This is a genomic window from Niallia sp. M35 (assembly GCF_050971705.1).
Lineage (GTDB): Bacteria > Bacillota > Bacilli > Bacillales > Cytobacillaceae > Niallia > Niallia circulans_A.
The window spans coordinates 230,685-288,355 of sequence record NZ_JBPCEP010000006.1; the positions used below are offsets into that span (position 1 = coordinate 230,685).

50 protein-coding genes and 1 pseudogene (2 of these 51 cut by a window edge) are annotated in these 57,671 nt (G+C 37.4%); 17 read left to right on the forward strand and 34 right to left on the reverse strand.

Going from position 1 to position 57,671, the window contains the following annotated elements; all coding sequences use genetic code 11:
- Positions 1-882: the 3' portion of a 4-hydroxyphenylacetate 3-monooxygenase, oxygenase component gene (gene hpaB / locus NiCM35_RS10155; protein ID WP_433779381.1), read on the forward strand. It extends 549 nt beyond the left edge of the window; only the last 882 of its 1,431 coding nucleotides appear in the window; its start codon lies beyond the left edge, outside the window; its stop codon occupies positions 880-882.
- Positions 883-1,089: 207 nt separating this feature from the next.
- Entirely contained in the window at positions 1,090-1,548 is a 459-nt protein-coding gene (locus tag NiCM35_RS10160; RefSeq protein ID WP_095329755.1) for a DinB family protein, read from the forward strand.
- A gap of 120 nt (positions 1,549-1,668) precedes the next feature.
- On the opposite strand, the gene NiCM35_RS10165 is transcribed toward NiCM35_RS10160, so the two are convergent.
- The 9 genes from NiCM35_RS10165 to NiCM35_RS10205 form a co-directional block, all read right to left on the reverse strand.
- A complete protein-coding gene (locus NiCM35_RS10165) occupies positions 1,669-2,649 on the reverse strand; it encodes a Gfo/Idh/MocA family protein (RefSeq protein WP_095329754.1) in 981 nt (326 codons plus the stop codon).
- Positions 2,650-2,662: 13 nt separating this feature from the next.
- A complete protein-coding gene (locus NiCM35_RS10170; RefSeq protein ID WP_095329753.1) occupies positions 2,663-3,496 on the reverse strand; it encodes a sugar phosphate isomerase/epimerase family protein in 834 nt (277 codons plus the stop codon).
- A 41-nt stretch (positions 3,497-3,537) separates the two neighbouring features.
- Entirely contained in the window at positions 3,538-4,530 is a 993-nt protein-coding gene (locus NiCM35_RS10175; protein WP_095329752.1) for a Gfo/Idh/MocA family protein, read from the reverse strand.
- On the reverse strand, positions 4,527-5,540 hold the full coding sequence (locus NiCM35_RS10180; protein ID WP_433779383.1) for a Gfo/Idh/MocA family protein: 1,014 nt from the start codon (positions 5,538-5,540) through the stop codon (positions 4,527-4,529). The genes NiCM35_RS10175 and NiCM35_RS10180 overlap by 4 nt, the downstream gene beginning before the upstream one ends.
- A gap of 49 nt (positions 5,541-5,589) precedes the next feature.
- Positions 5,590-6,351: a carbohydrate ABC transporter permease gene (locus tag NiCM35_RS10185; RefSeq protein ID WP_095329812.1), complete on the reverse strand. Its 762-nt coding sequence runs from the start codon at positions 6,349-6,351 to the stop codon at positions 5,590-5,592.
- Between the two features lie 63 nt (positions 6,352-6,414).
- On the reverse strand, positions 6,415-7,341 hold the full coding sequence (locus NiCM35_RS10190; RefSeq protein WP_433779421.1) for a carbohydrate ABC transporter permease: 927 nt from the start codon (positions 7,339-7,341) through the stop codon (positions 6,415-6,417).
- A 97-nt stretch (positions 7,342-7,438) separates the two neighbouring features.
- Complete coding sequence (locus tag NiCM35_RS10195; RefSeq protein ID WP_095329750.1) at positions 7,439-8,695, reverse strand: ABC transporter substrate-binding protein; 1,257 nt, start codon at positions 8,693-8,695, stop codon at positions 7,439-7,441.
- Positions 8,696-8,756: 61 nt separating this feature from the next.
- Complete coding sequence (locus NiCM35_RS10200; RefSeq protein WP_095329749.1) at positions 8,757-9,962, reverse strand: ROK family transcriptional regulator; 1,206 nt, start codon at positions 9,960-9,962, stop codon at positions 8,757-8,759.
- A 492-nt stretch (positions 9,963-10,454) separates the two neighbouring features.
- Entirely contained in the window at positions 10,455-16,589 is a 6,135-nt protein-coding gene (locus NiCM35_RS10205) for a lamin tail domain-containing protein (protein WP_433779386.1), read from the reverse strand.
- Positions 16,590-16,812: 223 nt separating this feature from the next.
- On the opposite strand from NiCM35_RS10205, the gene NiCM35_RS10210 reads away from it, so the two are divergent.
- The 4 genes from NiCM35_RS10210 (at position 16,813) to NiCM35_RS10225 (ending at position 19,539) form a co-directional block, all read left to right on the forward strand.
- The gene (locus tag NiCM35_RS10210; RefSeq protein ID WP_095329748.1) at positions 16,813-17,148 is read left to right on the forward strand and encodes a PadR family transcriptional regulator; all 336 of its coding nucleotides are present in this window, start codon (positions 16,813-16,815) and stop codon (positions 17,146-17,148) included.
- The gene (locus tag NiCM35_RS10215; RefSeq protein ID WP_123260483.1) at positions 17,141-18,112 is read left to right on the forward strand and encodes a permease prefix domain 1-containing protein; all 972 of its coding nucleotides are present in this window, start codon (positions 17,141-17,143) and stop codon (positions 18,110-18,112) included. The genes NiCM35_RS10210 and NiCM35_RS10215 overlap by 8 nt, the downstream gene beginning before the upstream one ends.
- Before the next feature lie 36 nt (positions 18,113-18,148).
- Entirely contained in the window at positions 18,149-18,583 is a 435-nt protein-coding gene (locus NiCM35_RS10220) for a hypothetical protein (protein ID WP_433779388.1), read from the forward strand.
- A 77-nt stretch (positions 18,584-18,660) separates the two neighbouring features.
- Entirely contained in the window at positions 18,661-19,539 is an 879-nt protein-coding gene (locus tag NiCM35_RS10225; RefSeq protein WP_095329746.1) for a VanW family protein, read from the forward strand.
- A 114-nt stretch (positions 19,540-19,653) separates the two neighbouring features.
- On the opposite strand, the gene NiCM35_RS10230 is transcribed toward NiCM35_RS10225, so the two are convergent.
- On the reverse strand, positions 19,654-20,637 hold the full coding sequence (locus NiCM35_RS10230; RefSeq protein ID WP_433779390.1) for a ring-cleaving dioxygenase: 984 nt from the start codon (positions 20,635-20,637) through the stop codon (positions 19,654-19,656).
- A gap of 486 nt (positions 20,638-21,123) precedes the next feature.
- Here NiCM35_RS10230 and NiCM35_RS10235 point away from each other — a divergent pair, with 486 nt between their 5' ends.
- A complete protein-coding gene (locus NiCM35_RS10235; protein WP_095329744.1) occupies positions 21,124-21,801 on the forward strand; it encodes a hypothetical protein in 678 nt (225 codons plus the stop codon).
- A 243-nt stretch (positions 21,802-22,044) separates the two neighbouring features.
- Here the strand turns inward: NiCM35_RS10235 and NiCM35_RS10240 are convergent, their stop codons facing one another.
- Entirely contained in the window at positions 22,045-23,874 is a 1,830-nt protein-coding gene (locus tag NiCM35_RS10240) for a hypothetical protein (RefSeq protein ID WP_123258334.1), read from the reverse strand.
- Between the two features lie 156 nt (positions 23,875-24,030).
- Entirely contained in the window at positions 24,031-25,137 is a 1,107-nt protein-coding gene (locus NiCM35_RS10245) for a GntR family transcriptional regulator (protein WP_163185385.1), read from the reverse strand.
- Between the two features lie 339 nt (positions 25,138-25,476).
- Between NiCM35_RS10245 and NiCM35_RS10250 the strand changes: the two genes are divergently transcribed.
- Genes NiCM35_RS10250 through araA form a run of 3 tightly spaced genes read left to right on the forward strand, consistent with a single transcriptional unit; the run spans position 25,477 to position 29,263 of the window.
- Positions 25,477-27,087: a xylulokinase gene (locus NiCM35_RS10250; protein WP_123258335.1), complete on the forward strand. Its 1,611-nt coding sequence runs from the start codon at positions 25,477-25,479 to the stop codon at positions 27,085-27,087.
- A gap of 21 nt (positions 27,088-27,108) precedes the next feature.
- Entirely contained in the window at positions 27,109-27,804 is a 696-nt protein-coding gene (locus tag NiCM35_RS10255; RefSeq protein WP_095329740.1) for an L-ribulose-5-phosphate 4-epimerase, read from the forward strand.
- 40 nt (positions 27,805-27,844) lie between these two features.
- A complete protein-coding gene (gene araA, locus NiCM35_RS10260) occupies positions 27,845-29,263 on the forward strand; it encodes an L-arabinose isomerase (protein ID WP_095329739.1) in 1,419 nt (472 codons plus the stop codon).
- 116 nt (positions 29,264-29,379) lie between these two features.
- On the opposite strand, the gene NiCM35_RS10265 is transcribed toward araA, so the two are convergent.
- The 4 genes and pseudogenes from NiCM35_RS10265 to NiCM35_RS10280 form a co-directional block, all read right to left on the reverse strand.
- Positions 29,380-29,553, reverse strand: coding sequence for a hypothetical protein (locus tag NiCM35_RS10265; protein WP_164464077.1), 174 nt, complete (start codon positions 29,551-29,553; stop codon positions 29,380-29,382).
- Between the two features lie 408 nt (positions 29,554-29,961).
- Positions 29,962-31,227, reverse strand: a complete 1,266-nt coding sequence (locus NiCM35_RS10270; protein ID WP_123258336.1) for a M20/M25/M40 family metallo-hydrolase — start codon at positions 31,225-31,227, stop codon at positions 29,962-29,964.
- Between the two features lie 33 nt (positions 31,228-31,260).
- On the reverse strand, positions 31,261-31,386 hold the full coding sequence (locus tag NiCM35_RS10275; protein ID WP_328587990.1) for an oligopeptide/dipeptide ABC transporter ATP-binding protein: 126 nt from the start codon (positions 31,384-31,386) through the stop codon (positions 31,261-31,263).
- Positions 31,387-31,404: 18 nt separating this feature from the next.
- Positions 31,405-31,708, reverse strand: a pseudogene (locus NiCM35_RS10280) (CapA family protein); the annotation flags it as partial.
- Positions 31,709-32,040: 332 nt separating this feature from the next.
- Between NiCM35_RS10280 and NiCM35_RS10285 the strand changes: the two are divergent.
- On the forward strand, positions 32,041-32,322 hold the full coding sequence (locus tag NiCM35_RS10285; RefSeq protein WP_433779394.1) for a helix-turn-helix domain-containing protein: 282 nt from the start codon (positions 32,041-32,043) through the stop codon (positions 32,320-32,322).
- A 54-nt stretch (positions 32,323-32,376) separates the two neighbouring features.
- Here NiCM35_RS10285 and NiCM35_RS10290 read toward each other — a convergent pair whose 3' ends face one another.
- Positions 32,377-32,667 (reverse strand): hypothetical protein, encoded by a 291-nt coding sequence (locus tag NiCM35_RS10290; RefSeq protein ID WP_123260478.1) that lies wholly within the window; start codon positions 32,665-32,667, stop codon positions 32,377-32,379.
- A gap of 378 nt (positions 32,668-33,045) precedes the next feature.
- Here NiCM35_RS10290 and NiCM35_RS10295 point away from each other — a divergent pair, with 378 nt between their 5' ends.
- On the forward strand, positions 33,046-33,936 hold the full coding sequence (locus NiCM35_RS10295) for an EamA family transporter (RefSeq protein WP_123258337.1): 891 nt from the start codon (positions 33,046-33,048) through the stop codon (positions 33,934-33,936).
- Positions 33,937-34,002: 66 nt separating this feature from the next.
- Here NiCM35_RS10295 and NiCM35_RS10300 read toward each other — a convergent pair whose 3' ends face one another.
- The 11 genes from NiCM35_RS10300 to NiCM35_RS10350 all read right to left on the reverse strand — a co-directional run bounded on the left by NiCM35_RS10300 (position 34,003) and on the right by NiCM35_RS10350 (position 46,308).
- Positions 34,003-35,322 carry an MmgE/PrpD family protein gene (locus tag NiCM35_RS10300; RefSeq protein WP_433779396.1) on the reverse strand — a complete coding sequence of 440 codons (1,320 nt, stop codon included), beginning with the start codon at positions 35,320-35,322 and terminating at the stop codon, positions 34,003-34,005.
- On the reverse strand, positions 35,315-36,457 hold the full coding sequence (locus tag NiCM35_RS10305) for an amidohydrolase (RefSeq protein ID WP_341161082.1): 1,143 nt from the start codon (positions 36,455-36,457) through the stop codon (positions 35,315-35,317). The genes NiCM35_RS10300 and NiCM35_RS10305 overlap by 8 nt, the downstream gene beginning before the upstream one ends.
- Positions 36,458-36,460: 3 nt before the next feature.
- Positions 36,461-37,201, reverse strand: coding sequence for an amino acid ABC transporter ATP-binding protein (locus NiCM35_RS10310; RefSeq protein ID WP_047942103.1), 741 nt, complete (start codon positions 37,199-37,201; stop codon positions 36,461-36,463).
- Between the two features lie 12 nt (positions 37,202-37,213).
- A complete protein-coding gene (locus tag NiCM35_RS10315; RefSeq protein ID WP_047942102.1) occupies positions 37,214-37,891 on the reverse strand; it encodes an amino acid ABC transporter permease in 678 nt (225 codons plus the stop codon).
- Between the two features lie 14 nt (positions 37,892-37,905).
- On the reverse strand, positions 37,906-38,703 hold the full coding sequence (locus tag NiCM35_RS10320) for a transporter substrate-binding domain-containing protein (RefSeq protein ID WP_235850250.1): 798 nt from the start codon (positions 38,701-38,703) through the stop codon (positions 37,906-37,908).
- A 6-nt stretch (positions 38,704-38,709) separates the two neighbouring features.
- Positions 38,710-39,222, reverse strand: coding sequence for a GNAT family N-acetyltransferase (locus NiCM35_RS10325; protein WP_047942100.1), 513 nt, complete (start codon positions 39,220-39,222; stop codon positions 38,710-38,712).
- A complete protein-coding gene (purB, locus tag NiCM35_RS10330; protein ID WP_164463713.1) occupies positions 39,215-40,579 on the reverse strand; it encodes an adenylosuccinate lyase in 1,365 nt (454 codons plus the stop codon). Before purB ends, NiCM35_RS10325 begins: the two co-directional genes overlap by 8 nt.
- Positions 40,580-40,899: 320 nt before the next feature.
- Positions 40,900-41,730 carry a transporter substrate-binding domain-containing protein gene (locus tag NiCM35_RS10335; RefSeq protein ID WP_095329720.1) on the reverse strand — a complete coding sequence of 277 codons (831 nt, stop codon included), beginning with the start codon at positions 41,728-41,730 and terminating at the stop codon, positions 40,900-40,902.
- Position 41,731: 1 nt separating this feature from the next.
- Positions 41,732-42,910 (reverse strand): aminotransferase class I/II-fold pyridoxal phosphate-dependent enzyme, encoded by a 1,179-nt coding sequence (locus NiCM35_RS10340; protein ID WP_123260470.1) that lies wholly within the window; start codon positions 42,908-42,910, stop codon positions 41,732-41,734.
- Positions 42,900-44,012, reverse strand: coding sequence for an iron-containing alcohol dehydrogenase (locus NiCM35_RS10345; RefSeq protein ID WP_144545698.1), 1,113 nt, complete (start codon positions 44,010-44,012; stop codon positions 42,900-42,902). Before NiCM35_RS10345 ends, NiCM35_RS10340 begins: the two co-directional genes overlap by 11 nt.
- 241 nt (positions 44,013-44,253) lie before the next feature.
- Positions 44,254-46,308 carry a metallophosphoesterase family protein gene (locus tag NiCM35_RS10350; RefSeq protein WP_433779401.1) on the reverse strand — a complete coding sequence of 685 codons (2,055 nt, stop codon included), beginning with the start codon at positions 46,306-46,308 and terminating at the stop codon, positions 44,254-44,256.
- 180 nt (positions 46,309-46,488) lie between these two features.
- Here NiCM35_RS10350 and NiCM35_RS10355 point away from each other — a divergent pair, with 180 nt between their 5' ends.
- Together NiCM35_RS10355 and NiCM35_RS10360 are read left to right on the forward strand one after the other, a co-directional pair.
- The gene (locus NiCM35_RS10355; protein WP_433779424.1) at positions 46,489-46,686 is read left to right on the forward strand and encodes a hypothetical protein; all 198 of its coding nucleotides are present in this window, start codon (positions 46,489-46,491) and stop codon (positions 46,684-46,686) included.
- The gene (locus NiCM35_RS10360; RefSeq protein ID WP_095329716.1) at positions 46,686-46,883 is read left to right on the forward strand and encodes a YwbE family protein; all 198 of its coding nucleotides are present in this window, start codon (positions 46,686-46,688) and stop codon (positions 46,881-46,883) included. Before NiCM35_RS10355 ends, NiCM35_RS10360 begins: the two co-directional genes overlap by 1 nt.
- A 451-nt stretch (positions 46,884-47,334) precedes the next feature.
- Here NiCM35_RS10360 and gap read toward each other — a convergent pair whose 3' ends face one another.
- Positions 47,335-48,345, reverse strand: coding sequence for a type I glyceraldehyde-3-phosphate dehydrogenase (gap, locus tag NiCM35_RS10365; RefSeq protein ID WP_095329715.1), 1,011 nt, complete (start codon positions 48,343-48,345; stop codon positions 47,335-47,337).
- 168 nt (positions 48,346-48,513) lie between these two features.
- Here gap and NiCM35_RS10370 point away from each other — a divergent pair, with 168 nt between their 5' ends.
- Complete coding sequence (locus NiCM35_RS10370) at positions 48,514-49,368, forward strand: helix-turn-helix domain-containing protein (protein ID WP_433779403.1); 855 nt, start codon at positions 48,514-48,516, stop codon at positions 49,366-49,368.
- Between the two features lie 618 nt (positions 49,369-49,986).
- Here NiCM35_RS10370 and NiCM35_RS10375 read toward each other — a convergent pair.
- Both NiCM35_RS10375 and NiCM35_RS10380 read right to left on the reverse strand, forming a co-directional pair.
- A complete protein-coding gene (locus tag NiCM35_RS10375) occupies positions 49,987-52,356 on the reverse strand; it encodes an immune inhibitor A domain-containing protein (RefSeq protein WP_433779405.1) in 2,370 nt (789 codons plus the stop codon).
- Between the two features lie 415 nt (positions 52,357-52,771).
- On the reverse strand, positions 52,772-53,176 hold the full coding sequence (locus NiCM35_RS10380; protein ID WP_328824414.1) for a MarR family winged helix-turn-helix transcriptional regulator: 405 nt from the start codon (positions 53,174-53,176) through the stop codon (positions 52,772-52,774).
- Between the two features lie 219 nt (positions 53,177-53,395).
- On the opposite strand from NiCM35_RS10380, the gene NiCM35_RS10385 reads away from it, so the two are divergent.
- Together NiCM35_RS10385 and NiCM35_RS10390 are read left to right on the forward strand one after the other, a co-directional pair.
- Positions 53,396-53,851: a CBS domain-containing protein gene (locus tag NiCM35_RS10385; protein WP_433779406.1), complete on the forward strand. Its 456-nt coding sequence runs from the start codon at positions 53,396-53,398 to the stop codon at positions 53,849-53,851.
- Positions 53,852-53,894: 43 nt separating this feature from the next.
- Positions 53,895-55,145, forward strand: coding sequence for an MFS transporter (locus NiCM35_RS10390; protein WP_123258344.1), 1,251 nt, complete (start codon positions 53,895-53,897; stop codon positions 55,143-55,145).
- Positions 55,146-55,296: 151 nt separating this feature from the next.
- On the opposite strand, the gene NiCM35_RS10395 is transcribed toward NiCM35_RS10390, so the two are convergent.
- The 3 genes in view from NiCM35_RS10395 to NiCM35_RS10405 are tightly spaced (at most 59 nt apart) and all read right to left on the reverse strand, a layout consistent with a single transcriptional unit that may run on beyond the window.
- A complete protein-coding gene (locus NiCM35_RS10395) occupies positions 55,297-56,115 on the reverse strand; it encodes a carbohydrate ABC transporter permease (RefSeq protein ID WP_249937882.1) in 819 nt (272 codons plus the stop codon).
- A 22-nt stretch (positions 56,116-56,137) separates the two neighbouring features.
- On the reverse strand, positions 56,138-57,055 hold the full coding sequence (locus tag NiCM35_RS10400) for a carbohydrate ABC transporter permease (RefSeq protein WP_433779407.1): 918 nt from the start codon (positions 57,053-57,055) through the stop codon (positions 56,138-56,140).
- Positions 57,056-57,114: 59 nt separating this feature from the next.
- Positions 57,115-57,671, reverse strand: the final stretch of a protein-coding gene (locus NiCM35_RS10405; protein WP_433779408.1) for a sugar ABC transporter substrate-binding protein. 727 nt of this gene lie beyond the right edge of the window; 557 of the gene's 1,284 nt are visible here — the last part of the coding sequence; its start codon lies off the right edge, out of view — the gene reads right to left on this strand; the stop codon is at positions 57,115-57,117.

The following is a 57,671-nucleotide window of genomic DNA, read 5'->3' on the forward strand; positions in this document are numbered from 1 at the left end:
ATTAGAGGGGCGCGGCTCCTAGCCACACAGGGAGGCCTTACAGATGAACTTTTGGTTTTTGGGGCGCCCAGATTTGCAAAAGAGGAAGCATTTGCATTTGCAATACCTTCAGACACTAAAGGAGTAAAGTTTCTCTGCAGAGAGTCCTATGTAGGAGGAGAATCTAATATTGATTATCCATTAAGCTCACGATTCGAAGAAATGGATTCTATTGTTGTATTTGATAACGTCCTTGTTCCATGGGAACGTGTTTTTTTCCATGAAGATCTAGAAACCGCAAGTATGTTTTTAACTCAAAGCTCTTTTAATTCATTTGCTTATCATCAAGTTATTACTAGGCAAATTGTCAAAACAGAGTTTATTTTGGGCTTAGCGGAAAATATGATAAATACGATTGACGTAGGCGAATATCAACACATCCAAGAAAAGATGGCAGAAATCATTATTGGATTAGAAACGTTGAAAGCACTATTAGAAAAAGCAGAGAACGAGGCTCTCTTAAATGACCAAGGATTTATGATTCCAAACAAAACCATCCTGCTAGTTGCTAGTAATATTTTCCCGAAAATTTATCCTCGTTTTTCCGAAATCCTTCAACTAATTGGCGCAAGCGGTTTAGTATCACTGCCAACAGAGAAAATGTTTCACTCAGAAGTTGGGAAAGATTTAAATCAATATCTTCAAGCAACGTGCAGATCTGCAGATGAGCGCAATAAAATCTTTCGATTAGCTTGGGATTTAACAATGAGCTCCTTCGGCACAAGACAGACACAATATGAAAGATATTTTTTTGGTGATCCTGTCCGTCTTTCTGGATTTTTATATAATAACTACCCTAAAAGTAATTATGTAGAGAGAATTAATGAATTTTTGACAGACTGAATTATCAACGGCTGCCCAAATGACTACATATGGGCAGCACTTCTGCATAAGGTTAATAACTAATGAGCGCCCTTCCCTTTTCCTCCCAAATTCAGCCGTCGCATTATTTTCGTCAATAAATCCTGGCATACTTTAACTCAGGAACAATAAAGGATTATTACAGATGGCAATCGAATATTAAATTTTTAAAAAAGGAGGAATAGAATCATGCAAAAGGTTATGGAGGGAATAAATTATTGGATAAAAAGATTACCAGAAGAATTCAACTCTATGTCTGAAAATAGTTCTTCTCATCGTCCCTTGCCAAACAAGTGGTCAAAAAAAGAAATTTTAGGGCATCTTTGTGATTCAGCGATAAATAATATAGAAAGGTTTATCAAAATTCAATATGAAGAACCGGTGTATGCTATTCAATCATATGACCAAAATCATTGGGTTAAGATGCAAAATTATCAGGATAGACCACTTGATGAAATGATAAATCTTTTTCAAACACTCAACAAACAAATTATTCACATTGTAAAAAACATCCCAGTCGAAAAGCTTTCCAATCTTTGCGACATAGGAAATAATCAGCATAAAACACTAGAGTGGCTGATACAAGATTATCATGAGCATATGGAACACCATATTCACTCTCAAATCTTAATCGAAAAATCTTATTAAAAGAAAAGACACACATTAAAATCTGCTATATTTATAATCCCGTTCTCCTTTTAGAACGGGGTTATAAATAGGAAGTCAATCTAAAAAAGTCATATTGTCATTTTATCAATAGAAATCTTTTTACAAAGAATAATAATTACTTAAAGAAATAGGCTCTCCATTTTCATGAGAATCATTTGCAGCAAGGGTAGCAGCTAATGTTTGAACACCATTTTCATAGGATGACAGGATTAATTCTGGCTGATTGGCAGCAATCGCTTTAATGAAAGCTCGATCCTGGGCCTCATAATAATTCAACTTTGGTCGATACGTAGTAGTTGAAAATTCATCTGTAATCGTTATATTGGAACCGTTAAAAGCAACACGGAAATTCTTCCCTAAAATTTCTAGACCCATCCGGTGATCTGGTTGTATAAAAGAGCAGCCTAATTGGCCGATTGCCCCGTTCCTTAAAGTGAAATTGACCGAAGTGACATCTGGTATATCAATATGAGGAATATCCTTTGAAACCAATAGATTCATATTTGCATAGATTTTATCTATATCTCCTGCTAAATAGCGAATTAAATCCAAAATATGTGTGGCTTGTTCTACTAATTGTCCACCTGATTTGGATTGTTCCCGATACCATGGAGTTGGAACAAATTTTGTTAAATAATAGCTGTTAACCATCGCAATTTGTTTGCCTTGTAGATACTCTTTTGCTTTTGCCACTGTATCTAAGTACCGTAAACAGTATCCTGTAGCACAAATAATCCCAGAAGCTTTAATAACCGCAGATTTTCTCTTTACATTATCCAGATTTAATCCAACAGGTTTTTCTACCATAATATGAATGCCCTTTTTAGCAGCCTTTTCCTCGATATCTCCATGGGCAAATGGAGGGACACATATAAAAAGTGCATCCAATGCAGTCTCTTCCATCATCTTGTCTACATCTGTATATGCTGGAATTTGATATTTCTTCCCTACAGCTGTTGCTTGGTCTTCGGATATATCACATACCGCTGCCATTTCTGCCTGTTCAATCAAAGCAATATTCTTCAAATGTACGGATCCAATTCCCCCGACACCTATAAAGCCTACACGAACTTTTCTCATAGCGGACACTCCTCTAAGGACTAACCTTTTTCAGATTTAACACGACATCCAGATGCTTGGAGGTATCTTGGGCAAGATACTCTGGCCCAAATGCATAGGCTGGTATTTCAGCGGTTACTGTATCCTTATAGCCTATGTTCTTTAATGCTTGGTACACTTTTTCCCAATTTACATCCCCAGCTAATAATGGAACAAAGCCAGTAATATTCCCAACGTTCAATTTAAAATCCTTAACATGAACTTTTCGGATTCGCTCTCCTAATATGGAAATCCATTGTTCTGGATAGCCATATTGTAATGCATTGCCGACATCATAATAAGCACCAATATAATCGGAATGGAACTCATCAATATACCTGGCCATTTCGAGTGGAGATAGCAAAAATTTATTCCATACGTTTTCGATTCCCACATGAATATTGTGTTTTTCAGCTAATGGCAGAACTTTTCTTAACTCATCTTGACTGCGCCTATAACAATCAAGGTAAGACGTTTCTTCATTAACTACCCCTGGGACAACTAAAACAGTGTCTGCCCCAATATATCCGGCTAATTCTATTTGTTTTTCAATCACTTTTCTCCCTTGTTCCCGTACCTTTTCATCATAATGAGAAAGAGGGAACTTCCATAATAGATTCGTAGAAATACTGCTTAAGCGTAAACGATAATGCTCTGCCATTTTCCGAATTCGTTTTGCTTCTTCTCTAGACGTATTCATCGTAAGCCCAATGCCATCTATACTTACATTAAGCTCTATTGCATCAAAGCCTGCATCACGACTGTACTTAAATACCATCTCTAATGGTGTATCATCGGGATAGCACCACTGATTAATCCCCTTTAGCATCTTTATTCCTCCCTAAATAGCATCCCTGCATAGAGCTATCTCTATTGATTATTCGATTCAATTTTTTCTATCAAAACAGGCCTTTTGCTTTGCGCAGATTCATAGCCTGCCAGAGCAACCTCCATTGCTTTTAGACCATCTTCTCCTGTTATAGTAGGTGCAATTCCCTTTTGCACATTTGTAACAAAGTCTTCTACAAGAGCTTGGTTCATATCATCTCCCCAATAATCCCATTTTGCTCCCTCTGCACTGTACAGCTCACTTTTCTGCGCAAAGGCATCTACTGACAATGTTCCTTTCGTCCCGATTATTTCTAATGTAACGTCTCCCCATGTTGGGAATGTCTTATTTCTTGACCAGCTACAATCAATTGAAGCAAACACATTGTTTTCAAATTCCATTGTTACGATTCCGCAATCATCTATCTCATAATCAGAAAAGAGATTATCTACTTCTGCATATACTTCTTTCACATCTGAATTCATATACCATCGCATAATATCCACAAGGTGAACTGTATGATCCATTACGGCGCCGCCGCCTGATTTTTCTTTGTCTACAAACCAGCCGCCCGGGTTAGTGCCGCGATTCGTTCCTTTTATAGCAATAATACTGCCAAGTTCTCCTGTCTCGATAATGTGTTTCGCTTTTACTATTGGTGTACTAAAGCGTACAGGAAAAGCAATTTGCAGGAATACATTATTTTCTTTGCAAACTTCCATCATTTCCAATGCATCCTTCCTATTTGTCGCAATCGGCTTTTCGCATAAAACATGTTTTCCTTTCTTCGCTGCTGCAAGCACATGTTCATGATGCTTATAATTTTCGGAAGTAATGATGACAGCATCTATATCTTGGTCTAAAAGATCTTCATAGTTTGAATAGTAATTGGTACTGTATTTCTTCGCTGCTTCTGCTCCGCGAATCTCCTGGTCATCTGCGATTCCTACTAACTCTACTCCTTTGCTTTTCTTTAATGCCTCTGCATAGGCGTACGCATGACCATGAGCAAAACTAATAATTCCTACTCTCATCGTTTTACCTCCATTTCTTGTTTACGCAATTCTACTACTTTTCCTTCCTTTAATGACTCAATAGCAGCTAACGCAATTTCCATTGCTTTATAAGCATCTAGAGGAGTCACTATCGGCTCCTCCTTATTCTTGATACATGAAATAAAATGTTTTAATTCTGTTATATATGGATTTTCTTTTAATGGACTTTCGGGCACCGCGACTCCAGCTGAACCTGTATTATTGTGATTAATGCCTTTTACAAGCGGAGTTGCTTTCGAGCTATCATAGTGAATAACCCCTTCTTTTCCAGCTATTTCAAATTTTGTTGCAAAATTTTGGTGAGCCCAAGTTCCTTCCAAATGAGCAATTACTCCACTTTCAAAGCGCAATGTTACTAATGCATAGTCTAATTTTGCCATCGCTCTTCCTTGGGCACTTTTGGCATAGACTCGCTCTACCTCACCGAAGCACCAGCGTAGATAATCAAAATCATGAATCATTAAGTCGAGCACTAATCCACCACTGCTGTTATAGTCTGCATACCAATCTCTAGAAGCAGATGGGAATCCGCCTCCTCTTTTCGTATTTACAACACCTGGCTTGCCAATTTTCCCTTCTTCTATCATTCGCTTTGCACGCTGGTATTCCGGGAAAAAACGCACGACATGACCTACAAAAAGCTTCACGCCCTTTTTCTTGCAATAGTCGATCATTTCTTTAGCATCCTTTAAATTGCGAGCCAATGGTTTCTCACAAACAACTTGAAAACAATCATCTGCTACTTTTTTGACATATTCCTTATGAAATGGAGTGGGAACACAAACGGACACAACATCAACAGCACCAAGGCTTTCAATCGCTTCCTCATAGCTTGCAAATGCTTGAGCTCCTAATTTCCGTGCCAATTCTTCCGCTTTTTCTAAGGTTCTGTCCACAATTCCAACTAATTGAACATCATCCATGGTTGAATAGGCGAAGGAATGAGTACTCCCCATCGTTCCGGCGCCAATAACTAATGCTTTTAACATATACACACACTCCCTATTCTATTTATCAATTCTTTCTCTTTCTAAATATCTATCTTCTAACCCCTCCAAGTGCAATCCCTGCCAGTAAATGCTTTTGCAGAAAAATAAACATTAACAGCATGGGAATCGTGGACAAGACAGCACCAGCCATTAACAGCGGATAATCTGTAGAATATTGTCCTGAGAAAGTGGAAATCCCAACGGACAATACTCTCATTGACTCAGAGTTTGTCATAACAAGCGGCCATAAGAAATCATTCCATGCAGCGAGAATCGTAAAGATTCCTAAAGCAGTAAGGGCGGGTGTCGAATTTGGTAAAATAATTCTCCAATAGATTCCAAAGTACGAACAACCATCAATTTTAGCTGCTTCATCCAACTCTTTTGGAATGCCCATAAAGAATTGGCGCAGCAAAAAGGTACCATAGGCACTAAAAACGCCTGGAACAATCAAAGCAAAGAATGTGTCAATCCAGCCCAGCTGTGTTAATGTTGCATAATTTGGTATTAAAATTACTTGAGCGGGTACCATAAGCACGGACAGCATTAAAATAAAGAGAACATTTTTCCCAGGAAAATTTAAACGTGCAAAAGCAAATGCAGCTAAAGAACATAAAACAAGTTGACCAATCGTTCTACCTAAAGTGAGAATAATCGTATTCAGATAGTATTTTAAAAAATCCACAGCTTCAAAGACGTTCCCATAATTCTCGAAATGCCATTCCTTAGGGATAATCGTCGGCGGAACTTGCATGGATTCTCCAAAGGATTTCAGAGAGGTAGAAATCATCCAGAGAAATGGCACAATCATGATAAAAGCTCCGATAATGAGCAGTAAATGTCTAGAAACCCGCTTCAAGTAAATCCCCCCTTATTAAGAATCGTAATAAACCCATTTCTTTTGGAAAATAAATTGAATAATGGTCATCAATAGAATGGCAAGAAACAAGATAAATGCTTGGGCAGAAGCAATACCCATTTCACCATACTTAAAGCCTGATTCATAAACGCCATACACAATCGTACGCAGTGGTTCTAATAGCGCTGTACTATTACCAATCATGACAAATAATAAGTCGAATACTTGTAAGGAACTAATCATTCCTGTTATAAAAACAAAGAAAATAGTAGGTGTTAATAGCGGTAAGGTAATACTAAAAAACTTCCGAATCCTTGAAGCACCGTCAATGTCGGCCGCTTCATAATACGTCTTTTCTATTCCCTGAAGTCCCGCTAAGATTAAAATGATATTATTGCCGACACTCATCCATATGTAGACGATAATAACGGATATTAAAGAAATCTTCGGGTCAAATAACCACGATGGCTGCGGAAGATGAAAGATACCTAGAATGTAGTTAATTAAGCCATAATCGGTGTTATATAGCCATTTCCATACCATCCCAACTGCGACCGGCATCGTAACTACTGGCAAGAAATACAAGGTACGATAAAAGATAATGCCTTTTATTTTTTGATTCAGCATGACTGCTATAAATATCGCAATAATGACAGTAAATGGAACGGAAACAAAGGTAAATACTGCTGTATTAACAATCGAACGAAGAAAGGAAGAATCAGTAAATAATTGGATCAAATTTTCTAACCCGACATATTCTGGCATGGAAATACCATTCCATTTTGTAAAGGACAAAGCAAATGAGGCAAGTGCAGGAAAAATATAAAACATAAATAGCCCTATCATGGTGGGAGCAATAAATAAATAAGCAGCAATGGCTTCACGATTGAATTTCTTTCTCTTTCTTGCCACAGTCTCTGGACTCTTTTTATTCACTACCATCGTTTCCAATCGTATCTCTCCCTTCTTTCTTGATTTTTTTCATCCCTTCCCTTTCCATTTGGAATCAATGAAAAGGGAAATTACATTAAAAACCAGCTTAATCCTTCTGTTCTTCTTCCAAAATCGCATTCATTTCTGCAGCAATTTTCTCCAAAGCTTCATCAATCGATTTTTGTCCTAAGAAGGCACCTTGAATTTCCGTTGTTTCAATATTTTGCCATTCTGATGTTTTTTCGGAAACTGGATAAGGGACTGCTTTTTCAAGCGCATCTAAGAATATTTGTAATTCGACATTTGGCAGAGAATCTAACCAAACCTTACTAATTTCCATATGGGCTGGTGTAGCAAATCCTGTCTTAGCCATCACCGTTGTTCCTTCTTTATTAGATAAGCTTTTAATTAGTTCCCAAGCTAAATCTTCATTTTTTGTTTTGCTATTCATTGCCCATCCAATACCATGGACAATGGATGTATCTACTTTTCCTTTCGGCAGGGGCGCTACCCCTAAATCCTCTCCAAGAACCTCTTCATACTCCGCTGCATGAACAGAAATTTCTGGAGTCATGGCCACCTTCTGGGACATGAACCACTGATCTGCATCTGTTTCGATTTGTGCCTTCACGGTCGGAGAAATCTTCTTTTCAATTAATCTATTCAAAAATGCAAATGCTTCTTTTGCTTCTGGTGTGTCAAATCCAGACTTTGTTTTGTCTTCACTAATGACATAACCACCTGCTTGATGCATTAAGTTATAGTAGCCTGATTGATTTCGCACAACTTGATTTAAATAGCCATAGACTCCTTCATCTGGTTTTGTAAGCTTTTCGCCAACTGCCTCTATGTCTTCCCAAGTCCACGTTTCATCAGGGTAATCTACGCCTGCTTCATCAAACAATCTTTTGTTGTAAAATAGGCCAATAGAATCGACAAAATATGGAGCAGCATATAGTTTATCTTCATAGGAATAAAGATCCACAACGGCTGGATAATAATTTTCCTTGGCGAATTCTTCGTCTCCTTGAAGAAATGGTTCTAAATCTTTAATCAAATCAGAAGTTACATATTGGTAAAAGTTAGGTCCATTCATCCAAAAAACATCAGGGCCACTGCCACCGCCCAGACTTGTTCGCAACTTTGTCCAGTACTCCGCAAACGGGGTATAGGTAACTTTTACATTCACATCAGGATGTTCTTTTTTGAACGACTCAATCGATGCATCAACTGCATCACTAACATTTTCATCCCATAATGCAACTTCAATCGTTTTCTTTCCATCACCCGATGACTTCCCGCTACATGCCACAAGCATGATGGAGATCAACACAAAGATACAAAGGCTTAATAACTTTTTCATAATCCCCCTCCACTTTCCCTTTAGTAATGATTGAATATTCTTTAAATCACCTATCCACTCTTTATAATTGAAAACGAAATTTTCCTTGAAGAATGACCGCTGCCGCTCCCAATAAGTCAAAATCCGACCCCAAAGAAGTACTTTGAATGTTTATGTCCTCTTTTAATATAGGAATCACCATTTCAGATAATTTCTCTCTTATCTTTTTGATAAATAAGGGATTATCCTGTACCACTTCACCACTTATTATGATTATTTCGGGATTTAGTAAGTGAATCGTATTAGAAATCGCAATCGCTAAATAACTGATAATTTCATCAAGAATTTCGATACTTAACTTATCATTCCGTTTAATTGCATCAATAAAAATTTCAGGGGTAAGTTTTCGGATGTCATTTTCAATTAAATTTTTTATTAACGTATCACGCCCTTTAGTTAGGATGGAGGAAACTATATTAGAATAAATAGCTGGCCAGTTTACATAGTTTTCTAGACAGCCATTGTTTCCACATTCACACTTTGAACCACCTGGGACAACAGTTGTATGCCCAATTTCTCCAGAGCTTCCTTTGAATCCACGATAGATGGTCCCATTAATCATCAAACCGGAGCCTACACCATCTCCTATAGTGAGATACATGATATCTTTATAGCTGTTAAAAGAACCGAAATAATATTCTCCCACCGCAAATGCATTTACATCATTATCTAAAAAGGTTGGTAAGTTAAATTTTTCTTCTATCAATTCTGTTAGCGGAACATCATAAAGCTTAAGTTTGGTGTTATAACCAATCATCCCGTTGTTGGAATCTACAATTCCAGGAGTTATGATGGAAATCCCTTCGCAAAACTCTAATCGGTCATTCCCTGCCACAAACTGTTCCAATAAGTCTATCAAAAGCAAAATAATCTCATTTCCTTGAAGCTGATTTACTGGATGAACGTTCTTCCTTAATATTTTTCCTTCTAAGTCCATATCAGCCATCTTAATATAAGAATTAGTGATAGATACCGCTATAATGGAATGCTTACTCGGGTTAAAGCGAAGCAATACCGGCTTTCGCCCGCCACTGGAATGACCAACACCATCTTCAATTACCATGCCTTTACGAATTAAATCATTGACAGCTGATGTAACGGTAGTAGGGCTTATTTTTATTTCTTTTGCAACCTGACTTCTTGAAATCGGTCCTTTTTTTCGGATTGTATCTAAAATAATGGATCGATTTAATTCTTGTATGAGCTTTAAATCCCCTGTTCTTTGCACAAATGAAATCCTCTCCCTCTACTTACTTTTACCAATGACTTTAAAAAGAAATGAAAATTCTACTTGAAATGAAATATAAATTAGTTCGACTAGGATGAGTATTATAGGAAATGAATGGGGGATCGTGGTGTATGGAAGATTCTATCAACTTACTTTTTCTAGTGTCGTTATTAAGTATAGAAAAATAAACAGATCTGTTGTAAATATGTTTTTCATAACCATCCAAATAATTGTTTTTATTTCTTTAGCCTCCTTTTATAACCGTTAGATTTTAATCATAGAACGAAATAAGTAAGGGAGCTGAAAGGTAAATATTCGTGAAGATAGTGTAGATAATTCCAATATATTATTATCATAATGAAAATAGTACATTTTATAGTTAAAGAGCGATAGTCTTAGTAAATAGATTCTACCGCTCTTTATTTTTATTAATAAATGATTATTAGAATTCCCTGTAGTTAAACCATAAATAGGAATAAATGGAACTAGATCCTATATTTCTCTACGTATTCTTCTCCAGTAAGCAACTACCATTCCTCCAATTAATAACACTAATCCTACCAGCATAATTGTATAATTTTCTGTAGCTGTATTTGGGAGTATGGTGGACTGATTATTTTTTGGTTCACTTTGATTGATAACGCTTGGATTTGGCTGTGTTGGCTTTTCGCTTCCTCCATCATTTCCTCCTAGATTCGGCTCCGTCGGCTTCTCGCTTCCTCCATCATCTCCTCCTGGATTCGGCTCCGTTGGCTTCTCGCTTCCTCCATCATCTCCTCCTGGATTCGGCTCCGTTGGCTCTTCACTTCCTCCATCATCTCCTCCTGGATTCGGCTCCGTTGGCTCTTCGCTTCCTCCATCATCTCCTCCTGGATTCGGCTCCGTTGGCTCTTCGCTTCCTCCATCATCTCCTCCTGGATTCGGCTCCGTTGGCTTCTCGCTTCCTCCATCACCTGGTTCTGTTGGAGTTTCTGGTGTCGGCTGTCCTTTGGCAAAAGACCAAATATCAGAAGTTACTGATCCTGTATAATCATCAGAAGCTACTACGTACCAATCATATACTTGCCCTTCTTTTAGATTCTTCCATGCTATTTCTGCAATCTCGCCGCTTGCTACATTTTCTTGCTTGCCGATTTCTTCCTTTGTATAAACATTTACTGCAAAGTAATCCGTAGCAACTTGTTTCTCTTGGACTGTTAAATCTAAATCAATAGCCAATTCATCTTTCAATGGATACTCTATTGGGTCATAGAAATTATAATCATCTAAATATGGTGAATACGTATTAATAAGAATTCTATTATTCTTTTGATCAAAATGAAGTAGTTTCATATAGCCTTGCCCGCCTTCTGGACCACCTTGATAGTCGCCAAGCATTTGGTAGACTTTTCTATCGACTTTCCCGTCCTGATCATCATCCACTTCACTGATTAATGTCTCCGAATCATGATAATGTCCACTTAATACAAGAAAGACATTTTCATTCTTCTCTACTACCTTCTGGAAAATTTCTTCCCCAATAGGGCTTCTATTTCCGGAAACTAATAAGTATTCATGAAAATTAAGAATGGCTTTACGATCTGGATATTGTTTTAGTACATCATTTATCCATTTCATATCCTCGTCGTTTACTCCCCAGCCCATATATACCATGATAAAGTCATTTCCACCCGCAGAAATCAAATCATAATGACCACGATTATTCTTGTAAGATTCTCCGTAAAATGGCTTATCTTTAAAGCGATCTTCTCCGAACCATTTAGAGAATTCTTTGTAGTCATTTGATAATTGGTTGACATCATGGTTTCCGGCAAGCACGCCATATGGAATTTTGTTTTCTTCTAACGTTCTCATATATTCATCTGCATACACCCATTGTTTCTCATCATCAAACTCGTCGACAACATCACCAGTATGCATGACATATTTAATTTTCATCTCTTCTTGTTTTTCCGCAATCCATTCTGTTTGTCGCTTATAAATATATGGATAGCTCTCTGCATAATATTGCGTATCCGACATCCAAACAAATGTATAATCATATTCATCTGGTGTGCTTGGAATTTCATCTTGAATTAACACATTAACTTTATTCGTCTTATCAGCAAATGCCCTTACATCGACGTCTGCTTTTAATGTGAAATCTTCTGGTCCAGCAATTTTATATGTTAGCAGCTTCCATTTATTTTCTTGCATGCTCCAAGCATACATGGAGACCTTTCTTCCTTGCAGTGATTTTCCGTTCCACACTAGCTCCACTTTATCTTGATTACTAATAGATGGATCGAGCGCTACTTCAAAGCGATGATAAGGGAATTTAGTACTTGAATTCGTTGTTAGATACTTTCCGTCTAAGGAAGAAATCGCCGAAACATCCTTAGCAGTTAATGCCTTTTCCCCTGCTGGTGCCAGCTCAACTGGTGGTTCTGTGTCACTAGCATTTTCAAATGATTTTACTTTACTATCCGATGCTTCATATTTATATCCTTTATAATACGTAACATCCATCGAATCATTTGTTGGATCCGTTACCTTTACCTTCAACTTCGGATCTCCATCGACGGGTGCTGCTGTGTTATTAGCTGGCGCTATTAATTCTGGCTTATTTGGATTTTCATTTGAAACAGAGAAGGAAATATCCGCTTCTGCTTTATTGCCCGCCTTATCTATTGCGACCATTTTTAAGGTATGCTTGCCTGGAGCAAGCTTGGAAGAAGCCGTATCAAATGGTACCTTAATCTCTTCCTCATCAAGGGTTACTTCCAGTGATTCTACGCCAGCAATTGTATCTACTGCACTCGCTTCAATGGTAAAGACACCTTTATATTCTTTCTCAGCTTCTATATTTGTTTTGATTACTGGGGCAGTATTATCTACTTTTATAGTAGCAGTCGATTCCCTTTCACTATCTGTAGCTTTAATGCTGTAAGCTCCATCAGAAACAGTCGTCGTATCCCAAACATAGGTTTTTGCTTTTGACTGCTCTTCTGTTATCGTAAAAGTAAAATCTTCAAATGGACGATACGTGCCATCATCCCCCATATCAAATACTTGAGAAGGATCAGCCTTTTGTGGATCTCTAATGACCGTACCATCAGCTAAAATTAACCTTACATTCCTTAGATTATAATCATCTCTATTTTCTTCACTTTCTTCTAATTGGAATGGAGAAGCCTTATTCCCCGAGCGAACGGTAATAATATTTTCTCCGACGGCTAATTTATTTGGGTCAATCGGAATCGTAAACGTTTTCCAATCAGAATTATTATCCTTATCCAAAAGGTGGATTATTTCCTCTCCCATTGTAATAGCATTTTTGAAATACATATTCAAACCGCTAATATCAACAGCAAGACAAGCTTGTGTCTCTAATGTGCTGTAGGTGCTTTCCTCTACTTTTTTTCCATCAATAAAAAGTTCTACATCCCTAGCGGCTGTTTCTTTGGATGCTGCTTTTAAGATTGCTTTTCCAGTTAAAATATCATCATCTTTAACATTTAAATAGATAGGTGCATTGTTTATTTCATTTTTAATAGTAATGACATATTTTTCGGATGTTACCTCATTTTGCCCATCTGTGGCAACGAAATAATATTCGATTTTCTCTTTCGCAATAAAGTTAGCTGCAGATAGAATAGTGGCATAATATTCGCTGTCGCTCTCATCTACTGTTAATAATATTTTTTCATAATCTGTTTGATCATTCGTACGATAATACAAAAGCACAGATTTAATTCCCTTGTCATCGGTTGCTTTTGCTCGAATGGTTAAATCATTCATCTGCTGAATTTCTTGAACATTCGTAGCGTTGATGAGAGTTGGCGGAACCGTATCATCCTCTACATGAACTGGCTCGTTCGGCACTTGTGACGGTTCTATGGAGCCAGGAGTTCCTAGTTTTGTTTTCGAACTAATTTTGACTGATTGCGTGGAGCCATCCTCCGGGAATTTATAAAGAACGCCCATATTCATTGCCGTATCTAATTGCGCTGCCTCATCATTATAATAAGCAACATTTATCTCTTCTTTTGTATTCGTGGCAATTACTAGACCACGCATACTTCCATTGGCCATGCCATCACTTTTAATACGAACAATATCTTTATTTTCGACAAGGTTTGTGCCATAATTCGCATTAAAATCAGCTACTGTTTTATCCCCATTTTGAGAATTAATCACCCAGAAGACAAGGGTGCCTTGCGGTTCGATTATCGTATCATCTGGTACAGATGGCCAGACAACATCTGTATTAGGATCTGCATTATAGCGATATTGAATTTTATAATCCTTGAAGTTTATTGCCTTATCGGTATTATTATAGATTTCTATGTACTCATAGCCATCTGCAGTCCCGACATTAGCACTATCAGGCACTATTTCTGTAATAAGCAATTTAGGAACTTTGGTAAAATCAATATCCGTTTTCTCCACCGAAATTGTATATTCTTCGGTTTTGCTTTCGTTGATTCCATCACTAGCTACCAGATAATAAATAATGTCTCCATCTATATCTGCTGCTGGTATAGTTGCTGAGTATTTCCCTTGCGTATCCTTTAAAAGAGATACAGATTTAAAATTTTCATCCGGTGCTTTTTTATAATGTAAAGTCACAATTGGATTTGCTGTCTCATTATCCGTTACCTTTGCTTCTACTGTAACGGCCGTAAATGCTTTTGCTGTTTTCATTGCCTGATGAGAAATGGCCGGTGGTTCCGTATCTTTCGGAACATCAGGTAGATCCACTATCTTAGTTGGAATTTGGTCTGCTTCTATTTTCCCAGGTGTAGGATCTGCTAATACTTTATACTTAACCATTTCCGTTCCCGTTTGAGGAAATTGATAATGAATCACTTTGCCATTATTATCATTTTCAGAACCTAAATAACTAGCTGAGATCGTGATATTCCCTTCGGCATCTTTGATTTCAAGAGCACGATTACCACCATTAGCGAAACCAGGGAATGTTTGATCTGTAAACATTACTACTTCGTTACTTGTAAGATTTGTCCCATACTCTTTATTAAAATCAGCTAATGTTTTATTTCCGTTATTAAACCAGAATACAAGCCTCTCTTTTGATTTTATTTCAGTTGCTGGTAATGGAAATAGAATCGGCTCTCTCGAATTATCTGTATATACATAGTAGAAAGAGTAACTTGCTGTGTTCAATGTTTGGTTGGAATTATTATATAGCTCAAAGTATTCGTAATAATCTGTGCCTCCTCCCATTGAATTAGGAGCAAGTTCTGTAATTAAAAGAGGACGATCACTATATGTATCTTGCGCTGGTTCTTTTTCTGGTTCTTTTTCTGGTTCTTTTTCTGGTTCTTTTTCTGGTTCTTTTTCTAATTCGATTGTATATTCGGATGTTTTTGACATATTCATGCCGTCTGAAGCTTCCAGATAATAGACTACTTTGCCTAATGCAGCCTCTTTTGGTATGCTGGCTGTGAATTTTTGTGGTTGGGCCGAATCTTGTTTCATCTCTAATGCTTTTAATTCTGTATCTGTTTCACCTTGATAATACAAAGTAGCTGTTGGATTCTTTCTATCATCTACAATAGTGGCTTCGATAGAAATTGCCTCTCCTGCTTTCATGGTTGTTTTTGCTTCGTGCGTTATGACGGGAGCTTCTGTATCCTTAGTTATGGGATTCACTGGAACTTGCTCTGCTGGTACTTGTCCATCACTTAATGCACCTGGTGTTGGGGCAGCCTTAACTTCCTGCTTTACCATCTCTGTACCTTCTGTTGGAAAAGCATAATGAACATCTGCACCTGTATTATCCGTTTCACCTGGTAAATAGTTTGCTGACACTACTTCCTGCCCTGCAAGGTTTTTTATGAGGACACCTCGATTACCACCATTGGCAAAACCTGAAAAATCCCCTTTAATGGAAATTACTTGTTGTTCTGTTAATGAAGTGCTGAAATGTTTGTTGAAATCCTCTACTGAAAGTCCCTTGACATTAAACCAAAGAACAATGGTTTCTTGGGGTGCTAGTATTGCTTCTGGCATAGACATTATTTTATCTGCTGTATTACCGCCTATGTATTGGTAATAAAAATAATAGCTATTTAAGTCTATTGGCTGATTAGTGTTATTATAGACCTCAATAAATTCAAAGTTATCTGTCCCTTTCGAATCAGGAGCTAGCTCGGTAATAAGCAATGGCGGTAGTTTTTTGTAATCAAAAGATTCTTGTTTCTTCTCTGCTTTCTCCTGATTTTGATTCGTTTCATTTGTTATTTCCTCTTTTGCTGGTTCCTTCTCTTCCGTTTCTTGAGGTTTATCCTCTTCCTTTATTACTGATTCTTCCTTTTGTTCAGCAGTTGGTGCTGATTTCTTCTCTTTGGAAATAGATGAGGATTCATTTTCATGCTGATTCTTTTCCTCCGCTTTTTCTTCTTCGGCTATTTCGCCCTTCTCTTTGTCGGTTGTAGTTTCAGGTGCTTCTACCGTGTTATTTTCTGCTGTGTTTGGCGGATTCTCCTCTACTTTTTTACCAGTTGGTTCGGCCGCATACATCGTTAAACCAGGAAAAATAGGGAAATATGTAGAAAAGAAAAATACCCCCATAACAAAAATGACAAAAGCCCTCTTTGTTATCCTCTTTTTTAAAGTCACAAGCTCATTCCTCCCTTAAGGTGATTATTCTACTCAGTAAAATCATAGAGGTCCTATTTTAAGGAACCTTTAAGCAAGTATTAATAAACATAAAATTTATGTAAAGAAAGGGAGATCAGAATTTTTTAACATTTTTACTTCACCTGTCGTAGTATATATGGTAAAGTATAATTACTACGACAGTCATAGTATGACAGATAAAGTATTTGAAAGGGGTGATTTTTTGATTAGCAGTGATATCATTCGCGGCTATAATGACACCATCATTCTTTTTTTACTATTAGAAAAGGATTCTTATGGTTATGAAATTTCAAAAGATATACGAACATTGACTAACGAAAAGTACATTATTAAAGAAACAACCCTTTATTCTGCGTTTAATCGATTAATCAAAAATAACTATATTCATTCCTATTACAAAGAAGGAGAATTCGGAAAAAGAAGGACTTATTACACCATAACGTTAGAAGGCAGAAAATATTATCAGGAAAAATGCCAAGAATGGTTCGTAACCCAGGAAGTAATTAACTTATTTATTAAGGAGGGATATAATGAATAGCATTATAAATTATTTAGACAATGTCTTTGCCAGCTTACCAAAAACTTTAGAAATGGAAACACTGAAGCAAGAAATGCTCTCAAATATGGAGGATAAATATAATGAATTAAAAAAGGCTGGAAAATTGGAACATGAAGCAATAGGTATTGTCATTTCTGAATTTGGGAATATGGATGAACTGTTAAGTGAGCTTGATCTTCCCTTAACCGAGGAAACAGCACTAGAACACCAACTTACGGAAGAAGAGGTAACAACTTTTTTACAAAAAACAACAAAAGCAATGAATTTTATCGGAATAGGTGTGATGCTATGCATACTTGGCTCCGCCCTGCTAATTCTCTTCCTTCAATTGTATAATCAAGGATTGCTGAACGGCATAACCGAAAACACTGCCACTTTAATCGGTGTTGGTCAATTACTTTTATTGGTAGCAATTGCTGTTAGTTTATTTATTTATAGTGGCCAGCTATTAGAAAAGTATAAATTTATGGAAAAAGCAGCTAATTTTGAGCTTTCCACTCCTTTAAAAAAGAAAATAACAGCAGAAAAAGATGCATATCAGCCAATCTTTTTTCGTTCAGTAATTATCGGGGTAGCATTATGTATTTTATCCCCAATCGCAATACTAATAACCTCTGGTATGAGTGATCAAGCAGCAGTTTATGGGGTCTGTCTTTTACTAGTCTTTATCGCAATAGCAGTATACCTATTTATTATTAGCGGCGGCAAAAAAGATGCATATGAAAAGCTGTTAAAAGTTGAAGACTATTCCTTTGAAAAAAGAACAGAGGATAAAGTAATCGGCGCCTTTGCAGCGGTTATCTGGCCACTAGCTGTTGTCATTTTCTTAATTACTGGCTTCGTGTACGGAAACTGGCATATCAATTGGATTATCTTCCCAATAGCCGGACTGATAATGGCCATGTTTAGCGGTGCTTATACCATTATAAAAAAAGATAGATAGGAAAACAGAGCAATGGCGGTGTTTGTGAAGGAATAGTTGCACAAAAGCAGAGAGGATACCAGCCAAACTCCGGAACTTATCAGCCAAACTCTGGGGGTTATCAGCCAAACCCCGGGGGTTATCAGCCAAACTCCGGGGGTTATCAGCCAAACTTCGGGGTTATCAGCCAAACTTCGGGGGTTATCAGCCAAACTCAAATTTTATCAGCCAAACTCCAGGGGTTATCAGCCAAACTCAAATTTTATCAGCCAAACTCCAGGGGTTATCAGCCAAACTCAAATTTTATCAGCCAAACTCCAGGGGTTATCAGCCAAACTCAAATTTTATCAGCCAAACTCCAGGGGTTATCAGCCAAACTCAAATTTTATCAGCCAAAGCAGAGAGGATATCAGCCAAAGCAGCATCAAAAATGTCTCTCTGCTTCTTTACAATCTTCGAACTTCCAAACGAATACCTCTACTTCCACATTAAAATTACAAATAAGTACATTAAATAAAAAAACAAACACATATTAATGGATAACGGATATTTTTACGGAGGTATTTCTTATGTATGTTCATTTTTTACTCGGAGTGATGCTATTTTCCCATCCTGTACTTTTATCAGGTGATATTATTAAAGCAACAGAAAGTATATCACAACCAAAAGATAAGAAAGAAGAAATTTTTTTATGGAAATCCCCTGGTTTACCTGTTATCCATACAGATGAGTTCAATAAAGTGATGGAGGAAATAGATAAAAAAGTATATATCGCACCCAAAGATGCTGCCGTCAATAAGTATGGAGGGATTGTCCCTGAAGAAGTTGGCTATCGTCTGCATCGAGTTAAATTTATAGAGCAAATGTATGCACATTATTTCAATGATATTTCTAGTAACAAAGGGTATCCTCTAGAAGTGATTTATCCTAAGGTAGATAGTGAGCTGTTAGAAAGTATTCGCCGCAAAAAAATAGGCAGATATATAACATCTTTTAACATGAGGAATAAAGAACGGAGTATGAATATTTCTCTTGCTACTGAAGCGATTAATAACAGTGTCATTTTTCCAAATGAAAAATTTTCTTTTAATCAAATTGTCGGGAAAAGGACCGTGGAAAAGGGCTATTTACAGGCACCCGTCATTATTAACGGGAAATTTTCAGAAGATATTGGCGGTGGAATTTGCCAAGTTTCCTCTACCCTATTTAATGCAGTAGATAATGCGGGATTAAATATCATTCAACGATATTCACATAGTAGAAAAATCTCTTACGTTCCTCCCAAGCGAGATGCTACCGTTAGCTGGGACGGACCAGATTTTGTTTTTGAAAATAATTACGAACATCCCGTCCTTATTCAAGCCAAAATGTTAGGGCATCATTTACTCATAGAACTCTATTCAGCAGAAACTATCTCTTATCAACCTAGAAAAGTTCCTTATCTATAGAGGAAAAACAGAGGGAGGGTTCTTGTGAGAACAACATATATATCATTCTAAATAAGAAGAGGGATGGTCCTATTGAAGTTCATTAACCTCCATAGAAACATCCCTCTGTTTGTTTTACAAGTACTCTTTGTCGATTTCTATATTACTGCGCACTGTGTTTATAGGTCTTACGAGCTTTTCAATTTTTTCACGGTTTGGTTCAAAAAATGGTGGTAAGGATAATTTTTCTCCTAATGTTTCATATGGCTCGTCTCCCATAAATCCAGGGCCATCTGTTGCTAATTCAAATAAGATTTGCGGTGCAACATTGGAATATAAAGAACCGAAATAATAGCGCTCTACAAAACCTGAGTTTGGCAATTTAAAGCTGCTCAAGCGTTCTTGCCATTGATCTAATTCGCCACGATCTTCTACTCGAAAAGCAGTATGATGAACGGTACCAAACCCTTGTCTTGCTTGTGGAAGAATGGTGTTAAATTCTACAATAACTTGGGCACCATTTCCTCCTTCTCCCATTTCAAATAGATGGAATGATCCCTCTTGAGAAACTTCTTTCATTAAAAATACTTTTTCTAATACTTCTTGGAAGTATTCCAAGTAAGCAGTCCGAACAAATATTGGTCCTAATCCTGTAATTGCAAATTCTAATGGAACAGGTCCATTTTGCCATGGAGTCCCTGATGCAACTCCTGCATTTTTTTCATCCGAAATAAGTTGATATTGTTGGTCATCAAAATCTACAAATGACAATGTCTTTTTCCCAAACTGTTCTTGAATTCCTTTATGCTTCACTTCATACTTATCAAAGCGTTTTACCCAGTATTCTAAAGCTGCATCTGTCGGCACTCGGAATGATGTTTTGGAAATCTCATTTGTGCCGTGGACTCCCTTTGGTATGCCAGGAAAATCAAAAAATGTCATATCCGTACCTGGACTGCCGACATCATCCGTAAAATATAGATGATAGGTTTGAATATCATCCTGATTAACTGTTTTCTTTACCAATCTTAGCCCTAATACATAGGTAAAAAACTCATAAATTTTTTCGGCACTGCTTGTAATTGCTGTAATATGATGAAGTCCTTTTAACTCATTCATTATTATTTCCTCCTATTATTTATCTCGAAGTTGAGATATTTATATAAAAAATATATTTAATTAAGATATCTTTAATTCGAAATAATTTTATCACTTAATAGCATTTTGGTCAATTGTTTTTCTTTTACTATATTTTCTGCTTCCTTATAAACATCATAAATTCATATTCGTCAAAAAATAAGCCAACTTAACGTAGCCTTCTATTAAATACGATTGACTAATTTTATCTAAGAATTGAGTGGAAGTCTCCATTCATTTTATCAAACAATTATGGACAAGTCTTGAAAACTACCTTAATCGTAAAGGAGATTCTTAAATAATTGTTCTAGTACATATTCTTTCTTGTTTTCTTTTATATTTTAGGGGATTATTAATAGAACGGAGAATATTCACATAACTTTTTGGGAAAGTTAACATTGTCAGTATTATTCGATGAAAGTTCTAAACTTTATATAAGATAAATGATCACCGAAGGGAGAGTTTGACATGAAACTATATCAAGTAAGAAAAGGACAATTTGTATATTTTAACAATGAGTTGCACAGGGTATATTCTGTGAAGCCTGTATACAAAAAGTCCGTCCATCTTATCAAACTTAAAGATTTAACCCAGCATTTAACCATTGCCTCGAAAATTGAAAAATATAAACCAAAACAGCTTGACAGTTTTATTTTCAACCATAAGGCATATACACTTCACAAAGATAAAAAAGCTGAAGAAGGGGACTATATCTTAATTACAAATCCAAATCCCGATTACATGGACAGCTATTCATTAAACGAAATTGAAATTGTATCGTCTGTTGAACCCGATGGAGTAATCACAACAAAACATAATGGAGTCAAACATAATGAATATTTACTGATGATTCCAGGCCGTGATAATGACAGTAACTCTATAGATTATTTTAATAAAAATTTGGCAAATAGTGATATATTGAGCGACGATTCTGATCAACCTGAAAAAAGTACTCAAGGTGATATGCCGAGTATTGGTGATGTATATAAAAAAATAGGTGGGGATCACCCCCTTCAGACGATGGTGGTCGCTATCAACGGCGAAAAAATTTTCTTGGGAAATAACTTAGAAGTCTCTTTGAATGAGTTAAACGATAAGGAAATATGGGAGTTTCAATATAGCCTCCTAGAGACAGACCTGAAATGAACACAAGTGTCAGAAAGTGGATTTGATGAAAAAAGTGACGATTGTTTTTACGATTTCAATAGTCAGCAATCGGTTGTATTCTGCAAGTTAAACCAATAATGACCTATCAATGCCATATGTACTTGCTGCTCAGATTGCTCCAAATCGTAATGAAATCTTTATCTCTAAAAAAACATAAGAAAAAGAAGCGAAAAGACGGTTCTAATAAGGATAGACCTCACTAGAACCGTCTTCTTTGCTGTTCTACTTCAACAACTGCTTGGCTAATCTCCGTTCTTCTTTATCTTTTGTTGTGCTCATTATTGTTTTAAGGGCATGCTGTATTTCTGATAGCTGCCTAAAGGTTGGCGACCATTCTGCCAACACACTTAATCCTAGCCAACGTAAGCTTTCATTTTTAGTTTCTAGAGATGCGTAAACTAATGGTGCCCCTATTCCCTCGAATTCATGTAAATCTTGAATAATATACTCTAGACAATACTGTTCTTCCAGCGATAAACTGGATAAAGAAAAATGTGTTTCTGCAAAGGCACAAAGATCTTGAATAGACTGTAAATCCCTTGTTTCCATGATAGCACCATACAATATACTGTTTGTCGGCTCTTTCTTCAGCTTTTCAAATAATAGTGCCGTAATGTCTAATTGATAGAATCGAGCTATCTCCATTGCTCGGAAATCTACCTTCTCGCTCGATTGTAATACATCCAATGCCAGCTGTGACCATTTAGGGTTGTCTATAAACGGTTGAACAGCTTCTTGAATTGCCTTGCGTTCATGCTGCTTCCATTGTCCATTTAATCGCTCTTCCCAAATGTCATCTTCAGCATGAACAAATTCGCTTATTTTCATTATCGGATAAAAATCCTCTAAGCTTTCACAGTGGGTTGTGGCGTGGTGAAGGAAGCGAGTCATTACAGCACTGGCGTAAGGATATTGATCCATGCCGTCTTGATTTTCATCGTCTAATAAGCCTTCTATAATCATAGCCGCTCCCGTGTATAGCTCCTTGGAAATATTCACTTCGTAGAGCGCAACATCTAGCTCTCCCTTTACTGCACAACGATGCGCTAGGAAATCAGCAAATTTCCTATTTTCACATCCTTTTGTAAGCAGCCAATACTTCATTTCCGGCGTCTTCGCTTCTACTAGCTCAATCGCTGTCATTTTACCAATCCCTCGGACAGATTGAACTAGTTTCCATATTTGATCATTTACTCCCTTCCCTCCGCTTCTTATAGCGAATATAGCATATGGGGTAAACTCATCGTGTAAGCCGATTGTATATAAAAGCTCCTGATATTCCTCACAGTTCGTAAACCCGAGAACAAGAATAGCAAATTTAACAACATCTCTATGTGCAGCATGTTCTAATAGCCATAATGCCTCTTGCTGTGCCATCTGTTCATCCAATTCCGCTTGTCCTAACTGGTCTAGAAGCTCATCTCGATAGATGGCAATATGGTCAAAAATAATTTGATCATATGTCGCCTTTCTTGTTTTTATAGTGGGTTGTTCCAGCTGTTCTTTAAAAAGCTTCATCAGCTTACTCACAAAAAACGGCGTTTTCGGTTCATTCACGATGATATCAAATAACCCTGGCTCCAATGGTGGATTATCTTCTCCAAAAAAGTACGTATCATCTGGTAAAGTATTTTCTACTATTCTATTATTTTCTAGAACTTGTCTTTGAATAAACGGAACTATTTTCTCTTTATGATCCCAGGGCAGAAATTCAAGTTTTTCGGATTCCTGCAGAATCGTCTCATTATCAATTTTGATGCTGCAGTTTAAACTTACGTAGCCACCAATTTTAACAGAGACTTTATGCTTTTTCCCACCTTCCAAAGTGAGGACTCCCGATAGCTTTGTGTAAGGAATAATATGCGATAGTATTGATTTCCGTTTATTCTGAGCTACCGTTATCCCATCAATGATAAGCAACTCTTCTTTCATTTGATTGATCACTTCTATCACATGTCCTTTATAATGAACGGTCCAACTCTTTTGAACCTCTTTCTCTATATCCTTTGTTAAATTCCGCATTTCATGTTTTAATTCATCTTTAAAGCCCATGCCATTCCTCCTCATTTTTGAACACAACAAAAATGGATAGTTTAGTATATTCACCCATATCTACCCATATTTCTATTAAATACTATCTTTCCCTTTTAGGAAAGACTTTCAGTAAAAAAAGACACAAAAGGAGAGTTTTAGCGAGGACATCCCTCACTAAAACCGTCCCTCTGCATCCTCTGTCAGATCTTTCACTGTTTCTCCTTGGATGAGTTCTGGTTGGTAATAGTTTTCATTTTTTAAATCTTTTTTGCCTTGTAGTTTTCTAATAATCCATTCCGCGGCATCGTGTCCCATTTTTTCTTGGGGATGCGTTAAGGTTGTCAGCTTGATATTAGCGTTTTTAGCCATATAGGAATTATCCTGGCCAATAACAGAGAGTTGATCTGGAATGGCGATGTTCAGTTTTCTGCATACATTAACAACCTCTAATGCTACCTCGTCGTTATAGCAGACTATCGCTGTCATTCCGTCCATATTTTCATGTAGAAATTCCTTTAATTTCACCTTTAAATCAGGCTTTGTTTCGGTTGTAAAAGAATAAACATGCTCTGCTTGAAAACGCAGCTTTGCTTCTCCTAATGCTTTTATGTATCCCTTCATGCGAAACTTTCCTTGTAAGTCATCCATTTTCGCTATAAGTCCAATTTTTGTATGCCCTTTTGCGATTAATTCATTTGTTGCAAGATAGCTAGATTTCACATCATCAAGACAGAAGAATGGCACTTCTAGTTCTTCATAATAGGCATTGACCATAATGAATGGAACGTCTTGCTCTTTAAAGGCTAGATAGTAAGCAATATTTGGATTGTATAAATTACTTTTTGTCGGCTCTACAATTAATCCGTCTACTCCAAATGCCAGCATCATCTCCAATGCCTTCTTTTCTTGTTCCACATCATTGTTTGTGCTTGCTAATAATAAAGAGTAATCCTCTGCATTTAACCGACTTTCAATTCCTCGAATAATGGAAGGAAAGATATAATCAGATATATAGGTGGTAATAACACCAATTGTTTTCCTTTTGGATTTTCCGTTCCCTTTTAATTGATAGTAGTTACTTACATAGGTACCAGATCCTTTTTCACTTCGGAGAAATCCGTCATTGGACAATTCCAAGATTGCTTTTCGCACCGTATGACGGCTAACTTTATACATTTCCTGCAAGATTGATTCAGTAGGAATTTGTTCTCCAACCTGATAATCTCCAGAAAGAATTTTACTTTTTATATCATCAATGATGATCTGATACTTTAATTTCATTTAATGCACTTCCTTCAATGTAATGGCCATCCGGTATTTGTATGGTCATATTTTAGCATAACTGCTACAGAAACAAAACAATGCATATTAGTGCATACAAATTACACACAACTAATCACATTATATTTTTCCGACAATTTTTTATACGAACATACATAAATTTATTTTCAGGCTAGTATTAATAGTAATAAGGCTATTACTGCTTCTTTTTATTTGTGTGAACATTTATAAATATATTTGACAAATGTACGTACACATTATAAAGTATAGGTAGAAAAATGATATTAATAAAGGCTATTATCTCCACTGATTACGAAACCGCTGTCAAGGAGGGAATATATGAAAAATAATCGAGCAAATACCAAACAAGATATTGTTGAGGGGGCAACTTCACTTGGAATTGAATTCGGTTCCACGCGAATCAAAGCTGTCTTAATTAACAACCGTTTTGAAACCATCGCAACTGGAAGTTATGAGTGGGAGAATCTTTTAGAAGATGGGTACTGGACTTACAATTTAGTGGACATTATTACTGGCTTGCAAACCGCTTATAGTGAAATGAAACAAGAGGTTGAGCGAAATTACGGGGTAACTATTCGCACAGTTGGTTCGATTGGTTTTTCTGCGATGATGCATGGCTATTTAGCCTTTGATCATACTGGTGAACTACTTGTTCCATTTCGAACTTGGCGCAATACTACCACAAGTACTGCTGCAAAAAAATTAACTGATGTATTCCAATTCAATATTCCAGAAAGATGGAGTATTGCACATCTTTACCAAGCTATCTGGAATAATGAACAGCATATTCCGCGTATCGACCATATTACTACTTTATCTGGATATATTCATTGGTTACTAACTGGTCAAAAGGTCATCGGCATTGGCGATGCTTCCGGTATGTTCCCAATTGATGAAACAACGCAAGATTATAATGAATCAATGATAGAACAATTCGATGCATTAATTGCTGCAAAAGAATACCCTTGGAAACTGAAGGATATCCTTCCAAAAGTCGCTATTGCTGGAGAGCAAGCCGGAAAATTAACAGAAATAGGTGCAAAAATTCTGGATCGTTCGCGGAATTTACAACCTGGTATTCCCCTATGTCCTCCAGAAGGAGACGCCGGCACAGGAATGGTTGCAACTAACAGCGTAAAGAAACGGACTGGAAATGTCTCCGTTGGAACTTCTGTTTTTGCCATGATTGTATTAGAAAAAGACCTTTCAGCCGTTTACCCAGAAATTGATATTGTTACAACTCCAGATGGATCTCCAGTTGCAATGGTCCATGCCAATAACTGTACGAGTGATTTAAATGCCTGGATGCGCTTATTCCGCGAATTTTCAGAGGCAATGGGACAAAAGGTAGAAATGGACAAATTGTTCCATGTTTTATTAAACGCTTCTTTGAAAGCGGATGCAGATGGTGGCGGATTGCTAAGCTACGGCTATTTTTCAGGTGAAAATATTACTGGTTTGGAAAGCGGCCGCCCCTTATTCGTACGCTCGCCAGAAAGCAATTTTAATTTAGCAAACTTTATGAGAGTCCATCTCTTTACGGCCTTTGGAGCTTTAAAAATCGGTATGGATATTTTAACCCAGCAAGAAAATGTGGCAATAGATAGCATCTTAGGACATGGTGGTTTATTCAAAACTCCTGTTGTGGGACAAAAAATTGTGGCAGCTGCGATGAATACACCTGTTTCTGTCATGGATACTGCTGGAGATGGCGGCGCATGGGGAATCGCTATTCTTGCTTCTTATATGTTAAATAATAACGAGAATGATAGTTTAGAAGAATATCTCGACAAAAGAGTATTTAAAGAAGTAGATAAGCAAACGATTTATCCAGACCGCTTTGACGTAGAAGGCTTTGAAGAATTTATCGAACGCTATAAAAAAGGGTTAGCAATCGAAAAGGCTGCAATCGAAAATTTGATTCATTAAGGGATGATTGGAGGGATTTACATGTTAGAAAAGCTGAAAGAAGAAGTTTTTCTCGCAAATTTGGAATTACCTAAGCAGGGACTCGTGAAATACACATGGGGAAACGCCAGCGCCATTGATCGCGAAAGTGGTTTATTCGTGATTAAACCTAGCGGGGTTGATTATGAAACAATGCAGCCAAGCGATATGGTCGTAATAGATTTAGAGGGAAATGTTGTAGAAGGAACGTTGAACCCCTCCTCTGACACAGCTACTCACGCTGTTCTCTATAAACATTATCATGAAATCGGCGGGATTGTGCATACTCATTCCACTTGGGCAACTATTTGGGCTCAGTCAGGACTTGATCTTCCCGCTCTGGGAACTACACACGCTGATACTTTTTATGGTGCTGTACCATGTGCTCGCTTTTTAACACAAGAAGAAATTGATCGTGGTTATGAAGCAGAGACTGGTAAAGTAATCATTGAAACTTTCGAAGAACGGGGATTAGACATCTTAGCTATCCCTGGCGTTTTGCTTCATGGACATGGTCCCTTCACTTGGGGAAAAGATGCTAAATCAGCTGTTATGAACAGTGTGGTGTTGGATGAAGTGGCGAAGATGAATTTATTTACAAGAGAATTAAATCATTTTTCCAAAGAATTGCCGCAGCGTATTTTAGATAAACACTATTTACGAAAGCATGGAAAGAATGCCTATTATGGTCAAAAATAATATTTAACTATAAAACTATCATTAGAAAGAGGGAAATAGCATGTCAACTAATAAAGTATTTTGGTTTGTTGTAGGATCCCAGCATCTATACGGCGAAGAAGCGTTAAAGGAAGTCAAAGCCCATGCACAAACAATGACAGACACTTTAAATGAAAGTGGTCTACTGCCTTATCCGCTTGTTTTGCAAGATTTAGCAGTAAGCGCAGATACCATTACAAAGATGATGAAAGAAGTTAACTACCGGGATGAAGTAGCTGGCGTCATCACCTGGATGCACACATTCTCTCCTGCGAAGATGTGGATTCGCGGAACTAAGCTATTACAAAAGCCTTTGCTTCATTTAGCAACACAATACAATGAAAGCATTCCATGGGATACGATTGATATGGACTTTATGAATCTAAATCAAGCAGCTCATGGGGATCGAGAGTATGGTTTCATTAATGCACGTTTGAAAAAACAAAATAAAGTAGTGGTTGGCCACTGGCAACGAGCGAAAGTACAGCAGCAAATTGCTGATTGGATGGACGTAGCCGTAGCTTATAACGAAAGCTTTCAAATTAAGGTTGCACGATTTGGCGACAATATGCGTAATGTTGGGGTGACAGAAGGAGATAAAATCGAAGCGCAAATCAAATTTGGCTGGACCGTTGATTACTTTGGAATCGGTGACCTTGTTCAATATGTAAATGAAGTAAGCGAAAATGAAATAAATGATTTATTTGCACAATATGAAAAACTATATGACTTTGACTATGGAAGCTATAGTAAGGAAGATTGGGAAGCTAGCGTAAAAGTGCAGGCAAGCTATGAAATTGCCATTAAACGCTTCCTTGATGAAGGCGGATACAATGCTTTCACCACAAACTTTGAGGATTTATATGGTATGAAACAGCTCCCTGGTCTTGCTGTTCAGCGTTTAATGGCACAAGGCTATGGATTTGCCGGCGAAGGTGATTGGAAGACCGCTGCACTTGATCGCCTTCTAAAAGTAATGAGCCATAACGAGTCAACAGGCTTTATGGAGGATTACACCTATGAATTAGCTGTTGGCCAAGAAGCTGCACTTCAATCACATATGCTAGAAGTCGATCCAACTTTAGCAAGCAATAAACCGAAAATTATTGTATCACCATTAGGGATTGGCAATCGCGAGGATCCAGCTCGATTAGTATTTGACGGAAAAGCAGGAGATGGAGTTGTTGTTTCCATGGCTGACTTCGGTACTCATTACAAGCTTTTAATCAATGAAGTATCCGCATTTGAACCAACCGTTCCAGCCCCAAATCTCCCAGTAGCTCGGGTATTATGGAATATCAAACCAAATTTTCAAGAGGGCGTAAAGGCATGGATCGAAAACGGCGGCGGCCATCATACAGTCGTTTCTCTAAACCTAACAACCGATCAAATTATCACCTATGCAAAACTAGTTGATTTAGAATATGTCGTGATTAAGTAATGACCTCGGAGGGACGGCTTTAGTGCTACCCTCTACTCCAGAAAAAAAGGACGGCTTATGTGATTATTATATATTCTCACATGAACCGTCCCTTTGCTTCTTCTGCTCTCATTTATTCAACCTATCCCTCCTGGACCACTACTTGAATTAACTCGATTATAATGGACTACTTCTCCTAATTTGTCCGCTTGTTTATTTTCATCAGGTGCTGTCATTCCAGATTTCTTTGCGAAAAATAGCACAATTCCCATCACAATTACCACTGGTGCAAATAACCATAAAAATATCATTTTTACACCTCCACATCTATTGTTTAACAATTGCTACTTAAGAATACGTTTTAAAGAGCTAATTAGTTTCATTTATTTGGAAAAATCTGTTGGACGATTCTTGTATTTTTTTCCGTTCTATGTAGTCGGTTAGATTTATGTATTGAAAACTTACAAAAAACCATATCTCAATTCTAAACAGCTCTTTTTCCCATTACACTTTCCCTTTATTTTCTTATTTTACCTTTTCAATACTTATTATTTCTGTTAGAGAAATCAAGATAAAATTTGATGCTCTCCGTAGCTATAATAAGTCAAAGCTCCCTCTTGTTTTTCCTTTTTTCATCCATATGATTGTATGGCTCTTGCATATCCAAAGGGAATACCGTGTTCTTTTGATGGACTTGACCATTTAGCAGCAATTTAAGATTATTTTCCTTTCTCCAATAGTGGAGCGGTAACCTGTTCTAATCCAACTAAGCCGAGAATCGTTAATAATATTTTTTGTGCCCCAATATGAGCATCGGTAGGGTTATAATACTCCTGCAGTGTATGGAATCCTCCACCTTCGCCCCCACCGCCGAGCGTTAAGGCCGGAATCCCTAAATGAATAGGAACGTTCGAATCAGTGCTACTTGCCTGATCTAGGATCGGTTCAAAACCTAGCGCTACTGTCGCACATCGAGCAGCTTGCACAATTACACTATTTTTATCTTGTGATCCTGCTGGACGATCGCCTACTTTTTCTATCTGAAGACTAACTTGTGCTTCCACATTCCAGCGAGCATTTTCTTCTTCCTTTGCTTGCTCCATCAAATGTAAAAATTTACTTTCGATTATTTCAAGCTCTTCTTGCGAATTCGAACGTAAATCAACTAGCATCTCTGCTGTCTCCGCAATCGTATTAACAGAAGTTCCTCCTTTTATCATCCCTACATTAAACGTCGTCTTTGGTTCAACAGGTGTTGCTAGATCAGAAATTTTGGCAATGGCTCGCCCTAATGCATGAATAGGGCTTGGAATACCAAAATTCCCAAAACTATGCCCACCAGGTCCTTTAAATAAAACATTAAATCTTTTGCTTCCTGTGCCTAAATAAGTGATACGACTTGGATCCCCAGGCTCTATCGAGATAAAACCATCTATATCTTGCCGATTTTCAAATAATGATTTCACCCCTCTTAAATCTCCTAGCCCTTCTTCCCCCACTGTGGCACCAATAATAAGATCTCCTTCTGTCTTTATCCCCGCCACAGCAAGAGCACGTATAATCGTTAAAACAACCGCTAACCCTCTTCCATCATCACAAATCCCCGGCGCATAGATTAATCCGTCTTCGTGGACAGCCTTTACATTTGTCCCTTTTGGGAACACGGTATCTAAATGAGCACAAACAACTAAGGAAGGACCATTCCCGCTTCCTGTCAGTACACCAAAAACATTTCCTACCTCATCTGTAGTTACTTTTTGAACACCTAACGATTCTAATCTCTTTTTATACCATTCTCCTTTTTCCTTTTCTTCAAAGGTTGGTGCCTCTATTTCCGTCAATTCAATTTGTTCCTTGGTTGTTGCTTCGTTATCCTCTTCTAAAAATTTGAGTGCTTTTTGGACTTGCTCATTCTCAGCAAGTAGTTTATATACTTGCCCTACCTTCTCGGTTAACCCCTCTGTTTTGTGCTCAATATTTGTCATGAAATATACACCCCTCTCTCACTTTTTAATCAATCATATAAATTTACAAGCAACAACATGTTTATCGTTAACTTGTAATTTTGAAGGCACTTCCTGCTTACATCGATCCATTGCAACTGGACACCTTGTGTGAAATACACATCCTGCTGGAGGATTTATAGAGTCTCAGCTTTATTTTTAAAATATTCTGTCTATTCTTATTACAGGTGTATGATCTTTCAAACAAATGATTGCTATATTTCCTTCTAGAGTGATTTTCATACCATATAGCTCAGAAAGTTTAGCAAGTCTTTACAATATGTCCTGATTATTGGAGAGAATCGGCAAACCTCTTTCCTAATTCCACTGGATGCGACATATCCGTATGACTTAATTGATCTTTTTCCTAAAAGTCTATTGGCAAATTTGGTACAGTGTCATTTTGAAAAATAAAATTACCTAAGCTGTAAAACATCGGACGATTCTTATAAATTTCTATTCCTAAGGGATTACCTTCATTATGATGGAGTGTGACTTCTAAATTCGTAAATCGAAGGATTCAATTTTGACTGGAGCTTACGTGTGATAAAGGAATCATCAGTCGCAGCAAACGTATAATGGTATCTTACATTTTTCGACTCCTTTTATTAAATCAGAATATTCCCTTAATTATTCTTTTAATCAAAGTATAGAGAGACCAATTATCAAAGTCAATAACACATATTAAAAACACGGTAAGACTATCTTACATAAACCTTCCACACTTCATTATTACGGAAATTCAGTTTGCTCATTATTTACTATAGTATGCTCGAAAAAAGCATAGATAGAGGCATGGCAATCTTGAAAGCAAAAGCTATTCTGGACCCAAAAGACTCGGTTCAAAAAATAATAGATATCGCTATTAGCACAAATAATAAAATGATCGTAATCAAAAAAAACATTGGCAAACATGCAATAACTGCTTCCGATGTAGCTGAATGGCTCAATATGACACCAAGAAATGCTAGAAGAATACTGACAAATTTAGAAGAACAAGGACTAGCCAAAATAATCGGCGAAGAAGTTCCTCTTACAAGAGGAAGACCAAGGAAGATATATCAGATTGGTATATAAAAGGACGGTTCTTGTGAGTCGGATGATCTCACTAAAACCGTCCTTCTGCATACCTTAATTACTGATCACTTCTAAAAGTTTGTTAATATCTTCTGTAGAAGCCGCATAGAGATGGGCATGATTATTCGATCTTACTGCGAAATAGACATTGTGCTTTTTACCTGAGTATCCGTATTTTAATAGATTTGAATATTGATTGGGACTTAGCTGCACTTGCAGATGTACTCCATTTGAATAATCTCCTCCTACTCCATAGAAATTAGTATTATGGACCCGATTTACATGAAAGTCATTTACAATTCCATCAACACCGAAAAACGCTTGATAATCAGAAGACATTTCCATTCACTCCTCCATTTCTTTTCTCCCCTTATTGTACTCCACATAGATAGAAAAAAATCTCATTTGTTCACTAATTCACATATATTTCATAAAGGCAGCAAGAGAAGTTCTTCCGCTTCCCTTTTTAGCTAAAAAAATTTAATTTATATTTTTCTTAACAGGTTTCTAACTCTTGTTTTTATCCTTTGTTTGATGTCCTCACTAGAACTTACCCTCTCTTTCCCTTTGACAACGAGCAGGCTTGTTCTTATAATATATGAGGAATGTAATAATAAAACCTTGTGTAGGACGTGGATTTTTCTAGAGGAAACTCTATTTTCGCCACACGATTGTCTTTTGACAATTGTGTGGCTTTTTATGTTGAAAAGGAGGAAATTTATTTTGGCAAAATGGAATTATGCTTTAATCGTTTTTTTAGGTGGCTGCTGTTATGGAATTTTGTCTACATTTGTTAAACTTGCCTATGCTGCTGGATTTTCGGCAGCTGAAGTAACAGGAGCACAATATTTATTTGGTACTGCCATTACATGGATTCTTGTATTATTTACAAAGAAATATAAAGTAACGCGCATGCAAGCTATTAAACTCTTATTATCTGGTATCCCGTTTGGGATGACAGGAATTTTCTATTATCAATCCTTACAAACAATAAATGCTTCTCTTGCAATTATTTTACTGTTTCAATTTGTTTGGATTGGCACGCTTTTCGAAATGGTTATTTATAAGAAAAAGCCTACAAAGGAGAAGGTCATCTCGATTATTATTCTTCTATTCGGCTCTGTCCTCGCTGGAGGCATTTCTTTAGAAGGGGGCATGGATATTTCCTGGCAAGGTGCCGGTTGGGGATTACTTTCTGCCTTCACCTTTGCTACTTTTATTTTTCTTAGCGGATCTGTTGGAAAGAACACCGCTCCTCTCCTAAAGAGCGGGCTTCTTTCCTTAGGTGGATTATTCGTTGTTTTTCTAGTATTTCCACCGGTTTATTTAATGGATTTCTCCACATTAATAGGGGTAGCACCATATGGATTGCTGCTTGGAGTTTTCGGTGCAGTTCTTCCGCCTCTGCTCTATTCTATTGGAATGCCACAAATTGGACCAGGACTTGGCACTATCTTAACAGCTTCTGAGCTTCCAGTAGCTGTCTCTATGTCAGCACTCGTTTTAAGAGAACAAGTTGGCATGCTGCAATGGATCGGTGTTGCCCTAATATTAGGAGGAATCGCGTTTAGTAATGTTAGGCTTTCCAAAGCAAAAATAGTAACGGAGTATTAAGGAGTCTCTCCTAAATAAAAAGACGGTTCTTGTAGGTCAAATGACCTCACAAAAACCGTCCCTCTGTTACCAGCCTTCTATTCCTGCAGCAAAGTACTTGTTTAGTGTATTGGCTTGTTCGCCTAATAATGTGTTCGCTTTACTAGCTAAATCCTGCATTTTAAGTGGCTTACCTGGTGAACCTGTCGGCGCATCTACTCTAGAGACCAACTGTTGACCATCTTTTAACATAACTTTAGCTATACAATATCTACCTTTTGGATAACTAATTTCTTTTACTGGAATTGCGGGATCATACTTTCGATGAATTTTTTTTATTCCTGCTTGAATTTCATCGGCAATTTGATTGACAGAAAAATTTTCAATAGATAATGCTTCACCCTTTAATAATAAAGCAGCACAGTATTCTACACTAAAACGACCCTGTTCTCCATTCGTTGGGGAAGTGTAAACTAATGCAGCATCACCATTGGGAGGGAAGTACAAATCGACAGAAGTAACCTCTTCAACAGTAAAATTTCTTTGTGCCTGTATATTCTGAATGGCCTCAATGGCATGGGCATTTGCAGAACAACATGGATATAATTTGAACCATAATCCTGGTTTATCTATTGTCCAAGGTTCTCCCCACTTTTCAAAAACCTCGAATGGATTTCCGCTTTGCTCCACATACATAGAAAGTACACCATTTTTAGCTTGAATGGTATTAGCACTTCCGACAATTCCCTTATCAACAAAATGAAGAATCTGCCAAGCACTTTGGGCTGTTAGACCAGCATGCAGCGGTTTAACCATTGTTCCAAATTGACTTCGGGAACCACTTAATTTAGATACGCATAAATTAATAGCTTGCGAGAATTTCTCTGTGTCGAAATGTAAATAATGGGCTCCAGCTGCAACTGCTCCGTAAATTCCCGCAGTTGCAGTTGTATGGAACCCTTTTTCATAATGTTGTGCACCTAATAGTTGTGCAAAGCACTTCATCGTCTCTATTCCTATTAAATAGGCTTCATAGAAGCGGTCTCTATCACGCTTCTTTTCTATTAGGGCATGTAATAAGCTCAAAATAATCGCAGACGGATGTCCTCTAATCTCAGAATGAACATCATCTAAATCTAATGCATGTGCAGAATACCCATTAATTAAACAAGCATCAAATGGGTGAACCTTTAAATCAGTGCCTACTATTGCTGCTCCCTCTTCAGTAGGATAAATAGCAGTATGTAAAACAGTGGAAAAATTCATGTCAAACCTCACACTAGCAAAACACGACAGAAAATAATCGAATACTCCCTTTTCCAAATTCTCTTTTGTCTCATTAGTAAGCTCCTGATAAGACGGGGAGGATTGAATCAAGTCGACTATTGCTTTTGTTAAATCAGTCATTTTTCAAAATGTTCTCCGCGAGCTTAGCAAAAAATTCAGCGGCCACTTTAATAGCATCTTCCTTTAAATCAAACTTTGGGTGATGCCATTCTTGGGGTCCATCCACTCCCATCCATACGAAAAATCCAGGAATATAGTTTTGATAAAACGCAAAATCCTCCCCACCGGCACTTGGCACAGCATCGACGACATTATACCCTGCATCCAAAACTGTGGCTCGGACAATATCTTCATAATCTTGATGATTGTTTACCACGGGAAGATAATCATCCCAAACAAATTCAACCGAACCACCATTTCCTTCTGCAATAGACTCCGCTAGCTTTTTCATTATTGTCGGAACTGCCTCACGAGCTTTAGGCTGAAATGTTCGAACAGTACCTTCTAGTTTGACTTCATCTGGAATGACATTCCATGTATTTCCTCCATGGATGCTTGTGATACTGACTACTACATTATCAAACAAATCCATTCTTCTTGCCACAATTGACTGAACTGCTGTTACGTATTGACTAGCCATAACAATCGGATCAATAGCACGATGTGGTATACCAGCATGACCTCCGACACCGATAAATCTTAAACTAAATTTATCTACACTTGCCATAAGTCCACCTGATTTTACCCCTATCGTTCCTACTGGCAAATCAGGTTTGTTATGCATTCCAAAAATAGCTTCTACTCCTTCTATTGCTCCTTTTTCTACAAATTTCTTTGCACCTTGAGCAATTTCCTCGGCAGCCTGAAAAATAAATCTTACATTTCCATGTAATTTGTCCTTTTGACTATTGATTAGAATCGCTGCTCCTAAAATAGCAGTTGTATGGAAATCATGACCACAGGCATGCATTTTCCCTTCATTTTTTGATTTAAATGCAACATCTGTTTCTTCTATTATCGGCAAGGCATCAATATCTGCCCGAATAGCAATGGTTGGTCCCGCAAACGCTCCCTTTATTTCCGCAACAACTCCTGTTTCTAGACCAAGTTCAACAATGGCAATACCCTGTTCTGTTAACCATTTTTTGATCAATTCCGTTGTATGAAATTCTTCAAAAGCTAGCTCTGGATGCTCATGCAAATATCTTCGTTTGACAATTAAATCGTTTAATAGTTCAGGAGACATGTTCATGATTTATTATTCATCTCTTTCTAAAGTTTTTAAAAATTGTTTTGTTCTTATATTTTGTGGATGATGAAATAATTCTTTCGGCTCATTCTCTTCAATGATATTTCCATCTGCCATAAAAATCACTCTATCAGCCACTTCTTCCGCAAATTTCATTTCATGGGTCACAATAATCATGGTTGTATTTTGTTGTGCAATATCTTTTATAACCTGCAGCACTTCTGAAACCCATTCTGGATCAAGGGCTGAAGTTGGTTCATCAAATAAAATGGCATACGGCTTAACAGCGAGTGCTCTAGCAATACCCACGCGTTGTTGCTGCCCGCCTGATAATGTGGCAGGGTATTGATGAAACTTATCCTCAAGCCCTACCTTCACTAAAAGTTCTTTCCCTAATTTCTCCGCATCTTGTTTATTCATTTTCTTGGCAACAATCAAAGATTCCGTAACGTTTTGCAAGGCGGTTTTATTCTTAAAAAGGTTATAGTTTTGAAACACCATCGCTGTTTCTTGGCGAAGTTGATGAATATCTTTCCGCCCCATTTTTTGTACATTTACATTTGTCTCGCCTATATGAATAGTCCCTTCATCAGGCATCTCTAATAAATTCAGACACCGGAGCAATGTTGACTTTCCAGATCCAGACGGGCCGATAATAGCCAACACTTCTCCACGATTAACTTGTAAATTAACACCATCTAATACTATGTTCTCTCCAAACCTCTTTTTTAGATTTGTAACAGCTATCATCCTACTACTCCTTTATGATAAATACGGTTTTTCCATTCTTTTTTCAATAGCCCGCTGAACGAAGGTAACAAGAATAATTAACACCCAATAAAGCAGCGCTAAAGCCAAATAGGTTTCAAAAAATTTAAGAGAACTAGCAGCAATTATTTTCCCTTGCGCGAAAAGCTCCACTACTCCTAAAGTAAACGCTAAAGAGGTTTCTTTAATTAAACCAATAAAAATATTACTTGTTGCAGGAATAGCATTTCGTGTCGCTTGAGGTAAAACAATTCTCCGGAAGGCTTGCACTTTTGTCATACCAACTGATAAACAAGCTTCCACCTGTCCCTTGTCAACTGAATTCAATGCAGCACGAAATATTTCTGCCAAAAACGCTGCTTGTTTTAAACTAAGCCCTAAGATTGCTGCTGTTATAGCAGTCATCGCACTTAGAGCTGGAAAAATTTGTGGCAGCCCATAGTAAATTAAAAATAATTGAACCAATGTGGGAATGGCACGAAAGAACGAAATATATACAGCAGCAAGCTGCTTTAATACAGGAATATTCGATCTGGATATCACAGCTAAAATCAATCCGCCAATGATCGCAAAAACCATGGATAGAACAGCAAGAAATAAAGTAAGCGGTATGAATTCCAACAGTTCTGGTAATATATCAACTAAATATGGAAAATCTAAATTAAGATTCATACTGGACCTCCAAACTATTCCTTAACGGTGATATCCTCGTCTGCAAAATATTTCTTCGATATTTCTGTTAAGGTACCATCCTCACGTAATTTTTTTATTTCCGCATTAAATGCTTCTGCCAAAGCTTCTCCATCTTTATTTTTAAGGAACGGAAAAGCAACATCTTCATACACAAACGGCTCTCCTACAAACTTCAATGGCAAATTCCCTTTTTCAATTTCTGCGATTAAAGAAGATTTAGAGTTAACATAACCATCAACACGTTTATTAATCGCATCATTCATTGCACCATCTCGGTTCTCATATGTTTTAGGGATGATGTCAGGATCAAAATTTTCTAAGTTCTTCACATTGTTCGATCCTAATACTCCGGATACTGTTTTGCCCTTTAAATCATCTAAACTATCATATGCATTGTCTTTATTTGTAACAATGGTAGCACCTGCATACGCATATGGCTCTGAAAACTGATACTTTTCTCTTCTTTCATCTGTAACTGCAACAAAGTTTGCCACTGTATCAATTTTTTTTGTTTCTAATTGTCCCATTAAACCAGCGAAGTCTGATCTAACCCACTCCACTTGATAGCCTAAGTTTTCAGCGATTTTCTCTAATACTTCTATATCAAAACCTACTAATTTACCATTTTCCTCATATCCATTTGGATAACTTTGTGCGGTTGAACCTACACGAAGTGTTTTTTGCTCCTTCGAAGATTCCCCATTTTCAGTTTTATTATCTGTTCCGCTGCAAGCAGATAATAATAGTAAAAATGCTATACTCATGATTACAGTTATTTTCTTAAACATTATCAATTCCTACCTTTTCTTATATGATTTTGCTAAAAGTAATTTTTCTAAATAGATTGTAATATGCCCTTTCCCTAAATCCGTCTCTCCAACCTTTTTGTATCCTCGTTTTTCATACATTTCTCTAAGCCAAGGATGCTCTTTCGCCGTGCCAAGCGATACAGATGGACAATGAAGAGTATCTCTTAAAAAACTCTCCTCCACATAATGAAGGATTTTGCTTGCATATCCTTTTCTTTTTTCTTCTGGTGCAACTGCAACCCACCAAATATGGGGAATTTCAAACGGACCAGGATGACCGCTCCATGGCATGCGAACAGAAGCAGTTGCAACCATTTTGCCTTCATCTCGTAAATAGAAGCATATATTTTCCTTGATATTCTTTTCTACCAATTCTACATCTGCTGTTGCAGCAGCAAAGTGAATTCCCAACTCTCGAATAGAGGCATATCCTCTTAGAGATAGATCAAGTAATTCGGGAATATCTTTGGATGTTGCTTGATGAAAAGATAAATTACTCACTTAAAAGCCCTCCATTTCTAATCGAAGCAATTACTTCATCTACCTTCTCACTGGCTAAGCCAATATATTGACTAGGATCTAATAGCTGATTAATTTGGTCTTCTGTCAATACAGCAGCCACCTTTTCATTCTGACCAAGTAATTTTTTAAATGGAATTTTTTGTTCAGCTGATTCCATTGCGATTTCATATATAAGATGATGGGCAGTTTGTTTACCTATTTTTTCTGATAAAGCAAACATGACACGTTCTGATAAAATCAGTCCACCTAATCGTTCCAAGTTTTTCAGCATGTTCTCAGGCTTCACTACAAGCCCCTCAAGAACGGTTATCATACTTTTCAATTGAGAGGATAAATATAAACAAATTTCTGGTAAAGCTATCCATTCACTTCTCCAGCTCATCGCATCCCTTTCATGTTCCATCACTAATGATTCATGCAATAGGGCAACACTATGTAAGATAGGTTTTGTTAGACTGGCAATTCCTTCAAAAATAGCTGGATTACGTTTATGCGGCATCGTAGTTGAGCCCACATTTCCTGCTGAAAACGGCTCTTCCACTTCGTCGATTTCTGTCCGCATTAAGTTATAGAATTCATTTCCCAGCTTTCCTAATGAACCACTTATTAGCCCTAGCGCTGAGCCATACTCCGAAATTCGGTCACGTGAAGAATGCCAGCAAATCTTTGGCGCATTAAGTTCTAAAATTTCTAATGCCCGTTCTTCAATTTTTGGTCCTATACTTCCTAAAGCGGCGTATGTACCAACACCACCAGCAAGAACACCTGTGAAAATACGCGACTGGACGCTCTTTAATCTATCTAGATGACGTTCAAACTCACTCAAAACGACTGCGAGCTTAAAGCCAAATGTGGTTGGCAGTCCTTGCATTCCGTGTGTTCTTGCTGGCATCGGCGTTTTCTTATACTTAGATGCTAAGCCAATTAGAAGCTCTGCTACTTTTTTTGTATCTCTTCTTATGATTTCATCTGCTTCCTTCAATTGAAGAATCATCGCTGTATCCGTTACATCCTGTGTTGTTACACCATAATGAACATATTCTCCATAATCGCCTGATAGTTTCTGCAAATGGTTAACTGTAGCCATTAAGGAATGTTTTAGTTTAGCAGACTCCTTTGCAATTTCTTCAATATCAAAATTTTCTATCTTTGCAGCGTCCTTTATAGCTCTTCCAGCTTCCTTTGGAATGATTCCTAACTCACTTTCTGCTAATGCTAATGCTGCTTCTACATCCAAAATCTTCTGTAATCTATTTTCATCATCCCACACAGAACGCATTTCTTCTGTACTAAAATTGTTCTGCAGCATTTTTAAAGCTACTACATGTGAACCCATTTCCTATCCTCTCCTAGTACCAATATTATTTAAATTATCAAATAATTAATTCCAACAAAACTAATCCGAATTATTGACTATTCTAACATATTCCAAGTGGTTAATCCCACACTTTTTTTCAATTATTTATAATTTTCATTTGATTGCATTTATTAGATTATATTTTTTAGTGTTGCAGGCATTTATAATTGAGCAAAAAAAGACGTTCTAAACTCGCAATTTAAAACGGCAAAATGTAATTAGGCTCCTTCTACACGAAGAAGCCTATACACTATTTAATAGAAATTCTTTTCCTTCTACTTAATCAATTAAACTTCTCGTTAATCCTCAGAGGTAATATCATCTGCATAATATTTTTCTGAGATTTCAGCTAGTGTTCCATCCGCTCTCAGCTTTTCTATTTCTGCATTAAACACTTTTCTTAATGCATCCCCCTGTTCTGTTTTTGCAAACGGGAAACCAATTTCTGATTTCTTTAAGTCATCTTCTAATATTTTCAGTGGTAATTTCGATTTATTTATTGTTGCTTGCAAAATTGGCTTTCCTTGGACATAACCTGCTACAGCACCCTTAATTGTATCTGATTGTGGACCATCTCTTGTTTCATATTGTCTGACTTCAATATCTAATCCGTTTTTCTTCACATAATCTTCTAGTACATTAATTTTATTTGAGCCCAATACACCAGCAACTGTTTGTCCATTTAAATCTTTTACAGAATCATAAGGACTATCTTTAAGAACAGCAATCCCTGTACTTGTATAAGAATAAGTTGTCGAGTAATTATATTGTTCTGCCCTTTCCTCTGTATATTCAAAGGCATTAGCAATCGTATCCAGTTTTCCAACTCCAAGCTGCCCTACTAACCCTTCAAAGCCTGCCAGTGTCCATTGCACTTTATACCCTAAATTGTTTGCAATCGTTTCAAGTACTTCTACATCAAATCCGATTAATTTTCCATCCTCTTGATAAGAGTTTGGAAAACTTTGACCAGTTGCGCCAACGCGAATAACTTTTTCATCTGAAGTTTCGCTTTTACTAGCAGTTTTCGTTGATTCTTCTTGAGAATTAGTAGAATTACTACAAGCAGCTAATAGATTTATAGAAATAACAAAAATAAGAAGTGCATTAAGCTTTAGAAAGTTCTTCATTTTAATACCCCCGCTTCCTTAGTAAAAATCTCTTTATTCGCTCAAATGATTCTTTCAATTGTTCCAAAGAGGTCACCAAACTAATGCGAATCCATCCCTCTCCGTTTTTGCCATATATACTGCCCGGAACCACGGCTACCAATGCCTCCTCTAGTAATTGGTCGGCAAATTCAATCGAATTTATTGGTAACGGGACTTTAGCCCAAAGGAAGAATGTACCTTGTGGGGCAACATACTCCCAATCTAGTGTTTTTAAAAAAGATTCAACTAACAATTGCCGCTCATGATATAACTCTCTTAAAGCATTACGTTCGGCCTGCTGATGTAATAGAGCAAACACAGATGCATCCTGTATTCCACCAAAAACACCGCCAACGGCATTTTGTAAATAGGCGCTTAGATGTTTAATAAGCGATTCATTCCCGACCGTAAATCCACTCCGCCAACCAGCCATATTAAACGTTTTGGAAAAGGTGTAAATTTCCACTCCTACTTCAACTGCTCCAGGAATAGATAAAAAACTGATTGGCTTTTCATCCGTATAGTAGATATCTGCATAAGCAAAATCATGAATGACTGCAATTCCGTATTTATTGGCATATGTAATCGTTTCTTCGAAAAATTTCCTTGTGGCATTTGCCCCTGTGGGATTATTTGGATAATTTAAAAATAGAATCTTCGCTCTTTGACTGACTTCCTCCGGGATGCTTGAATAATCAACTAAAAAATTATTTTTCTCGCTAATCGGCACGAAAAACGGTTCTCCACCTGCCAACTCAACGGCCGCTTGGTACCCAAAGAAACCAGGATCAGGAACTAACGCGATATCCCCGGGGTTTAAAAGGGATTGTGCTAACCCAGATAAGGCGATTGTAGAACCATTCATGATCGCCACCTGATTAGGCGAAAGATTTGCTCCATACTCCTTTCGGTAAAAAGCCACAATGGCTTCTTTAAACACTTGTTTTCCTCCATATGGTGGATAACCATGGTTTTTCTTATCATGGATGGCTTCTTGCAGACACTCCACAATACGGGGGAATGTTGGCTGATCCGGATTTCCTCTTCCCAGATTAATTACCTGCTTAGCTGATTGCTGGAGTTCTTTTATCCGTTTGTTTTGAACGACTAAATATTTCGGCTTTAATTTTCCCAGACGTTCCGAGCAATCAAAATACATTTAACCCCACCTCATTTTCCGTAATAAATGCTTCTAATTTTTGCAGACCATCTATTACGCTTTGCTTGGTTAGCTCCATTGGCAATGCATAAATTCTAGAGGATGGTCTTAAGATTTGATCAGCCATTTTATCAAGGTCCCCTTTCTCAGGGGATAAATGCAAATCTCTCCAGCATATTGGCAACTTCAATTTTTTGTATAAAGGAACTAATTGTTTTATTTCTTCATAATTTTCTTCTAAACTCAACTGGAATAATATTCCATACGCAACAAGACTGCCATGTAAATGTCCCTTTTTCCCCAAACTGACATATCCGTAATTAAAGGCATGTGCGCCAACGCTTTGCCCAAATTTCCCTCCTAAACCACCAACAAGACCGGCTACTGCATAAATCGTATCAATCATGCGGGAGAAATCTGCATTGCTCTTTTTAGCTTCAGCTGCTTGAACAGCAGCTTCCCCCCATTTTAAAATATTATCTCGACATTGCTTAGCAGCAGTATGAGACAGTTCCAATAGAATGGATATTTCTTCACTTGTTAATTTATTAAAACGAATTTTACTTTCATACCATTTAGCCAAGGTATCACCAATACCAGAAGTTAAATGCTCGATTGGTGCATTTACTAATAATTCTGGTTCAACCATTACCATATAATTTGATTGACTATGCCGTATCGTACCAAGATGGTCTCCTTCAGCAGAATAAACAATGCTGATTGGAGTAAAGCTAGCACAGTTGGAAGGCAATGTAGGAATTAAGATACAAGGTATTTTTGCTTTACTAGCTACCGCCTTTACCGTATCTAAAAGCTTACCTCCTCCAACTCCTATTATGGCATCATGCTGATGGTGTATGACTTCGCTCCCTATTCGGTCTATTTCTTCATAGCTACATTCACCAGCAAACAAAATTTTTTTATAGGGATGCTGAAATTCAGTTTCGGGCCAATATGGTTGAACTGCCTGCCACGACTTTTCCCCATGAATTACTAATGGAAATTGTAAATGGTTATCTTCCAAAAACTTCGGTAGTGTATTAATTACTCCTGAATAATGATAATAATTTTGAGGGCCAAAACGATGCACTAAATCGATCAATGATTAACCTCCTGAACCTTCCCTTTATCTTGTAAAGAGTTTAATTTTCTATTATTCTAATACACTTACTCGGAATTAGCAACCGCACTTTTCTGAATTTTCTAATCTATAGCAACTTTAAAAATCTTAGATCGACTAGTGACTAATAGTTAAAAAAAAAGAGCTCTTTTTCCTTTCTTCTTTTACAATAGCAATATGCAAAAGGAAGTAAAAAAGAAGTGCTCTTTATACAATAACTTGATTATTTTCTTAAAAAACGATGATTAAACCCATTTTTATCGAAAGTTAGCCAGCCTAAATTATTCTTTGTATCAATCAATGAACCATTCGACAATACTTGATGGGCAATTATTTCTTTCCACAGAAAAGGGACATCTGCTTCCTTTTCTTGAATTAAATAATCATGTCCGCAATAGCGGGATATTTTCTTTTCCTTCGTACGACTTTGTCTAAATTCGAGAATTCTTTTTAATGTAAAACCAGATAATCCTTCAAAAGACTGATTTTTAATGGGGCTGCTTGTAAATTGATGTAGAATCCGTTTTTGTTCTTGCTGGAAATATACTTCTACTTCGATGGCAGAGGCCATATGAGCATCACCAGAAAGAATAAGACATTCACTTGGGTTCCATTCTGCTATTTGTTGATGAAAAAAGGAGAATCCTCTGCCGTTAAATTTCCACCATTCTAAATCTAAGCTTTTTTGTAGCGATGGAAGGACCGCAGTAAGGGGCATGATGACATTTTTTAAAAAGGATTCAATCAAATGAACGCCATATAAGGGGGTAGCAGAGATAATGACTAACGGTGTTTGCTGCTGCCATCCACTTGATAATAAGAGTTCCGATAAATAATCCCATTCTTTTTTGCGGATTAAATTCGGGCCATTTGTCCGCTGTTTCAACATACTACCCACAACATAGGTTCGTTCTTGTGGATAGGCCCGTTTTGTCCGAGTGTCTAATACAAGGCTTCTTGGATTGGTTGGCGCAACAAAACTCCATGCACGAAATGTTAACATCATATGCAGCCACTCTGTATACGTCTGTGTATTTACGGTTAGTCTTTTGGTATACTTGCTTATTTTGCGAAAAAAGGAAGCTGGGAAAGCAGCTGGATTATTCCCCCATCCCTGAAAAGCCCAATAGGCTGTTAGTGCATTAGCGATAACATGGTTTCCAAGCGGAGAACAAGCTACTTTCTCCTGCCATTCTTTCGTTATATTCCAATCATCTGTTACATCATGGTCATCGAATATCATGTAGGTGGGAATATTCGCCAACAAGCGGCGTACCTTTGGCAAAGATTGCTGGAATGAGGTTATATCTTTTTGCTGCTGGCTGTATGCTCTTTTTAGACTGCTTACTTTTCTTTCATACTCTTTTGCCTGATCCGCCCCTATCTGTATATGAATCTGGTTATCTTCTAAATAGTCATCGAAGTCTTTTAAATACCCAGCCCCGGTTGCCATGTCCCATATCTCTGTATTCCAGCTTAAGATATACATCGCTGCATACTCGCCCATGGACAGAAGGTGATTATCCGCTTTTCGCGAAGTAAATTGGCAGTATTCCTTTATTATCTCTCGTCTTCCATTTATCTGGCTGATGGTAATATCAAAAGCAGTATTTTTATCATCCTCTGTCTCGCACAATTCCTTTATAGGCTCTTCTTTGCCCATTAATAGCTTGCCTAATGCGAATAGAATGGGGGCAGCTGGCGCTGGAACATCATCGGCATAAATTTGATCCCCTATCAAAAAGAGCGCACTCGGCCTTTTTTCTAACTGAAAGTATTCCTCCTGTAGTTTGGCATCTCCGAGACTAAGAGCATCCTTGCCAATTCCGTGCAGTTTACGGCAAGAACCATATAAGATGTTTTTTTCAGCCGTTGCTGGTATGAAGAAAGTGGGATATTGTAAGTTTCCATAACAAATAGAGACTGGACTATCAGCTGCTAATAATCCAAAATCACTTAAATCATAGCTTGTTTCGCCTTTTTTAAATACTAGATTGTATCCTAACAATGTTTGGGTGGGAAAATTTTGGGAGATAGGCTGAAGTTTGATTAAATAAATATATAAGTTTTTTCCTAATCGACATACTTGTATATCCGACTGAATGTCAAACGGCTGGTATTCAAACTCTTTTGTCGTTTGATTGAAGTGAATCGCGTATAGATTGGCGTTCAATTGATATTTTCCACTTAAAGCTATCCAAAGATAAGCTGATGTTTCCTCCACTCTGCGCACCAATGGCCCAGCTAAAATAACCGGCAGATCCATCGTTACCACCATCCATTTCTGTTCTCTTACAACCTATTCAGAAAAAGAAGAGAATATGTTTGCAGAAAAATTGTCCTTCTGAAGTGAACATCCTTTGGCTACTGTCTTTTTATGGTGCCTGACACCCGATTGATGTTATGATAAGGGAGGAACTTTATTTCGATAATAATGGAGGAAAAATCCGTGAGCGATATGAACGATAAGCAGACAAGGGAACAAGAAGGTAAAAAGAAAATTAGCTTACAAGAAGCCATGAAGCAGCAGCTGGCAAATAAAGCACAGCAAGGACAAGGAGGAAAAGCAAGTATGAGTGGCAATCAAAAAATGCAAAAAATGAAAAGCCAGTTAACAAAAAAGCCAAATAACCAAAGAAAACGCATGGGTGTATAATGAACGGTCAGAATCGCAAAGACATAACACCAGGCACACCTGTTGAAATAGTACTAAAACAAGATCAAAGAACCGGGAAACGAACAGCAGGCATTGTAAAAGATATATTAACAAAGTCTCCCTCCCATCCCCATGGAATTAAGGTTCGCCTAGAAGATGGACAAGTAGGCCGTGTACAGTTAATTAAAGAAAAATAAAAAAGGGAGGGGATATCCCATATGCTGCCAATGAACAAAAAGTACAAAAAACATCCCTGCACAAATTTTGCATGAAAGATGTTGAATAAAAAATGACCACACTGACTGGTCATCATTTTGATATTTATTTTGAATTTATAAAGTATGGCAGCTTCATCTAGGCTAAACCGTTACAGCTGGGTAACGGTTCCTTCCCAAAATAAAACAGCAACTTTGAATACATAAAAACCTCCTGTCCTAAAGCCGCAAGCATATATACAAATAGAGGGGGCATTAATTACACCCTCTTAATTTACTAAGTTATGGCGGCTTTGATTTAGCTCAAAAATGCCATTTGCTTTTAATACGCAGTGATCCAACTTCCCAATGCAGAATCCAGCGTATATTAAAAGGCAAAAGATATTGAGGACTTCTCACAAGTTCTTAGTGCCATACCTTATTAAGCAACAGACTATAGTTCAGCAAAATATTTAATTGTTCTAACCATTTGGCTTGTATACGAATTTTCATTATCGTACCATGCCACAACTTTCACTAAAGACTTCCCATCAGGAAGTGAAGTAACCTTTGTCTGTGTTGCATCAAATAATGAACCATATGTTATACCGATTATGTCAGAGGATACCAACTGTTCCTCTGTATATCCAAATGAATCAGAAGATGCCGCTTTCATAGCAGTATTTATATCATCTTTCTTTACCGTCTTATTGACGACAGCGACTAACTCTGTCACTGAACCAGCTGGTACTGGCACACGTTGAGATACACCGTCTAATTTCCCCTCTAATTTTGGAATTACCAGTCCTATTGCTTTGGCAGCACCAGAAGAAGTTGGTACGATATTTAAAGCGGCTGCGCGAGCTCTTCGTAGGTCGCCCTTTGCATGAGGACCGTCAAGAGTCATTTGATCACCTGTATACGCATGAATTGTTGTCATGAATCCTTTTTCAATTGGAGCCAATTCATCAAGTACATCAACCATCAGAGCCAAACAATTTGTTGTGCATGAAGCAGCTGAAATAACCGTATCATTTTTGTTCAAAACATTTTCGTTTACTCCATAAACAATTGTGGGCAGATCATTTCCAGCTGGAGCGGAGATAACAACTTTTTTAGCTCCTGCTTCAATATGGGCTGATGCTTTTTCTTTTGATGTAAAAAATCCTGTACATTCTAAAACCACATCTACGTCATGCTTACTCCAAGGAAGATTTTTAGGATCCTTTTGAGCATAAATTTCAATTTCTTTGCCTGCTACCACAATAGAACTTTCTTTCGCTTCCACCTTATCAGCTAAAGCATATCTTCCCTGCGCAGAATCGTACTTTAATAAATGAGCCAACATCTGTGGACTGGTTAAGTCATTAATTGCTACTACCTCATAACCCTCTGCAGAGAACATTTGTCTGAAAGCAAGTCGGCCAATGCGTCCAAATCCGTTAATTGCAACCTTTACTGCCATAATTTATTTTCCTCCTTGTTAATTAAAATCATTTTACATAACTTTAATAGTAAAAAGCTGGTTAATATGATATTACCCTTGTGCTACATCAATATTCTATATCTCGCGATTCTTTGGTACAATGTAATAAACGAAGCATTCAACTATACTATCTGTAAGGAGAGTATTATGCCACAAATAGATCGCTATAAAAAAAGGACCGTTAATATAGATTTCTTTGCCATAGAAAATTTTAAAGAGTTGCCATACCAGAATCGATTTACTATAGTATTTGTCACCAGTGGGAGTATAAAAGGAATGCTGAATAATCTACCTATTGCAATTTCTGCACCTGGGATAATCTGTTTGTCACAAACTGATGAGATACAAGTTTTTGAAAGAGAGAAAGTATCAGCACAATCGTTCAGCTTTGACCCAGATTTTCTTAGTACAATTCCAATTTCAAAAACAGAAGATTATTTTATGCCCAATCTAAAAATACACACAGGATTATCTTTATTTCAAAGAGACAGCACACATACAGGCGTACCCTTTATTACCACAAAAGCATTTCCAAAATTATTAGATTGGTTTTTTATTATTGGAACAGAAGTATTTGCTCAAAGCGATTCACTCTGGGTTTGCAGAATCAAAAAAAATCTTATTCAAATGTTAAGCTTAATTGAAAGCTTAAATTCGGAAAATGGACAGTCTCCTGTTGATACGGTTTTAGAATATATACACACTAATTACGCCAATAAAATTACTCTCGATGATTTAACACAATGTGCTCACCTAAACCGTGTTTCACTCAATAAATTATTTCATAAACGATGTAACTGTACTGCAATGTCATATTTATTATCCTATCGATTAAAAGTCGCAGAAGAATTACTCACCCATACTGGCATGAGTTTGAATGAAATTGCCCGTTCGACAGGCTTTGAGTATGATACCTATTTTATTAAGCAATTTACTTCTAAAAAAGGAATGTCCCCTACATCATTCCGAAATACTTCCCGTAAACTGGCAAGTTATCTGTAGCCAAGCAGGGGTAAATATCCCTCTTTCGCTAATCGGCAAGCAGGGCAAGCGTACACACACTTGCCCATTTTAAAAAATTTTCCTTGTAGCAAAATCCTCAAATTAGCTTGTTGAGGAGCTCCCCAAACCCGGCGAATGTTGCGTCATTTCACTGTGGCTCATTCCTTATTTGACTTGGGGCCAAATTGGCCCGAAATCCTAAAAGTACAACCAACTTTGCAAGGTGGTCTAATAGCCTTGAATACTGTTTCCATAATTCTTCATAGTCTTTTTGCAGTTCTGCAATTTCAGAGTGATAGGCATTAAATAAGAGTTTTTTTCTCTTCTCAGCTACTTTTTTCTATAATTAATTCTGCTAATTCCACGCTCTCCATTTATTCTTTATAAATGGAATTTCAATATATTCATATTTACCTAATTCATAGGGGCTCGATAAGGTTCATGTCGAGTTTGATATTGTGGCATTGGTCCACAACCTATTGAAAGTAGCAGGCATCCACCAGCTACTTTCGGATAGAAATCAACAGAACAGAATAGAAAAGCAAGAGGAGAAAAACGTGCCTTTTTCTCCTCTTGCTTTATATTAGGGGCTTTTCAGACAGCCTCTTCTATTTATTATTATTTATATAATAATACTTTTCCTACTGTTCCGTCTTTGCTTTCACCAACTATGCGAATTTTCAAGCCGGTCAATGGAATATTGCGGCCTGCTTCTAGATTTCCTTGGTTGCTGTAGTCAGCACTATCATCAAATAGTGGAGTTCGTTTTGTAAAATTATCTTTTAATGTAGTGCCGTTAATAGCAGCATAATCTAAAAACATTTTATTAGATTTAGCTAAACTAAAGGCAGCATCATTTAACTGATAACGGGTTGCTCCTACAGTTCCATCACTCCAGTAGTTTGTATGTTGGTCTGCATCAACTACTCCTAAATAACCGTCTCCTGGATGCGCTCCCGTCCAGTTATCACTATATGACTCATCCACATACCAAACAACAAGACCTGGATCATAACTCATAAGACTAGCCCCACGGCGAATATGCGCGAGACCCTCATCTACTCCATTTTGTGATCTCCATTCTAATAAATAATAATGTTTTGAATAGAATTTTCCTTCATCCTTTTTAAAGCCTTCTAAAGCAAAGAAAGAATCCCCTTCTGCACCATCTGTTAATACTTCCGTTCCATTAGCTGTTACTTTGATATCATCTACATAGAAACCAGGATTAGCAACTGCCACGTCGGTCCAATAATTAAATTCAATTTCGACCTTTTGTCCAGCATATGCACTTAAATCAAAGACTCCATCCACCCATTCACCATTGGTACTGCCTGTAATCCCATTTCCAGGATTTTGATCGTTGGGATTTTCGGTTGTGGTAATATTTCCTTTAATCGTCTCACCATTCACCTTAATAGATGCATAATCCCATTCAGCCTCGATGTCGTACCATGTTTTAAAAGTCAACTCGGCACTTGTGGCATTAGTCAAATCTACTGCTGTCTTCATAGAATGATCGATATTATTTCCACTACCACTAAAGTATTCATATTTCCCACTTGCCGGTGTGTTTACATCTGTTGTTTTATCGGGAAGATTAATACGCACTGCGTCATTATTTGTTCCTTTTGTTACCGCTTCGTCCAGCAGTAGTTCTGTTCCTTTACTTGTAATTTCATTTGCATTTAACGTAGTGCCGCTTAACCAATTTCCCCCATGGGCGCCTTGCAAATATTCCTTGGCATATGCACTAAATCCACTCGGCTCCGTTCCTGGAACATCTCCGGCCCAGCTGCCACTAGCCATGATAGACCAGTAAGCCACAGCTTCACCGCCGCCAGTATACTGCGTATCATATTCATCTGGCAAACCTAAATCATGTCCGTATTCATGCGCAAAAACACCTGCCGCACCATCTTCTGGTTCAATGGTATAATCATATGCACCAAGTAAGCCACCGAAACGATCGCTATTAGATGTAGCCCCTGGCACTGCAACTAGGTTTCCTAAATTCCAACGATGAGACCAAATAGCATCTCCCCCTAGGGCTCCTCCACCAGCTTCTTCACCAACCCCTGCATGGATAACCATTAAATGATCGATAATTCCATCTGGCTCATTATATACACCATCGCCATCATAATCATCACGATCCCATACGTCGTACTCACTTAAGTCTACATTTGGATCTTGTGCAGCTTTTGATAATGCTTCATAGACTAATTCACGAGGACGCGCATCACTATCATCTGCCCCAGGATAATTTCCTCCATAATAAGCGGCCTCATGATCAGCTGTATACCAGCCAGCAACTTCCCCTTCTACCGAATAACTGCCACCAGATTGCTCTTCATAAAATTGTTTCATGGAGACAAGATTTTCACCGTTCGGACCTTCATAACCATCTTCGCCAAAAATCATATTTTGGAAGTGCTCATGTGTGTAATCTTCATAGAACATATCTGTCTCATCTTTTGAAATCGAGCTTTTTTTATAATCTGGGAAATCTATCGCTAAAACGAGAACCTTATCTTCACGAACTTCCCCTTCATATGCTTCCTCTTTGACAGATTCCACTGTATTTTTCTTTGCCTGTCCTAATTTATTTCCTTTTCCCTTTTGGAGACTATGATTAGATGTTTCGTTTTCTCCCTTTGTTTCTAATTTAGATAAGGCTTTCGGCAATTTATCCTTTGTTTCTTTTTTAGCTCCTTCTGCTTTGCCTTGTAAATACTTTTGTAAAGCTTTTTCCGTTTCACCAGTACTTGCATGCTTTGCCAACTTTCCCTCTTTTTTCAGCATTTCAATAATCCGTTCATCATTGGCAATGCCTAAATCAATAGGAGCTCCTCCGTAACTGGAGACAACCTCTTTATACGCTGCTTCTGCAGCAGCTTTCTCAGGAGGACTATATAACCCTAGTGAGAGAGTACTAATTCCAAGTACTGCTGCCAATGCTGTTTTTTTGAGTTTCTTCTTTACCACCAAAAATCCCCCTCTGAACACAATATGTAATATTACGAAACTTAATATTCTAAATTGATAGTCAATTCCCCTTTTTATTTTTGCAAAATAGTACTTTTATATCAGAAAATTGATTATTTTCAAACATCAAATCTCGTACTAATCTCTAATTGTGCTTCCTCCATATATTAGAGCACTGTCTTAACTAGGAAATAACAAACATTAAATCCCAGCAATAACCTTCTTTTGCTTTTCAAACTATATGAAAATATTAATAAAAAAGAAAGGAGCATTTCTCTGTCTCCCTTTAAAAATCATGAAAAAAACGTAAACAACCTCCGATTACACTTTCTCCCAATAGAAAAGAGGGAAGGTGAAAATACCTTCCCTCATAAGCAAACACTTCTTCAAATACCTATTCTCTTTTTTGAATCAATCATAGATGAACATTCATCGCCGACTGATTATATTTTTTTAATAACTTAGCAAAAGTCTCACGCTCTTCTTCTGTCCAAACCTTGGTCACTTCCGCCACCCTGCTTTTTCTAAACTTTTTTTCCTTTTGAAATTCTTCTAATCCTGTTTCAGTTATCTGGAGAGTATAAGCTCTTCCATCTGTTTCATCAGGAATTCTCAGCAAATAGCCCTTTTGCTCCAACGCAGCCGCCTGTCGACTTACAGTAGAAACATCTAATTGAAATTCTATCGCAAGCGCTTTAACACCAGCAGGGCCTGCTGTCACTATTTCATGCAGCAACAGATAAGCTGACCGATCCAAGCTGCTAGTTTTTTTATGAGAAGATGTATGGGTAACCCGTCGTATCAGTATAGATAATTCCACTTCAAGTTCTTCCAGCGATTGTTCATCCATTGATTAACTACCTCACCGTTTCCAATATTTCTATAAAATATGATAGCATACTTGATTAAAGATTTGTAATAAGAAGGGGAATCCATATCTCCGTAAAAACAATTGACGTTTCGTTATATAGTTGTATAATACAATTATATAGTTTCCTTATACAACTACTTGTCCAAAAAATAAAAGGGGGACAGATAAATGCTAGCCCATGATATTATGGTAAGCCAAGTATATAAAGTGAAAGAAGGCGACACCGTCCGTTCTGTCATCGAAAAATTCATTCAGTATAAAATTAGCGGTCTTCCTATCGTTAATGACCGCAATGAGATTGTCGGTTTCATCAGTGATGGAGATGTACTGCGATACATTGGCAAACATGATGATCATATTATCGACAGTATTTATTATACTGTTGTTATTAAAGGGGACGATGAAGATTTTGAACATAGATTGCAAAGTCTCTTACATTTGAACGTAATGAAAATTGCGAAGAAAAGGGTTATTAAAGTGTCTTGGGATGAAAATTTAGAAAAGATTGCAGCTCTGTTAGGTAAAAAGCAAATTAAAAAGGTCCCCGTTGAAAAAAATGGAGTTTTAGTAGGCATTATTAGTCGCGGTGATGTTATAAGGAATTCTTTTAAAGAATTAATCTAGTCTATAAAAACAAAGGGAATAAAAAAATAAAGGGGAGAATGAAATGTCATCTTCACAATCTGTATCAGCAGATTCAACCAAAAACAATTTAAATACGAAAACAGAAGCTAGTTTATTAAAACAGCCTAAAGCAGTATGGGCTGTATTTTTTGCGGGGATTATTGCCTTTATGGGGCTTGGTCTCGTTGATCCGATCCTTCCTGCTATTGCCGAGAAACTTCATGCCTCCCAAAGCCAGGTAACGTTACTCTTCACTAGCTATAATGCTGTAATGGCTGTAGCAATGCTGGTAACTGGGATGATTTCCTCCAGACTTGGAATTAAGTGGACACTTATTTTAGGAATTGTTATCATTGCTATTTTTTCTTGCCTAGGCGGACTATCAAATGGGATTTGGGCGCTTGTCGGACTTCGAGGAGGTTGGGGGCTTGGTAATGCCCTGTTTGTAGCAACTGCATTAGCGGCAATTGTATCTCTTTCAAACAGTGGTACTGCTAAAGCAATTATTCTTTATGAAGCAGCGATTGGACTTGGTATCTCTGTCGGTCCACTACTAGGCGGATGGTTGGGAGCCATGAGCTGGAGAGGTCCTTTCCTAGGGGTAGCTGTTTTAATGATTATTGCCTTTTTCGGTATTTTCATTTTAATGCCAAAAAATACTTCCATGAATACAACGAATACAGTTAAATCTAAAACGTCCTTGGCAGATCCGTTTAGAGCATTAAAACATCGCTCATTACTTGTTTTAGGGATTGCCGCAGCATTATATAATTTTGGATTTTTCACGTTGTTAGCCTATGCACCGTTTGTAATGGGCTTAGACGAACATGGACTTGGCTTTGTATTCTTGGGCTGGGGTATTTTATTAGCTGTCACTTCTGTTTTTATGGCACCAAGATTGCAGGAACGTTTCGGAACCGTAAAATCAATGTGTGCCATGTTAACCTTGTTTGCAGTTGTATTAGTTGCTATGGGAATTTGGACAACAACCCAATGGGTTATCATCGCAGCAGTTATTTTCGCTGGTGCCTTATTAGGAAATAACAATACGCTTATTACAACTGCCGTAATGAATGCTGCTCCTGTAGAACGATCTACCGCTTCAGCAGCATACAGCTTCTTGCGCTTTATAGGTGGAGCCATTGCGCCTTACACAGCAGGAAAGTTAGCAGAAATATTTAATCCATCTGTACCATTCCTTGTTGGAGCTGGATTTGTATTAGTTTCTGTGTTATTCATCTGGATTAATAGCAAACATGTCCATCATGTAGATGCAATGGGTTCTGGTCATTAATCAACATCTACCAATAATCATAAATAATTCCCATCTGTCTAAGTATAGATGGGAATGGCAGCAGAGGGACAGTTGTACTACTTCCCTCTAATGCTTGTGATCAGCCTTTAATCAAGTTTGGTTAACTGGAAAAGCTTCTTTTTCACTTCCCCTACTTCAACCCAGTCAACGTTATCCCCTTAATAATATGGCGTTGGAAGATTAAGAAGACGATGATTAGTGGTACAACAGCGATGGTAGCTCCTGCCATGACGATTTCCCAGTAAGTTTGGTTTTCACCGGAGAAAAAGGCAAGGCCGACTGGCAGTGTTCGCATTTCTTCTGTCTCGATAACAATTAACGGCCACAAATAGGCATTCCAGTTTCCTAAAAATGTGAAAATGCATAGCGCTGCTAATGCTGGATATACTTGTGGAATGGCGATTTTAAAGAAAATTTTAAATTCATTTAAGCCATCAATTCTTGCAGCATCGAGTAAGTCATCTGGAATAGACTCCATAAATTGTTTCATGAGAAAAATACCAAAGGCAGAAATTACGCCTGGAAACATAATTCCCCAATACGTATCAACCCAGCCTAAGTCAGTAGACATGATATACCAAGGAATAATCAGCATTTCGGTAGGAATCATTAAGGAACTTAAGATGAATAAGAAAATAATACTCTTGCCAACAAAGGAAAATTTAGCAATAACATAACCAACAAGGGTATCAAATAATGCAACACTTAAAGTAGTAATCACTGCCACGATAAAACTATTTAAAAACCATTTACTAAATAGGGTATCCACCATAATCTTCCGATAATTCTCCAATGTAGGGTGGTCGGCAAGCAGCTTCAGTCCATATACTTCCGTCGGCGGCTTAAAGGATGTGGATACCATCCAAATAAAAGGGAACAGCATAAAGATAGCCCCAACGGTCAAGAGAATATAGACGATTGATTTTTTTAAATACCTTCTTTTCTTCAACTCCTCACCCCCATAAAAAAAACTAGTATTCAAATTTCTTTGTCAAAACTTTCATTTGAATGATCGTGATAACTAAAATAATCAGAAATAAGATAACTGTTGCTGCAGAAGCGAGACCCATATCAAAGTGCTGGAAGGCTAATTCATAAATATAAAGAACAACAGATATAGTAGAATGAAGTGGTCCACCCTGTGTCATATTTTGCACTTGGGTAAAGGTTTGTAAGAAACTAATACTGCCAATGACTGCGGAAAATACAATGGTTGGATTTAGTAAAGGCAAGGTAATATGAATAAATTTTTTCCAACCGCCTGCCCCATCAATTTCCGCAGCTTCATAGAATATTTTCGGGATATTTTCAAGGCCCGCTAGGAAAATAATCATTTGAAAACCGAGACCTTGCCAGATCATCGTTAAGATAATAATATAAATTGCTTGATCAGGTGATTTAAGAAAAAGCTGGGCTTCCAACCCAAACTTCATGAGAATATCATTCACAACGCCGTTGTTCATTAGAATCCATTTAAACACCCAGCTTACCGCAACAATACTTGTCACATAGGGAATGAAATAAATAGCGCGAAATACCCCGACAAATTTATTAATCCTTTGCAAAAGCAGCGCTACTCCTAATCCACACATCAGCTGTCCTACTACACCAAAAACGACATAGATAAATGTATTTATTAGTGATTTACGAAAGACTTCATCTTTAAAAAGGGCTACATAATTATCCATCCCTACAAATGGTTTATCCTCTGATAGAATATCCCATTCCCGAAACCCGATGTTGAATGTATAAAGTGTTGGCAAAAACCGAATCGAAATAAAAAAAAGAAGAGGTATCAGCAAGCATGTATATACAAAGATATATTTTTGTTGCTTTAACGTAAATCTAGCATTCTTTTTTGGGACGGCAGAATGGTTCTTCCCAGACATGAAAACCCTCCTTTCTGAATAAAGAAAGACGATTACCGCCTTTCTTTATTTCAGTATCTTTACTTGTTACTCCAATAATCATCGTAGAGCTTTTGTGACTTAGCTGCGAAATCATTGTAGGCATCTTCAATTGAAACTCCATTTAGCAACACTTCATTCACTGCATCAATAACATATTGTCTTTGTGCTGTTTCGTCGACATAGAATTGTGCATTGGCATATGGAAGCTGTTCGATGAATGGTCCGTATAATGGATCGTTTACATATTTATCTTGTGTTGCGACCGCTTCTTTTGCTGGCAATTCTCCTACCTCGTCAATCCAGCGTTCCATCACTTCATCACTTGTTAAAAACGCTAAGAATTTTTTAGAAGCTTCTAATTTCTCTCCTTCTACTTTAGCTGTAATGCCATTTGCCCAGAACGAAGATTGTGTGGCCTTTTCTTTATAAGATGGCAGTGGCGCAACCCCATAATTTAAGTCAGGTGCATCTGTCGCCAATGTACCTAAACGGAAGGAACCGTCAATATTCATCGCCGCATTCCCTGTCTTAAATGCTGTTACATCATCTGTATAAAAACCACTTTCGCCAACTTTATGTTTGGATCCGAATTCCA

Bases quoted from the DNA above. Each gene is read 5' to 3' on its own strand.
- NiCM35_RS10175 (WP_095329752.1), bottom strand. From the start codon at position 4,530: ATGAGAGTAGGAATTATTAGTTTTGCTCATGGTCATGCGTACGCCTAT.
- NiCM35_RS10335 (WP_095329720.1), bottom strand. From the start codon at position 41,730: ATGAAGAACTTTCTAAAGCTTAATGCACTTCTTATTTTTGTTATTTCT.
- gap (WP_095329715.1), bottom strand. From the start codon at position 48,345: ATGGCAGTAAAGGTTGCAATTAACGGATTTGGACGCATTGGCCGACTT.
- NiCM35_RS10190 (WP_433779421.1), bottom strand. From the start codon at position 7,341: ATGGTAGTGAATAAAAAGAGTCCAGAGACTGTGGCAAGAAAGAGAAAG.
- NiCM35_RS10290 (WP_123260478.1), bottom strand. From the start codon at position 32,667: ATGGAAATGTCTTCTGATTATCAAGCGTTTTTCGGTGTTGATGGAATT.
- NiCM35_RS10250 (WP_123258335.1), top strand. From the start codon at position 25,477: ATGAAAAATAATCGAGCAAATACCAAACAAGATATTGTTGAGGGGGCA.
- NiCM35_RS10360 (WP_095329716.1), top strand. From the start codon at position 46,686: ATGAACGGTCAGAATCGCAAAGACATAACACCAGGCACACCTGTTGAA.
- NiCM35_RS10160 (WP_095329755.1), top strand. From the start codon at position 1,090: ATGCAAAAGGTTATGGAGGGAATAAATTATTGGATAAAAAGATTACCA.
- NiCM35_RS10225 (WP_095329746.1), top strand. From the start codon at position 18,661: ATGTATGTTCATTTTTTACTCGGAGTGATGCTATTTTCCCATCCTGTA.
- NiCM35_RS10310 (WP_047942103.1), bottom strand. From the start codon at position 37,201: ATGATAGCTGTTACAAATCTAAAAAAGAGGTTTGGAGAGAACATAGTA.
- NiCM35_RS10400 (WP_433779407.1), bottom strand. From the start codon at position 57,055: ATGTCTGGGAAGAACCATTCTGCCGTCCCAAAAAAGAATGCTAGATTT.
- NiCM35_RS10370 (WP_433779403.1), top strand. From the start codon at position 48,514: ATGCCACAAATAGATCGCTATAAAAAAAGGACCGTTAATATAGATTTC.
- NiCM35_RS10180 (WP_433779383.1), bottom strand. From the start codon at position 5,540: ATGTTAAAAGCATTAGTTATTGGCGCCGGAACGATGGGGAGTACTCAT.
- NiCM35_RS10355 (WP_433779424.1), top strand. From the start codon at position 46,489: ATGAACGATAAGCAGACAAGGGAACAAGAAGGTAAAAAGAAAATTAGC.
- NiCM35_RS10195 (WP_095329750.1), bottom strand. From the start codon at position 8,695: ATGAAAAAGTTATTAAGCCTTTGTATCTTTGTGTTGATCTCCATCATG.
- NiCM35_RS10235 (WP_095329744.1), top strand. From the start codon at position 21,124: ATGAAACTATATCAAGTAAGAAAAGGACAATTTGTATATTTTAACAAT.
- NiCM35_RS10385 (WP_433779406.1), top strand. From the start codon at position 53,396: ATGCTAGCCCATGATATTATGGTAAGCCAAGTATATAAAGTGAAAGAA.
- NiCM35_RS10350 (WP_433779401.1), bottom strand. From the start codon at position 46,308: ATGGTGGTAACGATGGATCTGCCGGTTATTTTAGCTGGGCCATTGGTG.
- NiCM35_RS10300 (WP_433779396.1), bottom strand. From the start codon at position 35,322: ATGACTGATTTAACAAAAGCAATAGTCGACTTGATTCAATCCTCCCCG.
- araA (WP_095329739.1), top strand. From the start codon at position 27,845: ATGTCAACTAATAAAGTATTTTGGTTTGTTGTAGGATCCCAGCATCTA.
- NiCM35_RS10340 (WP_123260470.1), bottom strand. From the start codon at position 42,910: ATGTATTTTGATTGCTCGGAACGTCTGGGAAAATTAAAGCCGAAATAT.
- NiCM35_RS10255 (WP_095329740.1), top strand. From the start codon at position 27,109: ATGTTAGAAAAGCTGAAAGAAGAAGTTTTTCTCGCAAATTTGGAATTA.
- NiCM35_RS10270 (WP_123258336.1), bottom strand. From the start codon at position 31,227: ATGACAAATATTGAGCACAAAACAGAGGGGTTAACCGAGAAGGTAGGG.
- NiCM35_RS10185 (WP_095329812.1), bottom strand. From the start codon at position 6,351: ATGATTGTGCCATTTCTCTGGATGATTTCTACCTCTCTGAAATCCTTT.
- NiCM35_RS10230 (WP_433779390.1), bottom strand. From the start codon at position 20,637: ATGAATGAGTTAAAAGGACTTCATCATATTACAGCAATTACAAGCAGT.
- NiCM35_RS10390 (WP_123258344.1), top strand. From the start codon at position 53,895: ATGTCATCTTCACAATCTGTATCAGCAGATTCAACCAAAAACAATTTA.
- NiCM35_RS10215 (WP_123260483.1), top strand. From the start codon at position 17,141: ATGAATAGCATTATAAATTATTTAGACAATGTCTTTGCCAGCTTACCA.
- NiCM35_RS10170 (WP_095329753.1), bottom strand. From the start codon at position 3,496: ATGCTAAAGGGGATTAATCAGTGGTGCTATCCCGATGATACACCATTA.
- NiCM35_RS10245 (WP_163185385.1), bottom strand. From the start codon at position 25,137: ATGAAATTAAAGTATCAGATCATCATTGATGATATAAAAAGTAAAATT.
- NiCM35_RS10285 (WP_433779394.1), top strand. From the start codon at position 32,041: ATGGCAATCTTGAAAGCAAAAGCTATTCTGGACCCAAAAGACTCGGTT.
- NiCM35_RS10240 (WP_123258334.1), bottom strand. From the start codon at position 23,874: ATGGGCTTTAAAGATGAATTAAAACATGAAATGCGGAATTTAACAAAG.
- NiCM35_RS10165 (WP_095329754.1), bottom strand. From the start codon at position 2,649: ATGAGAAAAGTTCGTGTAGGCTTTATAGGTGTCGGGGGAATTGGATCC.
- NiCM35_RS10265 (WP_164464077.1), bottom strand. From the start codon at position 29,553: ATGATATTTTTATGGTTATTTGCACCAGTGGTAATTGTGATGGGAATT.
- NiCM35_RS10315 (WP_047942102.1), bottom strand. From the start codon at position 37,891: ATGAATCTTAATTTAGATTTTCCATATTTAGTTGATATATTACCAGAA.
- purB (WP_164463713.1), bottom strand. From the start codon at position 40,579: ATGGGTTCACATGTAGTAGCTTTAAAAATGCTGCAGAACAATTTTAGT.